Origin of the sequence: Kitasatospora viridis (assembly GCF_007829815.1) — a bacterium.
Taxonomy (GTDB): Bacteria; Actinomycetota; Actinomycetes; order Streptomycetales; family Streptomycetaceae; genus Kitasatospora; species Kitasatospora viridis.
This window is the reverse complement of record NZ_VIWT01000001.1, coordinates 3,810,909-3,868,579: the sequence shown is the minus strand read 5'-3', so window position 1 is coordinate 3,868,579 and position 57,671 is coordinate 3,810,909. Positions and strand designations below refer to the sequence as shown.

Here is a 57,671-nt window from a genome sequence, read left to right as displayed (position 1 = left end):
GATGCCGCCGCGCTGCTGCGGCTGGTCCGCCAGGACGGCGGCGAGGACCTGGCCGCCGTGCGCGGCGGCGGCGTCCTGGTCGGCCGGCTCCGCGAGGTGGCGGTGCGCCGGTCCGACGCGCCGGCGATCCGGCCGGACGCGAGCTACCTGGTCACCGGCGGGCTCGGGGCGATCGGCCGGGAGGCCGTCACCGAGCTGGTCCGGCGCGGTGCCCGCCACCTGCTGCTGATCGGCCGCACCCCGCAGGAGCGGCTGGCGGGCGAGGCCGAGGCGCTGCTGCGGCGGCTGCGCGCCGACGGCGTGGACGTCCGCTACCGCAGCGCCGACTGCGACTCGGCCGCCGAACTCGCCGAGGCCTGCCGGGAGACCGCCGACCTGCCGCCGGTGCGCGGGGTGGTGCACACGGCCGGCGCGCTGCCGCGCCAGCCGCTCGCCGAGGCCGACGCCGACACCTTCGCCACCGCCCTGCGCGGCAAGTTCACCGGCGCCTGGTGGCTGCACCTGATCGGCCGGGACTGGCCGCTGGACTTCTTCACCCAGACCTCCTCGGTCTCCGCGCTCTGGGGCACCGAGGGCTACGGCGCCTACGGGGCCGCCAACGGCGGGCTCGACGCGCTCGCCGAGCACCGCGCCGCCGCCGGGCGGCCGGCGGTCAGCGTGGCCTTCGGCCCGTGGGCGCTGGCCGGCATGGCGGACGCCGCCGAGCGGGCCGAGCTGGCTCGCCTCGGCGTCGGCGCGCTGGACGGGCCGACCGGGCGCGCGCACCTGCTCGACCGACCGGCCGGTGCCGGGCGGCTGGCCGTCGCCTGCCCGGTGGACTGGGCACGGTTCGCTGAGGTGACGGCCGTGCGCCGGCGACGGCCGCTGTTCGAGGAGCTGGCGCCTGCTCAGGAGTCGATCGTTGATGTGACGTCCAATCAAGTAGCCCTAGTGGCAGAAGAGTTGCTCGCGCTGCCCGAGCTGGCCCGGCCGGCCGCCGCCCGTGGGCGGGTCGCCGGGCTGGTGGCGGCGGTGCTCGGCCACGCCGAGGGCCACCCGCTCCGCGAGGACGTGGGCTTCTTCGACCTCGGCCTGGACTCGATCATGGCGGTGGACCTGGAGCGCGAGCTGTCAGCGGTGTTCGGCGTGCGGGTGCCGGTCGCGGAGATCTTCGACCACCCGACGGTGGCCCGGCTGGCGGACCACGTGCTCGCGCTGCTCACGCCGAGACCGGTGGCTCCGCGACCCGTTGAGACCCCGCCACCGCTCCCCGCGCCTGCGGCTACGCCCGCGCCTGTGCCCGTGGCTGCCGCTGGGCCCGCTCCCGCAGTCGCCGCCGAGCCGATCGCCATCGTCGGCATGGCCGGGCGCTTCCCCGGCGCGGACTCGGTGGAGGAGTTCTGGCAGCTGCTGATCGAGGGCCGCGACGGCGTCGGCCCGGTGCCGGACCGGGTCTGGGACCGCGCCGCGCTCACCGATGCCGACCCGCTGCGCCCCGGCACCATCACCACCGACCAGGGCGGCTTCCTGCGCGACCCGGCCCGGTTCGACGCCGCCTTCTTCGACATCCCCGCCCGCGAGGCGGAGAGCCTGGACCCGCAGCACCGGCTGCTGCTGGAGGTCGCCTGGCACGCGCTGGAGGACGGCCGGATCGACCCGCGCGCCCTGCGCGACAGCAGCACCGGCGTCTGGCTCGGCATCTCCAACTCCGACTACGCCCGGCTGCTCGAACAGGGCGGACCGGAGCAGCTGGACGCCTACTTCAGCACCGGCACCGCGCTCAACGCCGCCGCCGGCCGGCTCTCCTACCTGCTCGGGCTGACCGGGCCCGCGCTCGCGGTGGACACCGCCTGCTCCTCCTCGCTGGTCGCGCTGCACCTGGCGATCCGCTCGCTGCGCTCCGGCGAGACCGACTGCGCGATCACCGCCGGGGTCAACGTGATCGCCGCACCCGCCGCCTCGGTCGCGGTCAGCCGGGCCCACATGCTCTCGCCCGACGGCCGCTGCAAGACCTTCTCCGCCGAGGCCGACGGCTTCGTCCGGTCCGAGGGCTGCGGCGTGCTGGTGCTCAAGCGGCTCGGCGACGCCCGGCGCGACGGCGACCGGGTCCTCGCGCTGCTGCACGGCAGCGCCGTCAACCAGGACGGCGCCTCCTCCGGGCTGACCGCCCCCAACGGCCGGGCGCAGCAGGCCGTGATCGGCGCCGCGCTGGCCGACGCCGGGGTCGACGGCTCGGCGGTCTCCTACCTGGAGGCGCACGGCACCGGCACCTCGCTGGGCGACCCGATCGAGCTGCGGGCCGCCTGGTCCGTGCTCGGCGCCGACCGGCACCCCGGCGAGCCGCTGCTGATCGGCTCGGTGAAGAGCAACATCGGCCACTGCGAGTCGGCCTCCGGCATGGCGAGCGTGATCAAGACCGTGCTGGCGCTGCGCCACCAGCGGATCCCCGGCAACCTGCACTGCGAGACCCGCAACCCGCACGTGCCGTGGCGGGAGATGAACCTGCGGGTCTGCGACACCGAGGTGCCCTGGCGGGCCGGCGAGCGGCCGCGACTGGCGGGCGTCTCCGGGTTCGGCTTCTCCGGCACCAACGCCCACCTGGTGATCGGCGAAGCAGCTGACGCTCCGTCAGTTCCGTTCGCCACCACGGACGCCCCCGTGCTGCTGCCGCTGTCGGCGCCGGACGAGGCCGGGCTGGAGCGGCTGACGGCCGCCTGGGAGAAGCACCTGACCGACCTGCCGGCCGGCGAGCTCCCGGCGGCGGCCGTGACCGCGGGCTCCGGCCGGGCGCACTTCCCGGTGCGCCGGGCGCTGCTCGGCCGCGACCGCGAGGAACTGCTCGCCGCGCTGCGCGGGCCCACCACACCGCACCGCGCCACCCGGGCACCGCGGGTCGCCTTCCTCTTCTCCGGCCAGGGCAGCCAGCACTTCGGCATGGGCCGGGAGCTGTACGCGACCGAGCCGGTGTTCCGCGCCGTGATCGACGCCTGCGACCGGGTCACCGCGCCCCAGTTGGGCGTCTCGCTGCACCAGGTGATGTTCCACGGCGCCGAGAAGGAGCTGGTCAACCAGACCCGCTTCACCCAGCCCGCCCTGGTGGCACTGGAGTTGGGCCTGGCCGCGCTCTGGGAGTCCTGGGGCGTGACCGCCTCGGCGGTGCTCGGCCACAGCGTCGGCGAGATCGCCGCCGCGATCCACGCCGGGGTGATGGACCTGGAGACCGGGCTCACCCTGATCACCCACCGCGCCCGGCTGATGCAGGAGACCGCGCCCGGCGCCATGCTGGCCGTCTCCGCCACCTCCGAGCAGGTCCAGGAGTGGCTGGACGGCTTCGAGTTGGACGTCGCCGCCGTCAACGGCCCGCAGGCCGTGGTGGTGGCCGGCGCGCCCGAGGAGGTCGCCCGGTTCGCCGCCCGGATGAAGGAACAGCGGGTGGTGGCGCGGCCGTTGGTGGTCTCGCACGCCTTCCACTCCCGGCTGATGGAGCCGATGCTCGGCGAACTGCGCACGGTGCTGGAGCCGTTCGAGTTCGGGGCGCCGCGGATCCCGCTGATCGCCAACGTGACCGGCGAGCTCGCCACGCCCGCGACCTACGGCGCCGACTACTGGGCCGAGCACGTGCGGCGGCCCGTCCGGTTCCACCAGGGCGCGCAGCGGCTCGCCGAGCTGGAGATCGACCTGTGCCTGGAGCTGGGCCCGGACCGCACGCTCGGCCACCTGGTCACCGCCGCCGGCCTGGCCCCCGCCGGCGGCACGCTGCCCTCGCTGCGGCGCGGCGGCAAGGACCGGGCGATCCTGGCGGCCGCCGCCCGGACCCTCTACGAGCACGGCCAGGAGCTGAACTGGGCCCGGGTGCAGGCCGGTTCGAGCCCACAGCGGGGCGCCGCGCCGCGCTACCCGTTCGCCGAGACGGCGTACTGGACCACGGTGCGCCCGCGCCCGGCCGCCGCCCCGGCCGCCCGGGCCGCGCACTGGGGCGCCGAACTGCGCTCCCCCGCGCTGAGCGGCCGCGCCTTCGCCTTCGAGCGCACCGCCGAGTTCCCCGGCTACCTCACCGACCACCGGCTGTACGGCACGGTGGTGACCCCCGCCGCCTCGCACCTGGGCACCCTGCTCTCCGCGCTGGCCGGCGGCGGACGCCCGTTCGCGATCGAGGACCTGGTCTGCCCGCGCGCCCTGGTGATCAAGGACGGCGAGCGGTACGAGGCACAGATCCTGCTCGCCGACGGCGAGTTGACGGTGCAGAGCCTGATCGACCGGGAGGAGAACCGCTGGGAGCGGCACCTGGCCGCCCGGCTCGGCCCGACGGCGGGCCCGCTCCCCGCACTGCCCGACCGCGACGCGTTCATCGCGGACGCCGACCGGCACATCACCGGTGCGGCCTTCTACAGCTACTTCCGCGAGCTCGGCTACACCCTCGGCCCGTCCTTCCAGTGGATCGCCGACGTGTGGATCCGCGGGAGCGAGGCGCTGGTCCGCTACCAGCAGCCCCAACTGCCCGACGACCCGGCCGACTACGAGGTCTACCCGGGCCTGATCGACTCCTGCTTCCAGAGCATCGCCGGGTTCATGGTCGACGACGAGGCCGCCGAGGCGCCCTCGCTGGCCATCCCGTTCGCGGCCGCCCGGCTCGCCTTCCCCGGCCGGCCGGAGGGAGGCGGCGAGCTGTGGGGCCACGTCCGGGTCACCAAGGCCGAGCCGCTGCCGCACGGCCGCTCCCGGGTGGAGACCGCCGACCTGCACCTGTTCACCGGCGCCGGCACCACCGTCTTCACCGCCGACGGGTTCCGGGTCCGGCACGCCCCGAAGGCCGTGCTGGAGCAGAGCCTGCGCGGCGGCACGCCGCACGCCCACGAGCTGGTGTGGGCGGCCCGGCCGGAGCGGGCGGCGGGCACCGGCACTCGGCACCGGGTGCTGGTGCTGGGCCGACCGGACGAGTGGACCGCCTCGCTGGCCGAGGCGCTGGCCGCGCTCGGCCACGACGCCTCGGTCGCGGCGGACGCCACCGCGCTCGACGCGGCCACCGGCCTGGTGCTCGACACCCGGTTCGGGCAGGTCGCCGAAGCGGCGGCCTGCGACGCCCTGGACGCCGCGGTCGCGCTGGCCCGGACGCTGCGCGAGGAGGCGCCGCGCTCCGTGCCGTACGCCGTGCTCGGCGACGGACGGGCCGCCGCCGCGCCGGTGCGCGAAGCCCTCTGGGGCATGCTCGCCGCGCTGGAGGCCGAGGACGCCGAGCGGCGGCTGCTCCGGATCACCCCGCACCCCGAACTGGCCCGGGACGCCCGCGCCCTGGCCGCACTGCTCGCGGCGGAGCTGGACGCCGGCCTGCCCGAGCTCCGGCTCGCCCTGGACCCCGACGGCCCGAAGGCGGCCCGGCTGGTGCCCCTCGCCCGGGCCGGCGCCGAACCGCGCTGGCGGGGCGGCGTGCTGGTGACCGGCGGTCTCGGCGCGCTCGGCCTGAGCGTGGCCCGGACCCTGGCCGAACAGGGCGCGCCCGCACTGACCCTGATGGGCCGTTCAGCACCGGACGAGACCGCCCGCCGGGTGATCGACGAGCTGGTCGCCGCCGGGGTCGAGGTCACCGTCACGGCCGGCGACGTCACCGACCCGGAGGACTGCGCGCGGGCGGTGCGCGCGGCCGAACCGCTGTGCGCCGTCTTCCACCTGGCCGGGGTGAACCGGGACGGCGCCTTCGAGAACCTGACCGCCGACTCCTTCGAGCAGGTCTTCGCGGCCAAGGCGCGCGGCGCGGAGCACCTGGCCGCGGCCGCGCGCGGGGCCGGGCTCGACGCCTTCGTGCTCTTCTCCTCCGTCTCCAGCGTGCTCGGCTCGGCCGGGCAGGCCAACTACGCGGCGGCCAACGGCTACCTGAACGGCCTGGCGCAGGCGCTGCGCGACTCGGGCGTGCCCGCCACCAGCGTCGCCTGGGGCCCGTGGGTGCCGGCCGACAAGGGCGGGATGGCCGCCGCGGCCGCCGTCGAGCGGGCCACCGAGCGGCTCGGGGTGCGGCCGTTGGACGACGCCGAGGCCGGACCGCTGCTCGCGCTCGCGGCCGGCGGGGAGCGGGCCGGCCTGGTGGCCGTCGCGCTCGACCCGCAGCGGTACGCGGAGCGGCTCGCCGGGCACCCCAGGGGCGCCCTGCTGGCCGGCTCGGCGCCGGTCGTCCAACGGGCGACGGGCGGCCGGGAACGCGGTTGGCTGCTCGACCGGCTGACCGGACCGGCCGGCGCCGGGCGGGATGCGGAGCTGCGGGGCGCGGAGCTGCGGGACGCGATCCGCGACCTAGTCGGCGAGGTGCTGGGCGACCCGGCCCGGGCCGACGACACCATCGGCTTCGCCGACCTCGGGCTGGACTCGATCATGGTGATCGACCTGCGCACCCAGCTCGCCCACGCCCTCGGCACCGAACTGCCCGCGACCGTGGCGATCGACCACCCGACCGTCGCCGCGCTGGCCGACTACGTCACCGGCTCGCTGTTCGCCGAGGCACCCGTGCCCGAGGCGGCGGTCCCGGACGACGGCGCCGACCAGGGCGACCCGCGGGACCTGTCATTCGAGGAACTCATCCGAGCCGTGCAGAACGACCTGGAGGCGTGACCGTGGAACCGGATGACCTGCGCAAACTGATGGAGGATCAACTCCGCCTCTCCCGCTCCCTCAAGGCCCGGGTGCGCGAACTGGAGGAGGCCCAGGAGGCCCACCGGGCACCGCTGGCCGTGGTCGGCACGGCGCTGCGGCTGCCCGGCGGCCTCACCACGCCGGAGGCCTACTGGGAGTTCCTGCTCGGCGGCGCCGACGCGCTCGGGCCGATCCCCGAGGACCGCCCCGGCCTGCGCCGGGTCTTCGACCCGCGCCCCGACCGGCCGGGCTCCTCCTACGTGGACCGGGCCGGCTTCCTCGCCGACGTGGCCGGCTTCGACCCCGCCTTCTTCGGCATCTCGCAGCGCGAGGCCGAGGCGCTCGACCCGCAGCAGCGGCTGCTGCTGGAGTGCGCCTGGGAGGCGATGGAGCGGGCCGGCATCGCGGTGCGGCGGCAGGACCGGCTGAACGCCGGCGTCTTCGTCGGCATCATGTCCGCCGAGTACGTCGAGCGGATGGCCGCGCCGGACGACAAGACCGGCATCGACCCCTACTACGGCACCGGCGGCGGCCACTGCATGGCGGCCGGCCGGATCAGCTACGTGATGGGCCTGTCCGGCCCCGCGCTGAGCTGCGACACCGCCTGCTCCTCCTCGCTCGTCGCGCTGCACCTGGCCGCCCAGAGCCTGCGCCGCGGCGAGTGCCGCTACGCCCTGGTCGGCGGGGCCAACCTGGTGCTCTCGCCCGACCTGATGGTCTCGCTCTGCCAGAACCGGGCGCTGGCGCCGGACGGACGGTCCAAGACCTTCACCGCCGCCGCCGACGGCTACGGGCGCGGCGAGGGCGTCGGCATGCTGGTGCTCATGCGGCTCGACCAGGCCGAACGCGAGGGCCGACCGGTGCTCGCGGTGCTGCGCGGCACCGCCGTCAACCACGACGGCGCCTCCTCGGGCCTGACCGTGCCCAGCGGCCCCGCCCAGCAGGAGGTGATCCGGGCCGCGCTGGCCGACGCCCGGGTCGCCCCCGGCGAGGTCGGCTTCGTCGAGGCGCACGGCACCGGCACGGCGCTCGGCGACCCGATCGAGGTCGGCGCGCTGGACGCCGTGCTCGGCAGCGGCGCCGCGGGCCGGGCCGCGCCGCTCGCCGTGGGCAGCGTGAAGTCGCGGATCGGCCACCTGGAGGCAGCCGCCGGCATCGCGGGCCTGATCAAGCTGGTGCTGATGCTCCGTCACGGCCGGATCCCGGCCGCACTCGGAGCCGCTGACGGCGAGTTGAACCCGCTGATCCCGTGGGAGCGGGTGGCGGTCACCGTGCCGCGCGCCTCCGAAGAGTGGCCGGCGGCGTTCGAGCGGCGGATCGGCGGGATCAGCGCCTTCGGGATGAGCGGGACCAACGCGCACGCCCTGCTGGAGGCGTACGAACCCGAACCCGTTGCGACCGTCGAACCGGGCCGGACCGAGCTGCTGGTGCTGTCGGCGCGGAGCGCGGAGAGCCTGCGCGAGCTGGCGGGCTCCGTCGCGCTGCTCCTCAAGGACGCTGACGCCGCCTCCGTCGCCTCGCTCTGCCACACGCTCAACACCGGCCGGACGCCCTTCGAGCACCGCCTCGCGGTCACCGGGCGGACCGGCGCTGAACTGGCCTCCGCGCTGACCGAGGGCCGGCCGAGCGTGACCCGGGGCGCGAAGCCGACAGTCGGGCTGCGGGTCACGGCCGACCACCCCGAGCTGGCCGGGCGGCTGCGCGAGCTCGGGCTGCGGATCACCGAACTCCCGGGTGCGCCGACCGCCGGATACGCGCAACTGGAGTGGGAGGGCCAGGTCCTGCCGCTGGTGACCGACCGGGCCGACCGCACTCCGGAGCTCCTCGCGACCGCCTTGGCCGCGCTCTTCCTGGCCGGCGCCGACCTGCGCTTGGCGGCCCTGCGCGCCCCGGGCGCCCGGCTGCTCGGCGACCTGCCGACCTACCCGTTCCAGCGGCGCCGCTGCTGGATCGACGAGCGGCCGGTGGATGCTGCGGTGCCGCTCTCCGCAGGTTCGGAGCCGGAAGTCGGCGGGTCCGACGACCCGGACCGGGACCTGGTCGAGGAGTTCCTCGCCGCCGAACTCGCCACCGTGCTGCGCGCAACCGAGGCGCTCGACCCGCAGCGCACCTACCTGGAGGTCGGCGGCGACTCCTTCACCGCGATGCAGTTCGCGATGGCCGTCGAGCGCGAGTACCAGGTCGAGCTCCCGGTCGAGGAGTTCACCGAGGAGGTGCCGCTGGCCACGCTCTTCCGCCGGCTCGGCGAGCACATCCTGCGCGCCGGACAGGAGCAGCCCAGATGAGCCCCTTCGTCCGGCCGCGCCAGCTCGACCGGCCGACCCTGCGGCTGATCGGCTTCCACCACGCGGGCGGCTCGGCGGCCGGCTACTACCCGCTGACGCACCGACTGCCCGAAGGCTGGGAACTCCTCCTGCTCGACCTCCCGGGCCGGGGCAAGCGCCACGCCGAGCCGCCCCTCACCGAGATGACCGCCGTGATCGCCCGCGCGGTCGCGGACGTCCAGCCGTGGACGGACGCCCCGTTCGCGCTCTTCGGCCACAGCCTCGGCGCCCTGGTGGCCGTCGAGACCGCCCGGGAGCTCGAACGGATCGGTGCCCCGCCCGTCTGGGTCGGCGTCTCGGCCCGGGTCGCCCCGGCCTTCCACCCCCAGGCCGGCCGCGGCCTCGCCGAACTGGACGACGCCGAACTGCTCACCGAACTGATCGCCTTGGGCGGCCTGCCGGACCGCATCCACGAGCTCCCCGGCTTCGTCGAACGGTTCCTGCGCACCTCCCGCGCCGACCTGCGGGCTGTCGAGTCCTACCGCCCCCACCCCGACCGGGCACCCCTCACCTGCCCGGTCACCGCCTTCGGCGGAATCGACGACCCCTGGGCCCCCGCCGACCTGCTCACCGCCTGGTCCCGGGAGACCACCGGCGGCTTCCGCCGGCACGTCATGCCCGGCGGCCACTTCTACCTGCTGGGCGACGCCTTCGCCGGATTCGCCGCACAACTGATCGACGACGTAGAGGAGATGGGCGCCGCCCTGACCCACTGACCCACTGACCCCGGCCCGGCCCGGCCCCTGACCTGTCACACGGTCAGGGGCTCGCGCTCACGTGTCGCGCCTCGTGCGGGCGAGCGTCGCACTCGTCACGCCGATGCACGCCAGCAGGCCGGTTCCCAGCACCGCCAGCGCCACCAGGCGGGCGGTGCCTGCGAGTTCGCCGACTGCCACTGCGAGGGCGGTGGCGAGGAGCCCGCACAGCGCTGCGAGGGCGGGCAGGGACCGCTGGGTGGGGGGCATGCGAACCTCCGTGCTCGGTACTTCCCCGGCAGCTTAGCCGCAGGGCTCACACCCCCTCAGCCGATCAGCCACACCCCCGGGCGCACCTCGTGCGCGTCCGCCGTGGTGGCGCCCTCGCCTGCGGCCGCGCGGATCCGTTCCGCCGCGCGGCGGGCGAACTCGGTCCAGCGGCGGTCGCCCAGGCGCTCCGCCGCGCGGCGGCACTCGGCGAGGGTGCGCAGGGCCTCCTCGCTGCGGCCGGCGAGGAGTTCGGCGAGGGCGATGCCCCGCAGCGCGTCCGTCGTGCCCCGGGCGTCCTCGGCGTCGCGGCACAGGGCCAGGGCGCGGCCGAAGGCGCGGCGGGCGGCGGCGGTGTCGCCGCGGTCGAGGACGCCGTCGGCGAGGCCGATCAGGCTGCGGGCCTCGACCCTGGCGTCGGCGGCGTGGCGGGCGCGGGCACCGGCGAGTTCGAAGCGGTTGAGGGCCCGGGTGACCTGGCGGCGCTGCCAGGCCAGGTCGCCGAGCGAGCAGAGCGCCGCCGCCTCGGCGCCGGGGTGGCCCGCCCGGCGGGCCGCGTCCAGGGCCAGCTCGCCGGTGGTCTCCCAGTCCGGCCAGGCCGCGCTCGCCTGGAAGTAGCCGACCAGGCTGTCCGCCAGCTGCCAGGTCTGCTCCCAGAGCCCGGCGGTGTGGGCCTGGCGCACCAGGGCGACCAGGCCCGGCGCCTCCTCCTGGAACCAGCGCAGCGGCGCGTCCCGCACCTCGGCCGCCGGATCGGGCAGCAGGTCGGGGCGGTGCGGCCGGGGCTCCGGGCCGAGGGCGCGGCCCGGCGCGATCCGGGCGTCGGCGTGCCGGCTGAGCGCCAGGTAGGCGTCGCACAGGCGGGTGGTGGCGGCCCGCACCGACTCGGGGCCGGCCCGGTCCAGCAGTTCGAGCGCCATCGCCCGGTGCAGTTCGTGGATCCGGTAGCGCACCGGGCTGCCGGGGGTGGCCCGGGCCTGCAACAGGTGCGCCTGGACCAGCCGTTCGACCACCCGCTCGGCGACGGCCGGCGGGGAGCCGAGCAGGGCCGCCGCCCGCCAGAGCGGGAACTCCGGTGCGGCCAGCCCGAGCAGCGGGAAGGCCTGCCGCTCGGCGGCGCCGGCCTCGCGGTAGCCGACCAGCAGGCTGGCCCGGACGTCGAGGTCGCCGCAGGCGAGCACGCCGAGCCGGGCCCGCTCGTCCTCCAGCCGGGCCGCCAGCGCGGCGGCGGACCAGTGCGGCCGGGCCGCCAGGCTGGCCCCGGCCACCCGCAGGGCGAGCGGCAGGTGGCCGCAGAGCCGGGCGATCCGGGCGGCGGCGGCCGGGTCCTCGGCGATCCTGACGCCGCCGGTGGCGCCGAGCAGTTCCAGCGACTCACGGGGCGTCAGGACGTCGAGCACCAGGTGCCGGACGCCGTCCAGCGAGCCGAGGGTGCGGCGCGCGGTCAGCACCACGGCGCAGTCGGTGAGCGCGGGCAGCACGGGCCGCAGCTGCGCCTCCGAGGCCGCGTCGTCGAGCACCACGAGCAGCCGCCGCCCGGCCAGGGCGCGGTGCAGGGCGTCGGCCAGCTCCTCGAACACCGCCGGTCCGTCCGCCGGGCCGTCCGGCTGGCCGCCTTCCGCCGCAGCCGACTCGGCTGCGTCCGGCCGCAGTTGGCGCACCAGCCGGAGCAGCGCCTGGGCCGGATCGAGGGCGCCGCCGCCGGGCCCGCGCAGCCCGAGGAAGAGGCAGCCGTCCGGGAACTCCCCGGCGAGCTCGCGGGCCAGCCGCACCACGAACGCCGTCTTGCCCACCCCGGCCGCCCCGACCACGGCCAGCACCCGGCCCGCCGGGTCGGCCAGGCCGGCCCGCAACAGCTGCCCGGCCTGCCCGAGTTGCTCCTGCCGGCCGGTGAAGTCGGCTACCGGCGGCGGCAGTCGGCGGGCCCGGACGAACGGCGCGGGGGAGGGCGTGCCGCCACCGGCGAGCGGCGCGGGCGCGGCGGCCGGCTCCGGCGGCCGGGCGGCGGCCGGCAGTTCCAGGCGCGGGTCGAACCGGAGCACCCGCTCGTGCAGTTGGCGCAGCTCGGCACCCGGGTCGACGCCGAGCTCCTCGCCCAGCGCCCGGCGGATCCGGTCGTAGGTGCGCAGCGCATCGGCCTGCCGGCCGGAGCGGTGCAGGGCCAGCATCAGCTCGGCGTGCAGGGATTCGTGCAGCGGGTGCTCGTGGACCAGCGCCATCAGCTCGCCGCACAGGTCGCGGTGCCGGCCGAGCGCGAGCTCGGCGCGGATCCGCTGCTCCAGGGCCTCCAGCCGCTGCTCCTCCAGCCGGACCACCGCCGCGTCCAGCAGCGCGCCGCGCGGCACGCCGGAGAGCGCGGGCCCGGTCCACAGCGCGAGCGCCTCGCGCAGCAGCCGGGCGGCCTCCCGGTGGTCCAGGCGCTCGGCGGCGGCCCGGCCGTCGGCGTGCAGGGCCTCGAACCGGGCGAGGTCGAACTCGTCGGGCTCGACCCGCATCAGGTAGCCGGGCGACCGAGTGGCGATCCGGGTCTGACGCCCGGTCAGTTCCGGTTCGCCGTCCTCCGCCGCGCAGGCCTTGCGCAGTTGGGAGATGTACACCTGCAGGGTGGTGGTGGCGGTGCGCGGCGGCGCCTCGCCCCACAGCTCATCGATCAGGCTCCCGGTGGCCGCCACCTCGTTGGCCCGCACCAGCAGCGCGGCCAGCACGGTGCGGATCTTGGCCGCGGAGGGGGTGTGCGAGCCGAGCTGGATCGGGCCGAGGATCCGGTAGCGCATGCTCTCCCTCACAGCTGGGCCGACATGGCGTCAGCAGTCCAGCAGCACGGTGACGTCGGCGCTGCCGAGCGTGCGACCGTCCTGCAGCAGCCGCAGCGCGACCGGCGCCAGGGGGCGGCCGTCCGTGTCCCGGTCGGCCGCGCCGGGGGTGGCGGTGCAGAGCAGCGGCCGGTCGGGGCGGGCGGGCCGGGCGACGGCGGCCGACCAGCGGGTGATGGCGCACCGGGCGGGCTGGAAGCCGCGCAGCGTCCCGGCGGCGAGCAGCGCGGTCTGCCGCAGGGCGTCGTCGAGGGGGGTGGTGCCCGGTCGCACGGGCACCAGCACGGTGCCGGCCGAGACCGACAGCGGTTCGCCGATCACCACCTCCTCCGGCCGGCCGCAGCCGACGGCCACCGGCCGGGCGGGCCGGAACCGGGCGGCCGGGCACCTGGCCGCGGCCCCGGCGCGCGGGTCGGCGGTCGCGGTGCGCGGGTCCCCGGCCCGCGGGTCGGCCGGGCGGCCCGGCCGGTGGCCGCGGGCCCGTTCGGGTGCCGTCATGGTGAGCCGGCCGCGGCCCCGGCCGCAGGGCACCCCGTCGATGCTCACGGTGCTCTCGCAGCCGAGCGTGCCCGGCACCCCGTCGACCAGCCGGCCGCCGCGCAGCCGCAGGTCGATGGTGGCCTGGGCGGGTCGCCCGGCCCGCCGCCAGGGGCGCAGGTCGGTGATCACCAGGTCGGTCTCGGTGGGCAGCACGGCGCTGTCCCGGGGCACGCCGAAGTACTGGTGCGCGGCGAACTCGCAGGCCCGGCGCACCGCTTCGATGGCGGAGCGGAGTTCGTAGAGGCCGCTGCCGGCCGGCAGCGGCGGCTCGGGCAGCACGGTGGAGAGCACGAAGGCGTGCTCGGTCGAGGTCCTGCCGTTCAGCAGCAGGCCGTCCCGGGTGCTCGGGCGGTGGACCAGTTGGATCACGGGTGCCTCGGCCGACTGCGGCGGCCGGGGGCGTTCGACGGCGGGAGACGTGTCCATGGAGGGCGTCCTCTGGTCCGTGGGGGGGGTGTGCTGGTCCGTGGGGGGGGGAGTGCGCGGCGGCCGGTCCCGGGGTCGCCGGGCGCAGAGCCAGCACCATCCTCCCCGCACCCGCTGAAGCCTCGCTCCAGTCCTGCTCCAGTCCCGCACCAGCGGCCCCGGCACGCCCGGCGCCGCCCAGTATCCCCCGCGGTGTCCCCCGCGCCGACCGCAAGCGTTCCTTTAGCCGGGCGGACCACCTTGGGCGCTGAACTCCCGTTCCCCGAAGGTGAGGAAACACATGATCACCAAGGACGACTTCGTCCGGATCGTCCGCGACGAGCTCGCCCTCCCGCTGAACGGCGCCGACCTGGAGGCCGAGTTGGACTCCGAACGCGTCGTCAGCTGGGACTCCCTGCACATGATGCGCCTGGTCGCGGCGGTCGAGCGGGAGACGGGCACCCGGATCCCGGTCGGCCGGCTGCTGGAGGACCGCAGCCTGCGCGGGATCTACGCCAAGGTCGCCGAGGCCTGAGCCGGCCGGGACAGCAGCGCCAACAGGACAGGAGCGCGAAGACCATGACTAGCACAGAGCCGCCCGGGGCCACCGAACCCGTCAACCCGCTGATCCACCGGGCGGTCGCCGCCCAGGCCCGGCTGCGGCCCGGGGCCACCGCGATCTTCTTCCGCGAGGAGCGGATCGACTACCGCACGCTGGACGCGGCGGCCGAGCACCTCGCCGGGCAGCTGGCCGCCCACGGCGTCGGACCGGGCACCGTGGTGCCGGTGCGGATGCCGCGCACCCCGCAGCTGGTGGCGGTGCTGCTCGCGGTGCTCAAGTGCGGTGCGGCGTACGCGGCGCTCGACCACCGCTGGCCCGCCGAGCGGATCGACGGACTGCTGGAGCAGCTGCGCCCGCCGGTGTTCGTCTCCGCGGACGACCACCCCGGCAGCCCCGCAACGGCGCCCGCGCGCTGGCAGCCGCCGACCGACCCGCTGCCGGCCGTCGCCGCGCTCGGCGGCAGCGCGCCCGAGGTCGAGCTCGACCCGGCCGCGCCCGCCAGCGTCTTCTTCACCTCCGGCACCACCGGCACGCCCAAGGGCGTGGTCTCGCCGCACCGGGCGACCACCCGGCTGTTCGGCCCGGGCGGGCTGCGCGGCTACGGCCCGCAGGGCGTCACCACCCAGGCCGCGCCGTGCCCGTGGGACGCCTTCAGCCTGGAGGTCTGGGGCATGCTGACCACCGGCGGCGCGATCGTCGTGGTCGAGGAGGACTACCTGCTGCCCGGCGCCCTGCGGGACGTGGTGAAGTCCGCCGGGGTGGACACCGTCTTCCTCACCACCACGCTGTTCAACCTGTTCGTGGACATGGACCCGGACTGCTTCCTCGGCACCCGGCAGGTCTTCACCGGTGGCGAGCGGAACTCCACCGACCACATCGGCCGGTTCCTGGCCCGCCACCCCGGGATCGCGCTGTTCCACGTCTACGGCCCGGTGGAGAGCTGCGTCTACGCGACCGAGCACCGGATCCGGCCGGCGGACTGCGAGACCCCGGGCGGCGTCCCGATCGGCCGCGCGGTGGCCGGCACGGGGGTGCACGTGCTGGACGGCGAGCGGGTCTGCGCGCCGGGCGAGGAGGGCGAGATCTGCGTCTCCGGCGACGGGCTCGCGGTCGGGTACCTGGGGCTGCCGGAGCTGACGGCGCAGAAGTTCCCCGAGGTCACCGTCGCGGGCGAGCGGCTGCGCGTCTACCGCACCGGCGACCTGGGCTTCGTGGACGCCGAGGGGGCGCTGCACTTCCGCGGGCGCGCCGACCGGCAGGTGAAGGTGCGCGGCCACCGGATCGAGCCGGGCGAGATCGAGACCGCGGCGACCCGGATCGAGGGCGTGCGCCGCTGCACGGTCGTGCCGGTGCCCGGCCGGACGACGGCCTGGGAGCGGCTGGCGCTGTTCTACACCGCCGACCCGCTGGACCCGTCGGCCGCCGACGCCGCCGACCCGGTGGGCGTGACGGCCGAACTGGGCCGGGTGCTGCCGCCGTACCTGGTGCCGGACGCCGTGCTCGCGGTGCCCGACTTCCCGTTGACCGCGAACGGCAAGATCGACAACGCCGCCCTGCTCGGCCTGCTGCCGCCCGCCTGACCCTCCCGGAGAAGACCAGCACCGCCCGGCGTACCCCTGACGCCGGGCGGTGCTGTCGGTGGCGGCCTGCGGCGGCCTCAGGCGTTGGCCTGGTGCCAGACCCGGGCCAGCACGGTGTTGGCCGTGAACAGCACCCCGAACACCACCGCGGGGGCGACCCGCCCGGCGAGCGCGAGGGCCACCACGCCGAGCCCGAACCAGCAGACCTCGAAGGCCAGTCGGATGCCGCCGTGCAGCGCCGCCGGGGCGCCGGGCGCGCCGAAGACCGACCAGAGGACCACCATCAGCAGCGGACCGCCGACCCCCGCGAGCAGTTTGACGGGCAGTCGGGGGCTGAGCGTGAAGCCCCACAGGCCGACCGAGAAGAGCACGGCCAGTTCCAGCAGGAAGGCCAGTGCGAGGTTGGCGTTCTTGGCAGCGGTGAGCATGTTCGCCCTCCAGGTAGACGAGCTGCCGGACGGTGCGGTGCGCCCGGCCGCGCGCACCGTACCGTCCGGCTCAGGAAACGCACCACCAACGGGAGGTGACAATCACTCAGACCCACTGCGGGCTGTCGAGGACCTCCAGCACCGCGACCGTCCACATGAAGCCGATGCCGGCGCCCGCCGCCACGATCAGGTCGCCCGGCTTGGGGCGGCCGGTCTCGAACAGCCGGTTGAGGCCGATGATCTGGTCGCCGCCGCCCATGTGCGCGTGGTCCAGGCCCCAGTCGTAGACGGTGGTCTCCGGGTCCAGCCCGAGCGCGCCGTGGAAGCCCCACTGCACGATGGTCTTGGACATGTTGGCGTGGACGAACCACTGGGTGCCGGCCAGGTCGGTGTCGGCGTCGGCCAGCGCGGTCTGCAGCACCGCGCCGAAGTTCTGGTTGATCCGGGCGATCGCCTCGTCGTAGGCGCCCTCGTGGCGGGTCAGCCAGTGGCGCTTGCGGGCGGCCAGGTCGACCGGCTTGCCGTCGTGGAACGGCGCGGCGGTCCAGGCGTCCTCGCCGCGGTACAGCGGCTCCAGCGAGGAGTCGGCGCGGCTGGCGGTGGAGCGCACCTTGGCGAAGCCGCCGCGGGTGGAGAGCACCAGCGCGCCCGCGCCGTCGCCGTAGACCACCTGCTCGTCGGCCTTCCAGCGGTCCCAGTAGGGCAGCTTGAAGGCGTCGCCGGTGGTGACCAGCGCGGCGGTCGCTCCCCCGGACTCCGTCCGGGAGGCGCCCCCCTGGCGGGCGGCGATCCAGGAGGCGGCCACCTCGACGGCGGCCAGGCCGCTGTTGGAGCCCTGGCGCACCTCCAGGGCGGCGCCGTTGCCGCCGACCGCCTCGTTCTGCACGTAGTGCGCCGGGGTCCAGACGTCCTGGCCCTGGTGGCCGACGCTGGCGTGCACCACCAGGTCGAAGTCGTCGGCGGCGAGCCCGGAGCGCTCCACCGCCTGCCGGCCGGCGGCGGCGGCCATCACCGGGCCGGTCTCGTGGTCGGCCGCGACCCGCACCGCGCGGTAGCCGTTGGCCTCGCACTCCCCGGCGCCGTACACCCCGTCGGCGACGGCCTGTTCCGCGGTGTAGACCTGCTCCGGCAGGTAGGCGCCGAGGCCGGCGACGTACAGGTTCTCCCAACGCATGGAGCACTCCAGACTCGTGAGGACGGCGATGGCGGCAGCCTGCTGGGCGGCGCTAAAGCCCCCCTTGGGCGGTTGGCCAGGGGCCCGCGACGGTATGGAGGGGTCGGGCGGGCAGCGGCTTTAGCGATGTTTGAGCGCGCCCGGTCAGCTTGGCCCCTGATACCCACCGCCGTTCCCGAGACCCACCGCCCCCCTCTGGAGGAGAACCGTGACCGCAAGGCCGGGGCTCGCCGTCGCCGTCGGCGACTGGAGTGCCCGTCACCGAAAGGCCGCCGTCCTCGGCTGGCTGCTCTTCGTGGTGCTCGCCACCGTGATCGGCAGCATGGCGGGCACCCACAAGACCACCGACGCCGACAACGGGGTGGGGGAGTCCGGACGCGCCGTCAGGATGCTCGACCAGGCGGGCCTCACGCCGCCGGCCGCCGAGACGGTGCTGGTGCAGAGCGGCGCGTTCACCGCCGACGACCCGCGGTTCCGCTCGGCCGTCGCGGACACCGTGGCCGCCGTCCAGGGCACCGGGCGGGTGAGCGACGTGCGCAGCCCGTACGACTCCGGGGCGTTCTCCGCCGACCGGCACTCGGCGCTGGTCGAGTTCGCCGTGCAGGGGGCCGCCAAGGACGCGGCGGACAAGGTGCAGCCGGTGCTCGACGCGGTCGCCCGCACCCAGGCGGCGCACCGCGACCTGAGCATCGCGGAGTTCGGCGACGCCAGCGCCGCCAAGCACTTCAACGACACCTTCGCCAACGACTTCGCGGCCGCCGAGTGGACCGCCCTGCCGCTGGCCCTGGGCATCCTGCTGGTCGTCTTCGGGGCGCTGGTGGCGGCCGTACTGCCGGTGGTGCTGGCCATGACGGCCTACCTGGCCGCCTTCGGCCTGCTGGCGCTGACCACCCCGCTGGTGCACACCAGCGACGACGCCTCCTCGGTGATGCTGCTGGTCGGCCTGGCCGTCGGGGTCGACTACTGCCTGTTCTACCTGCGCCGGGAGCGCGAGGAGCGGGCCGCCGGCCGGGACCCGCAGAGCGCGCTGCGGATCGCCGCCGCCACCTCGGGGCACTCGGTGCTGGTCTCCGGGGTCACCGTGGTGGTCGCGATGGCCGGCATGTTCCTCACCGGGATCGCCGACTTCACGGCCATGGGGCTGGCGACGATCGTGGTCGTGGTGGTCGCGGTGCTCGGCTCGGTCACCGTGCTGCCCGCGATGCTGTCGATGCTCGGCGACCGGGTGGAGGCGGCCCGGATCCCGTTCATCGGTCGGCTGCGGCGATCCGCGCCCGAGGGCGGCAGCCGGCTCTGGGGTGCGGTGCTCGGCCGGGTGCAGCAGCGCCCGCTGGCCTGGACGGCGGTGGCGACGATCGCCCTGCTGGCCCTCTCGGCGCCCGTCCTCGGCCTGCACACCGCGCAGTTGAGCCCGGCCCAGGAGCTGCCCCGGGGCGACTCGGTGGTCCAGGTCGGCCAGCGGATCGCGCAGGCCTTCCCCGGCAGCCCGATCCCCAGCCAGATCGTGGTCAAGGCCGCGGACGTGGACGGGCCGGCGGTGCGCCAGGCGATCGCCGAGTTCGAGCAGCAGGCGCCGGCCTCCGGCAGCGTCTTCGGCCCGATCACGGTGGACTCCCACCCGGAGCACCAACTCGCGGTGATCAGCGTGCAGTTGCCCGGCTCCGGCAACGACGCGACCAGCGTCTCGGCGCTGACGCGGCTGCGCACCACCGTGCTGCCGCACACCCTCGGCGCGGTGCCGGGCGCCGAGGTGGCCGTGGGCGGCAGCACCGCCGCCTCGGTGGACTTCAACGCGCAACTGACCGACAGCGCCGCGCCGGTGTTCGGCTTCGTGCTGGCGCTCGCCTTCGTGCTGATGCTGGCCTCGTTCCGCTCGCTGGTGGTCGCGCTGGTCACCACGGTGCTCAACCTGCTCTCGGTGGGCGCCGCCTACGGGGCGCTGAGCATCGTCTTCCAGCACGGGATCGGCGCCTCGCTGCTGGGCGCCCGCAGCACCGGGGCGATCACCTCCTGGCTGCCGCTGTTCCTCTTCGTGATCCTGTTCGGGCTGAGCATGGACTACCACGTCTTCGTGGTCTCCCGGATCAAGGAGGGCCACGACCGGGGCCTGGACACCCGGACGGCCGTGGCGCAGGGGGTGCGCGGCACCGCCGGGGTGGTCACCAGCGCCGCCGTGATCATGATCGGGGTGTTCGCCATCTTCGGTACGCTGACGGTGACTTCGATGAAGCAGGTGGGCGTCGGCCTGGCGGTCGCGGTGCTGATCGACGCGACCGTGATCCGCGCCGTGCTGCTGCCGGCCGTGCTGACCCTGCTGGGCGAGCGCACCTGGTACCTGCCCGGCTGGCTGCACCGGCTGCCCGACCTCTCGCACGGCTCCGCCGACCCGGTGGCGCCGGTCGCGGCGCCCGCCGGCTCCGTCGAGGTGCCGAGCGGCGCGTAGGGTCGCAGCAACCACGGCGCCCGCCACAGCGTGGAGAACCCGAGGGGTTCTCCACGCTGTTCGCGTCCGCGCCGCCCGGCCGGCCCCCGGCGCCGGGCGCGGGGTGAAGCGACCTTCACCGGCTGTTCACCGGCCGGCCCCTCGGCCGGGGCGGACCCGGCAGTCTCGTGCTACTCGACATTTCTGACTATCCGTCACATAGCGATCACCGGACCCACCCATCCGACGCGCCACCCCGCTCCACTGATGGAGAAACAAGATGGTCGGCCATGAAAATCCAGTGACGGTACGGGTTTTGGCCGACCACGTGGTTGGCGTGCACACCAGAGCCAGTTGACACTCCCCGTTCAGACCGGCACCGCACAGTCGCCACCTGCTTCCGGTGGGATACCCGTTCGAGCGGCTGACTCTGTGCCAGACCGTTGCCACCTGGGGCGCGAGCGCCGCCGGACCGCTACGGCAGCGGGACGCCGGGGACCGCCTCCCCCAGGACGGCACGAGCCGGATCGCGCCTGCGCGCGCCCGGCCGGGCGCAGGGCCGGTCGTGTGGTCGAGCAACCACATGCTGGAGGAGGAGCACCTGTGGAGATCAAGGTTCTGGGCCCACTGGAGGTTCAGGTGGGCCGGATGTCCGTCGTTCCCACCGCCGGAAAGCCGCGGCAGCTACTCGCCCTGCTGGCCCTGAACGCGGGTCGCACGGTCGCCGTCGGCACGCTGATGGAGGAGATCTGGGGGCCGCGTCCGCCGCGCAGCGCCTCCTCGGTCCTGCAGACCTACGTCCTGCAGATCCGCCGCCTGCTGGAGGCGGCCCTCCCGGAGGACTCCCGCGACACGGCGAAGGACCTGCTCGAAACCCGCCCGAACGGCTACGCGCTGAACGCCGAGCCGCAGCTGTGCGACGTCCAGGAGTCGGACCGGCTGGCCACCGAGGGCCGGCGCGCGCTGGCCGCCGGGGACGACCGGGCCGCCGCCGAGCTGCTGCGCGCGGCGCTCGACCACTGGACCGGCCCGGTGCTGGCCGACGTCAAGGCCGGCGCCCGGCTGAGCATCGAGGTGACCCGGCTGGAGGAGCGGCGCACCCGGCTGATCGAGGAGCACATCGAGGCGGACCTGCACCTCGGGCGCCACCACGAGCTGCTGGGCGAACTGGCCGGCCTGTGCGCCGAGTACCCCTGGCACGAGTGCCTGCACGGCCAGTTCATGGTCGCCCTGTACCGCTCGGGCCGGCAGTGGCAGGCCCTGGAGGTCTACCAGCGCCTGCACTCCGCACTGGTCGAGGAGTTCGGCCTGGAGCCGTCGAGCCGGCTGCGGCGGCTGCAACGGGCGGTGCTCCGCTCCGATCCGGTGCTGGAGAGACGTGGGCGGCGCGGCTTCAACTCGCCGGTCGCGGCACTGGAGGCGGTCGGCTCCGGCACACCGCTCGGCGCGGGCACGCCGATCGGCACCGGCGCGCCGCTCGGCCCGGGGGCGCCGCTCGCCTCCGGCGCGCCGATCCGGTCGGGCGCCCCGCTGCGCCCGGGCGCGTCGATCGCGGTCTGAGGCCCCCGTCACCTCCCGGAGCCCGGGGCCGGGAGGCCTGCTCCACCCGGCAAGGGATCAGCGGAACCGCCAGGTCTCGGTCCGGCATCGAAGCCGGACCCCGCCTACCGTCTGACTACGCGCGTAGATATGCTGATCTGGTGACTATGTCCACTACAGCCCCCAGTGCCGCGGGCGGCGGTCTGAGCGACGTCGCCGCCTCCGAGGCCTCGCTCCGCCGGTTCCTGCACGGCCTGCCCGGGGTCGACGCCGTCGGCCTGGAAGCCCGCGCCGCTTCGCTCGGGACCCGGTCGATCAAGACGACCGCCAAGGCCCTCGCCATCGACCTGGCCATCTCGATGATCGACCTGACCACGCTCGAAGGCGCGGACACGGTCGGCAAGGTGCGCGCCCTGTGCGCCAAGGGCAAGCACCCCGACCCGACCGATCCGAGCGCCCCCCGGGTCGCCGCGATCTGCGTCTACCCGGACATGGTCGCCACCGCCAAGGACGCCCTGGCCGGCACCGGCATCCAGGTCGCCTCGGTGGCCACCGCCTTCCCGGCCGGCCGCGCCGCACTGCCGGTCAAGCTCGCCGACACCGCCGACGCGGTGGCGGCCGGCGCCGACGAGATCGACATGGTGATCGACCGGGGCGCCTTCCTCTCCGGCCGCTACCTGCAGGTCTTCGAGGAGATCGCCGCCGTCAAGGAGGCCTGCAAGCGCCCTGGGGGCACCTCCCGGACGGAGTCTGGGGGAGGCACGGCCGCCCACCTCAAGGTGATCTTCGAGACCGGCGAGCTGCAGACCTACGACAACGTCCGCCGGGCCTCCTGGCTGGCCATGCTGGCCGGCGCCGACTTCATCAAGACCTCCACCGGCAAGGTCTCGGTCAACGCCACTCCCCCGGTCACCCTGCTGATGCTGGAGGCGGTGCGCGACTTCCGGGCCGCCACCGGCACCCAGATCGGCGTGAAGCCGGCCGGCGGCATCAAGACCACCAAGGACGCGATGAAGTACCTGGTGATGGTCAACGAGACGCTCGGCGACGACTGGCTGTCCCCGCACTGGTTCCGCTTCGGCGCCTCCAGCCTGCTCAACGATCTGCTGATGCAGCGTCAGAAGCTCAGCACCGGCCGGTACTCCGGTCCCGACTACGTGACGGTGGACTGATCACGATGGCCAAGAAGAACGTCGACAAGGACGTCGAGCAGGACGCACCCGCCGCCGCGCGGCCGGTCTTCGAGTACGCCCCGGCCCCGGAGTCGCCCGCCGCGGCCGGCGACATCGCCACCTCCTACGGCCACTTCATCAACGGCGAGTTCGCCGACTCCAGCGGCAGCGAGGCGCTGAAGACGGTCAACCCGGCCACCGAGCAGGTGCTCGCCGAGTTCGCCCAGGGCACCGAGGAGGACGTGGACCGCGCCGTCGCCGCGGCCCGCAAGGCGTTCGCCGACTGGTCCGCCCTGCCCGGCAGCGAGCGCGCCAAGTACCTGTTCCGGATCGCCCGGATCATCCAGGAGCGCTCCCGCGAGCTGGCCGTGCTGGAGTCGATCGACAACGGCAAGCCGATCAAGGAGACCCGCGACTTCGACCTGCCGATGGTCGCCGCGCACTTCTTCTACTACGCCGGCTGGGCGGACAAGCTGGAGTTCGCCGGGTTCGGCCGGAGGACGACAGATGGACACAGCGGCCCGAACCCGCGCCCGGTGGGCGTGGCGGCCCAGGTCATCCCGTGGAACTTCCCGCTGATGATGCTGGCCTGGAAGATCGCCCCGGCGCTGGCCACCGGCAACACGGTCGTCCTCAAGCCGGCCGAGACCACCCCGCTGACCGCGCTGCGGTTCGCCGAGATCTGCCGCCAGGCGGGCCTGCCCAAGGGCGTGGTCAACATCGTCACCGGCGACGGCCGCACCGGCGCCGCGCTGACCGCCCACCCCGACGTCAACAAGGTGGCCTTCACCGGCTCCACCGCCGTCGGCCGGGCGATCGCCAAGCAGGTCGCCGGCAGCCGCAAGAAGGTCTCGCTGGAGCTCGGCGGCAAGGCCGCCAACATCGTCTTCGACGACGCGCCGATCGACCAGGCGGTCGAGGGCATCGTCAACGGCATCTTCTTCAACCAGGGCCACGTCTGCTGCGCGGGCTCCCGGCTGCTGGTCCAGGAGTCGGTCCAGGACGAGGTGCTGGACGCGCTGAAGCGCCGGATGGCCACCCTGCGGATCGGCGACCCGCTGGACAAGAACACCGACATCGGCGCGATCAACTCGGCCGCCCAGCTGGCCCGGATCACCGAGCTGGCCGCGGCCGGCGAGGCCGAGGGCGCCGAGCGCTGGGCCCCGGCCTGCGAACTGCCCACCGCCGGCTACTGGTTCCGGCCCACGCTGTTCACCGGCGTGAGCCAGGCGCACCGGATCGCCCAGGAGGAAGTCTTCGGCCCGGTCCTGTCGGTGCTGACCTTCCGCACCCCGGAGGAGGCGGTGGCGAAGGCCAACAACACCCCGTTCGGCCTCTCCGCCGGCGTCTGGACCGAGAAGGGCTCGCGGATCCTCTGGATGGCGGACCGGCTCAAGGCCGGCGTCGTCTGGGCCAACACCTTCAACAAGTTCGACCCGACCTCGCCGTTCGGCGGCTACAAGGAGTCGGGCTACGGCCGCGAGGGTGGCCGGCACGGTCTGGAGGCCTACCTCGATGTCTGAGCTCAGCACGCGACTTGACGTCTTCAAGACCTACAAGCTGTTCGTCGGCGGGAAGTTCCCGCGCTCCGAGAGCGGACGGGTGTACGAGGTGACCGACGCTAAGGGCCAGTGGCTGGCCAACGCCCCGCTCGGGACCCGCAAGGACACCCGGGACGCCGTGCTGGCCGCCCGTGCGGCCGTCAAGGGCTGGTCCGGCACCACCGCCTACAACCGCGGCCAGGTGCTCTACCGGGTGGCCGAGATGCTGCAGGGCCGGCGCGAGCAGTTCGCCGCCGAGGTGGCCGCCGCCGAGGGCCTGGGCGGCAAGAAGGCCGCCGCGCTGGTGGACCAGGCGATCGACCGCTGGGTCTGGTACGCGGGCTGGACCGACAAGGTGGCCCAGATCGCCGGTGCCGCGAACCCGGTCGCCGGGCCGTTCTTCAACCTGTCGGTGCCCGAACCCACCGGCGTGGTGGGCATCGTGGCCCCGCAGACCGGCTACGGGCACTCGCTGCTCGGCCTGGTCTCGGTGCTCGCCCCGGTGATCGCCACCGGCAACACCGCCGTGGTCGCCGTCGCGGCCGGCGCGCCGCTGCCGGCCCTGTCGCTGGGCGAGGTGCTGGCCACCTCGGACGTGCCCGGCGGCGTGGTGAACATCCTCTCCGGCCGGACCGCCGACCTGGCGCCGACCCTGGCCTCGCACCAGGACGTCAACGCGCTCGACCTGACCGGCGCGATCGCGGCCGAAGGCCCGGACTCGGCGGCCTCGTTGGAGGCGGCCGCCGCCGACACGCTGAAGCGGGTGCTGCGCCCGGCCCTGGACCCGGCCGCACAGGACTGGACCAATGCCCCGGGCACCGAGCGGCTACTCTCGTTCCTGGAGACCAAGACGGTCTGGCACCCGATGGGCCAGTAAGTCCCTCCCCCGAGCCGGTCCGTCCCCCGAGCCCCACCCCCCCCGGGGCCCGGACGGACCGCCCGACGGGCCCGCGCCCACCCCCCCTGGCGCGGGCCCGTCCTTCTTCGTGCAGCCGGGTTACCGGTTGCCTGCCCGATGCGTCAGACTGGTGTCCCGTGAGTGACTCCGCCATGAACCCCGCCGCAAGTCGTCGCGCCCTCGTGGTGCTGCTCTCCGGGCCCTCGGGGTCGGGCAAGTCCTCACTGGCCGCGCGCACCGGGCTCCCGGTGCTCCAGCTCGACGACTTCTACAAGGACGGCGACGACCCCACCCTGCCGCCGCTGCCCGACGGCTCCGGCACCGACTGGGACTCGCCCGACTCCTGGCACGGCGCCCAGGCGCTGGCCGCGATCCGGCAGCTGGTCGAGACCGGACGGGCCGAGGTGCCGGTCTACTCGATCCCGGCGAACGGCCGGGACGGCTCCCGCACCCTCGACCTGGACGGCGCCCCCGCGTTCATCGCCGAGGGCATCTTCGCGGCCGAACTGGTCGAGGCCTGCCGGGCCGAGGACCTGCTGGGCGACGCGCTCTGCCTGCGCAACCACCCGCTGACCACCGCCTGGCGGCGGCTGCGCCGCGACCTGCGGGAGGGCCGCAAGTCGGTCGGCTACCTGCTGCGCCGGGGCTGGCGGCTGATGCGCGCGGAGCGCGACATCGTCGCCCGCCAGGTCGCGCTGGGCTCGGGCGCCTGCGACGGGCAGCAGGCGCTGCTGCGGGTGCGGGCCGTCGCCGAGGCGCCCGCGCCGGTCGCCGCCGGCGTCTGACCCACCGTCAGCCGCCGACCCGCACCAGCACCTTGCCGATCTGGTCGTTGGACTCCAGGTGCCGGTGCGCGTCCACGACCTCGGCCAGCTCGAAGGTCCGGTCGATCACCGGGACCAGCGTGCCGGCCCGCATCCCGGCGGCCAGGAAGTGCCGCTGCCGGCGGCGGAAGGCCGGGTCCCGGGCCAGCGTGCCGTAGGCGTAACCCAGCACCCGCAGCGGCCAGTTCAGCGGCAGCAGGGCCGGCCGCCGGTCCAGCCAGCCGTAGACGATCAGTAGGCCGCCGGCGGCCGCCGCGGTGGCCAGGTCCGGCAGGCCCGCCCCGGCGACCGCGTCGAAGACCAGCTCCGCGCCCGCCCCGCCGGTCAGCTCGCGGACCCGCTCCGCCACCGGCTCCTCGTCGCTGACGATCACGTGTGCCGCGCCGAGCTCGATCAGCTCGTCCCGCTTGGCGGCGGTCCGGGTGACCGCGATCGGCACCGCACCGAAGTGGTTGGCGACCTGGATCGCGGCCACGCCGACGCTGGACGAGGCCGCGGTGATCACCACGTGGTCGCCGGGCCGCAGCTGCCCCTGCTCCACCAGGGCGCCGTAGGCCGTGCCGTAGGAGAGCCAGGAGGCGGCCGCAGCCTCGTCCGACATCCCGTCAGGGATCACGTCCAGCGCCGTTGCGGGCATCAGCACCAGGTCACCGTAGACGCCGGTGCTGCTCATGTGGCCGCTCACCGTGCTGACCACCCGGTCGCCCGGGGCGAACCCGGTCACCTCCGGGCCGACCGCGACGACCTCGCCGGCCGCCTCGAACCCGAGCCGGGAGGCCGGGAGCTGCGGCTGGTAGTAGTAGTCACCGGCCCGGAACAGCGCCTCCGCCCGGTTCAGTCCGATCACCGAGATCCGCACCAGCACCTCCCCGGGCCCGGGCTCGCCCACCTCCACCTCGACGATCCGCAACACCTCGGGGCCGCCCACCTCGTCGAACACCACTGCCTTGGCCATTGCCGCCAACTCCCGTTCCGCTTCCGTCCCTTGCTGACGTGATCAACGGTAGGCAGCACGCCGTCCGCAGCCCATGCCACAGCGTCTGCGTGCCCTGTCCGATCGTCTCCGGCTACGCTCACCGGCATGGACGTGCTTAGCGACGCGATCGCCGCCATGCGCACCGGACAGCCGCACGCCAGCCGGCACCGCCGGGCCGGCGCCTGGGGGATCCGGTTCCCGGCCGGCGACGGGATCGGGTTCCACCTGGTGCTGGACGGCGAGGTCTGGCTGCACCCGCCGGGCGGCCGCGCACCCGAACGGCTCGGGCCCGGCGAGCTGGTGCTGGTCACCAAGGGCCACAGCTACGCGCTCTCCGACGCCCCGGACACCCCGCTTCGCCCGGCTGTACTGAACGCCGACGGGCGGCTGCGCCCGCAACCGCCGCAGGCCGCACCGGACGTGGCAGCCAGCACCACGCTCTGCGGCGCCTACCTGCGCAACCGCACCCGGCCGCACCCGGTGCTCGACGAACTCCCCGACCACCTGCGGCTCTCCCTCGCGGACGGCCGCCACCCGCAGCTGCGCGCCGTCACCGACCTGCTCGCCGAGGAGCTCACCGAGTACCGCCCCGGCGCCGACGCGCTGCGTCCGGCCCTGCTGGACGCACTGCTGTTGCACGTGCTGCGCGCCTGGTACGCCGAACAACAGGACAGCGGCGGCTGGGCGCTCGCCCTGCGCGACCCGGGCGTCAGCACCGCCCTGCGCGCCATCCACGAAGATCCCGCCCACCCGTGGACCGTCGAGGAGCTCGGCACCCTGGCCGGCCTGTCCCGCGCCGCTTTCGCCCGCCGATTCACCACCCTGGTCGGCCGCCCACCGCTGGGCTACCTCACCTGGTGGCGGATGACCCTGGCCGGCCGCCTGCTCCGCGACACCGACGCCCCCCTGCGCACCGTCGCCGAACGCACCGGCTACCTCAGCGAGTTCGCCTTCGCCAAAGCCTTCAAGCGGGAGTACGACGTGTCCCCGGGACGGTACCGCGCGGCGGGAACACCGGCACCCACCGACGTGGTCGCGGGAGTGGGCGGTTAGGGCGCGCCTTGTCAGGGCACGGGGCGAAGACCGTGACCGTGACCGTGACCGTGAACGACGACGCCTTCGCCTGATGCGATCAAATCCCAACTGAAAGAGATCAGCTGATGGACCGGCATGAACCCTACAGCCACGACGTCTCGGAGAGCCTCGAAGGCTGGGGCAAGCCGCTTGCTTCGCAGGACAGCACCAACTGCGTCGACGTCGCCGAGTTCCCCAACGGCGACGTGTGGGTGGGCGACACCAAGCGCCCCGACCTCGACTACCTCGCCTTCGACAAGGCCGAGCGCATCGCCGTGCTGATCGAGATCGCGCTCGGCCGGGACTCGCGGTTCTACTTCGGCGAGGAGGTCCGACGCGCTGTCCTCAAGGCGCTGGAGACCGGCGACAGCAGCCTCGCGATCGAGGCCGTCCGCAAGGAGATCGCCTCCCTGGCGAGCTGAACACCAGTCAACGAGGCCCCCGGGTACAGCTATTGAGCATCCGGGGGCCTCGTCCTTCCCACACCGCCGCAGCGGGCGCACGGGGGCGCACGGAGGGTTGCGCACAGTGCTCACGCGATCGCATAGTGTGGTTTACGGTGCTCGCAGCCGTGTAGCGTGCGCGGTGAACAGGTTGCCCCTGACAGAAAAGGGGCGAGCCCGAACGGGTGTTCTCAGCACCCGGCCGGGCTCTTCATCCGCCAAGTGGAAAGACCCCACTGACGATGCTCCAGCATGCTATCGCGCCCTCTCGCGACTTCACCCAGATCGCCAACTCCCACGTCTGGGATGACGACCTCTCAGATGCCGCCTTCCGGCTCCTGGTACGCGCCTTGGCCCTCTCCGCGCCCGCCGCCCGCCGGACCACCGTCACCGAGCTCGCCGCCGGGTTGACGGGCGGCCGCATCACCGCCGACCGGGCGCGCCGCCAGCTCGCCAAGGCCGGGCTGCTGCACACCAGTACGCGGCGCAGCGCGACCGGGCAGCTGCGCTCGGAGTCGCTGGTGTCCAACGTGCCGTTGCGGCCGGACGAGGCGGAGCAGCTCCTCTCCAGTGACCAACCGGATGCCGGAAAACCGAAGCCCGCACCGCCCGTCGGCCCGCCATCCGGCACCGCCCTCCCTACGGGAGGAACACTGGGGGACAACACGCCTTCCCCCCTCCCGGTCCCGCCCGAGCCCAAATCCGAGCCCGACCCTGACACCGAGCCCGAGTCCGACCCCGACGGCCGCCTCGCGCTCGCCGAGCAGGTGCTCCACTCGCTGCGCAACACGGACTCCCGCCTCGTCCTCGGCTCCGCCGAGGCGGCCCGCCTCGCCCCGCTCGCCGCCGAGTGGCTGGCCCGGGGCGTCAGCCCGGCGGGCCTGCGGCACGCGCTGACCGCCGGGCTCCCCGTCCCCCTCAAGTGCCCGGCCGGACTGCTCCGCACCCGGCTGCGCGACAAGATGCCCGCCCACCAACTCGACGATCACCCCGTGCACCTGGCGATCTGCACCGACTGCGAAGTCCCGTTCCGCGTGGTCGCGGGCGAGGACCGCTGCGCGCGGTGCCGCACCGCAGCCGCAGCAGCGCAGCCCCAGGAGCCCGAACCCGCCCGCCCGGGCTGGCGCGAGCGACTCCGGCTCGCCGGTACCCCCGACCCCGAGCTCGCCTGACCCGAAAGCCCGGCAGCCGGCGCGGCGTCCTCTCCCGAGACGCCGGCCGGCTGCCGGTGAAGGGCGCGGCTTCCCTGCCGGCGCTGGACTCCCCCGAGCCCTGCGCGACTCCGCGCCCGTTATTCACCCGTCCCCCGACGGGAGTTCATTGGTACTCAGGCGACCAGCTCGCCGAAGGCGTGCACGGTGTCGCCGGTGCGGTTGAGGTGCTCGTCGTCGCGCAGCCGGCGCAGGGCGCGCCAGATGCTGCTCTTCACGGTGCCGACGCTGATGCCCAGGATGTCGGCGATCTCCGGGTCGGTGCGGCCCTCGTAGTAGCGGAGCACCAGCATGGTGCGCTGGTTCTCCGGCAGCTTGGCCAGCGCCTGCCAGAGCACGGCGCGCAGTTCGGTGCCGCCCATCGCGTCGGTGTCGCCGACGGTCTCGGGCAGCTCCTCGGTCGGGTACTCGTTGAGCTTGCGGCGGCGCCAGGCCGAGATGTGCAGGTTGGTCATGGTGCGGCGCAGGTAGCCGCCGACCGCCGCCTTGTCGGCGATCCGGCCCCAGGCGCGGTAGGTGCTGAAGAGCGCGCTCTGCAGCAGGTCCTCGGCCTCGAAGCGGTCGCCGGTCAGGTGGTAGGCGGTGGCGTACAGGGAGGCGCGGCGCTCGCGCACGTACGCGGTGAACTCCGTCAGGTGGTCCACCTCGGCGGCCGGGTGCTCCCCCTGCGCGCCTCCCTGCTGCCCCGTCGAGGGGAGGTTCTCCGCCACCGGCCCCACCCGGTAGAGGGTCGCCCCCTTCGTCCCCCCGTGACCTCGGCCGCTCGCGCTCCCCCGGCGTCCCCCCGAGCAGCCTGCCTCCGCCGTAACGGCCAACGCCTCCGCGGCGCGCTTGCCGTCCCAGAAGCTCCGGGTCTCAAGCGTTGCGTTCATCGTGGCGCCCCCATGGTCGGTACGAGCGGGTCCTTATCACCGTCCCCGTTCCCCCTCCCACTCTCGTGGTCGGTCGCGGTGACAAGGAAAATCCTGCCGCCCACCCGTCATGGCGGTGTCCGCCAACTGTCACAGCGGTGTCACAAGCCCCGGGACTTTGGTCACGCAGTGGCGCTCGACACCCTTGACGCCTCTGTGACCCCGGACGGTTCCCGGGGGCACACCCGGTGAGCAAGAATGAACAGGTGCCTTTCCTGCTATTGATCGAGGACGACGACGCCATCCGGACGGGTCTCGAACTCGCCCTCACCCGCCAGGGCCACCGTGTGGCCGCCGCCGCGTCCGGCGAGGACGGGCTGCGCCTGTTCAAGGAGCAGCGGCCCGACCTGATCGTGCTGGACGTGATGCTGCCCGGGATCGACGGCTTCGAGGTCTGCCGCCGGATCCGCCGCAGCGACCAACTGCCGATCATCCTGCTCACGGCACGCTCGGACGACATCGACGTGGTGGTGGGCCTGGAGTCCGGCGCCGACGACTACGTCGTCAAACCCGTGCAGCCCCGGGTGCTGGACGCCCGGATCCGCGCCGTGCTGCGCCGCGGCGAGCGGGAGAACTCGGACTCCTCGGCCTTCGGGTCGCTGGTGATCGACCGCTCGGCGATGACGGTCACCAAGGACGGCGAGGACCTCCAACTCACCCCGACCGAGCTGCGGCTGCTGCTGGAGCTCAGCCGGCGTCCCGGCCAGGCGCTCTCCCGCCAGCAACTGCTCCGGCTGGTCTGGGAGCACGACTACCTGGGCGACTCCCGCCTGGTGGACGCCTGCGTGCAGCGGCTGCGGGCCAAGGTGGAGGACGTGCCCTCGGCCCCCACCCTGATCCGCACGGTCCGCGGGGTGGGCTATCGTCTGGACCCGCCCTCCTGAGCGGCGCGTCCGCGCCCGCCAGAGTTGACCGACAGTCCAGAGCGAACGGCTGACCCGAGACGTGACTGACCAACAGATCGGCCGCCGCCAGGCCTGGCGGCGGCGGCTGCGCCTGAGCTCGCTGCGGGTCCGGCTGGCCGCCGTCTTCGCCGTGGTGGCGCTGACCGCAGCGGTCTCCGCCTCCGGCATCGCCTACTGGCTGAACCGGGACGCGGTGCTCAAGCGCGCCCAGGACACCGCGCTGAACGACTTCCGGGTCTCGCTCAGCCGCAACGTCTCCAGCCTGCCGCTGAACGCCTCCTGCCCCGACCTGGTCGCGCTGGCGAACACCGTGGCCAGCTCCGGGCTGAGCTACAACGTGGTGGTCTCGGACGAGAACCAGCCTGGCTGCTCGGCGAGTTCGGACCCGCGCTTCACCATGGGCCAGGTGCCGCGCGCGCTGCTCACCGCGGTGGACACCCCGCGGGCCACCGGCCAGGGCAACCCGTACACGTACCACCTGTACTGGCAGCGGGTGGACCTGGACGGCCACCCCTACGTGGTCGGCGGCACCCGGGTGGTGCCGACCGGGCCGACCGCCTTCATGTTCAAGTCGCTGGACAACGAGCGGGCCGACCTCAACACGCTGGGCTGGTCGCTGGCCGTGGCCACCCTGCTGGCGCTGATCGCGGCCACCCTGCTGGCCCAAGCGGCCTCCGCCACCGTGCTCCGCCCGGTCCGCCAACTCGCCGAGGCCGCCAAGCGGTTGGGCGAGGGCAAGCTGGACACCCGGCTGGAGGTCAGCGGCACCGACGAACTCTCCGACCTGGCAAGGACCTTCAACAGCACCGCCGAGGCGCTCTCCGAGCAGGTGGAGGGGCTGAGCGCCCGGGAGGCGCAGAGCCGGCGGTTCGTCGCCGACATGTCGCACGAGCTGCGCACCCCGCTGACCGCGATGACCGCCGTCACCGACATCCTGGAGGACGAGGCCGAGTCGCTCGACCCGATGATCGAGCCGGCCGTCCGGCTCGTGGTCAGCGAGACCCGGCGGCTCTCCGACCTGGTGGAGAACCTGATGGAGGTGACCCGGTTCGACGCGGGCACCGCCAAACTGGTCGCCGACGAGATGGACATCGCCGACCTGGTGATGTCCTGCATCGACGGCCGCGCCTGGTACGACGCGGTGGAGGTCGACGCGCCGCGCGGCGTGCTGGCCGTGGTGGACCCGCGCCGGCTGGACGTGGTCTTCGCCAACCTGATCGGCAACGCGCTCAAGCACGGCGGCTCGCCGGTCAAGGTGACGGTCCGCCAGGGAGTCGGCCCGACCGGGGCCGGCGAGGTGGTGGTGCAGGTCAGCGACAGCGGACCGGGCATCCCGCAGGACGTGCTGCCGCACGTCTTCGACCGGTTCTACAAGGCCGACAAGGGCCGGGCCCGGTCCGAGGGCAGCGGCCTGGGGCTGTCCATCGCGATGGCCAACGCACAGATCCACGGCGGCACCATCACCGCCGCCAACGGCGAGCAGGGCGCGGTGTTCACGCTGCGGCTGCCGCTGCGCCCGCCGTCCGCCGTGCCCGCCGAGGGGCAGCGGCAGGAGCCGGGGGCGCCGGGGGGCTCGGGGATCTCGGGGGGCTCGGGGGAATCGACCGGGCGGAGGTCCGAGGCATGACGGGCGACGGAACGAGCGAGCAACTGCGGGCGCGGGTGCGGGTGACGCACCGGGCGCTGGGTGCGGGTGTTGGTGCGGGTGCGGGTGACAGCGGGGCGGTCGGTGGCCGGTTCCGGCGCTGGGCGCTGGCCGCCGGCGCGGCGACCGCGGTCGCCCTGCTGGCCGGCGGGTGCGGGATCCGGCCGACCGCGATCCCGGTGGACGCCGGCGCGCCGGCCAGCCGCACCTCCTGCCCCACCCCGCTGCGCCCACCGGCGGCGGCCTCCCCCTCCGTGGGCGTCCAGCACGCGCCGGCCAAGGGCGTGACGCCGTCCCCGCTGCCCAGCGCCACCCCGTCGCTGCCCGACGGCAGCCTGTTCAGCGCCCTGCCCTCGCCCTCGCCCAGCCCGAGCGGCACCCTGCACTGCGACGACGAGTAGCCCGAGCGGCCGAGCAGCCGGACGGCCGGGCCGGAGCCCGCGACCGGCTCTGTGAGCCTCTGTGAGTCTCTGTGAGTGAGGACACCCAGGTGACGGCGACACCCCCGGGAACCGGTACGGCGCGCAGGGGCGTCTTCGGGGGCGTGCAGCGAGATGGCACCGGCGTGCGGAGCACGCCCGGCACGGTGCGAGTCCCAGAGCGAGGACCGGACCCCGAGGCTCGGCCCGGGGGCGGCGCCACGCTCCCCGCAGCGCTCCGCTCGGGAGCCGTGGTCCTGCTCACCCTGCACTTCGCGGTGCTCAGCTGGCTGACCCTGCGTGCGGTCCCGGCCACCGCCTGGGCCTACGACGCCAACCTCACACCCTTCGCCACCCTGCACCGCGCGTTCGCGGCCGGCGGCGGCACGGCGGCCCGCCAGGTGCTGGCCGCGCTGGCCCAGACCGCCCCGTTCGGCGTGCTGCTCCCCCTGGTCGGGGGCCGGCTGTACACCCGCTGGCTGCCGTCCTTCCTGCACGCGGTCGGGCTGAGCGCGCTGATCGCCACCGGGCTGGAGGTGCTGGAGACCTCGGCCGGCCGGGTGCTGAACGTGGACGACGTGCTGATCGGTGTGGTCGGCGCCGCCCTGGTGCACCTGCTGCTGGTGCCGGCCACCCGGGCCGCGCTGCGCGCCCGGGCCGCCGGGGGTACCAGTGCGGGTGGCGTCGACGTCCCCAACCCGCCGGTTCTCAGGGCCGACCCTGAGGCCGACCCCCAGATCCGGGTCACCCAGCCCGGGGAGACCCGGGGGTCGCGGATCGGCATTCGGGCGGACGCCTGACCGGCCCGGCCCGGGCCACGATGGAGGCATCCGATCCGCCCCTGAACTGGGAGAACACGATGCGCACCCTGGCCCGCCCCCGTCACAACCGTCTGATCGCCGGTGTCTGCGCCGGGGTGGCCGAGCGCTTCGGCCTCACCCCCTGGACGGTCCGGCTGATCTTCGTGCTCTCCTGCCTGCTGCCCGGCCCGCAGGTCCTGATCTACCTGGGCCTGTGGCTGCTGCTCCCCCAGGAACCGTGAACCGGCCGCCCCGGCCGCGGATCCGTGGATCCACGACCGGCCCGGCACACGCGAGAGCGCGGCCCCCGTCGAACGGGGACCGCGCTCTCGTGCGTGCCGGGGCGGTGTGAGACGTGGGGTCACGCCCTGGCACGCGGGTCACGCCCGCACGCGCTGAGCCGGCCCCGTGTGCAGGGCCGCGCTCACGCGGAGTCGGCCCCGTGCGCAGGGCCGTGCTCGCGCGGAGTCGGCCCCGTTCGCAGGGCCGCGCTCACGCGGAGTCGGCCCCGTTCGCAGGGCCGTGCTCGCGCGGACGGAGACGACGTCAGCCGCCCAGCGGCAGCCCGCCGCTCAGCGGGACCGCGCTGCCCACCACGCCGCCCAGCGGGCCGCCGGCCTGCTTGGTGACGCCCTGCACCGCGGCGACCGGCAGCGCCCGGGTGGGGGCGGCGGCGGTCTGGTCGCCGGCGGTCGCCTGCTGGCCGGCACCCTGGCCGAGCAGGCCGGTGGTCTGCGCGACCGGGCCGCCGACCAACGGGGTCTTGCTCAGCGTGCTGGTCGCGCCGCCGGTGTCGGGCAGGCCGCCGGTGGGCAGCGCGCTGAGGCCGGGGGCCGCAGCGGCCGAGGCGGTCCCGGCGGCGACCGCCGCGATGGCGAGCGCCGCGGTGCCGGCGGCCTTCAGAGTGGCCTGCTTCATCAGTAGTCCTCGCGTCTGTCGGGCCGGCGCCGCGGACGGGCCGGGGCGGCAGCCGCCCCGGGGTACGCCGCCGCGCCGTGTCAGCAGTGACTGGCACACCGTAGACAGTGGCCCGGGCCCGGGCCAAAAGCCCCTCACTCCTGTGAGTGACCTGTCGGACCGTATGACAAAAGGTTTCTGATGAAACGTCAGCTCAGGACGAGGTGCCGAACAGCCACTCGGAACGCAGCTCGGCGTAGCCCGGCTTGACCACCTCGTTGATCATCGCGAGGCGCTCGTCGAACGGCAGGAAGGCCGACTTGAGCGCGTTCACGGTGAACCACTGCATGTCGTCCAGGTCGTAGCCGAACGCCTCCACCAGGTGGGCGAACTCCTGGCTCATGCTGGTGCCGCTCATCAGGCGGTTGTCGGTGTTCACCGTGACCCGGTACTTCAGCCGGGCCAGCAGGCCGATCGGGTGCTCGGCGTAGGAGCTGGCCGCGCCGGTCTGCAGGTTGGAGGTGGGGCACATCTCCAGCGGGATCCGCTTGTCCCGGACGTAGGCGGCGAGCCGGCCCAGGGTCACCGAGCCGTCCTCGTGCACCGTGATGTCGTCGGTGATCCGCACGCCGTGGCCGAGCCGGTCGGCGCCGCAGCACTGCAGCGCCTCCCAGATCGACGGCAGACCGAAGGCCTCGCCGGCGTGGATGGTGAAGTGGTTGTTCTCGCCCTTGAGGTAGTCGAAGGCGGCCTGGTGCCGGGTGGGGGGGAAGCCGGCCTCGGCACCGGCGATGTCGAAGCCGACCACGCCGTTGTCCCGGTGGCGGTTGGCCAGCTCGGCGATCTCCTGCGAGCGGGCGGCGTGCCGCATCGCGGTGATCAGGGTGCCGATCCGGATCCGGTGGCCGGCCGCGCGGGCGTTGGCCTCGCCGAGCCGGAAGCCGTCCTGCACCGCGTCGACGACCTGGTCCAGGGTCAGGCCGCCCTCCAGGTGCTGCTCGGGGGCGTAGCGCACCTCGGCGTAAACCACGCCGTCGGCGGCCAGGTCCTCGGCGCAGTCGGCCGCGACCTTGATCAGCGCGTCCCGGGTCTGCATCACGGCGCAGGTGTGGGCGAAGGTCTCCAGGTACCGCTCCAGCGAGCCGGAGTCGGCCGCCTCGCGGAACCAGACGCCGAGCTTGGCCGGGTCGGTGGTAGGCAGGTTGGTGTAGCCGCAGGCGGCGGCGAGCTCGACGATCGTCTCGGGGCGGAGGCCGCCGTCCAGGTGGTCGTGCAGCACCACCTTCGGGGCGCGGCGGATCTGGTCGGCGGTCGGGGTGCGCGGGGCCGTGGTGCCCGCGGGTACAGGGATCTGCTTCTCCATTGCGGGAGTGTAAGGCCTACGCGCGTAGAATCCCAACGACTCGCCGGGCCGTACTGGTCGGCTTCAGCTGGTGCTGGATGTCCGGTACGGCGATCGACACGATGGTCCGGTCCGCCGCAGCCGTCCGCCCGGTGGACCTTCATGCTGACGACCGGCCCCGCAGCACGCCTGACGGTGCGAAACCCGCCGGCGGGTCCGCCGGAACCACCGGCGGGTGCCGTGCAACCTTCCGCGGATCGGCCGCATTAGGGAGGCGAGCGGCACGACCCGTGCCGCCGCCGAGGGGAAGGGGGGCCGGGAGCATGGCGGGGCAGACACGCGACGCCGAGTTCACGGACTACGTGGCCTCCAGGGCCGGCTGGCTGCGCAAGGTCGCGTACCTGCTGTGCTCGGACTGGCACCGGGCGGACGACCTGGTGCAGGAGACGATCACCAAGCTCTACACCAACTGGTCCAGGGCGAGCCGGGTGGAGAACCTGGACGGCTACGCGCGGACGGTGCTGGTGAACACCTTCCTCGCCGAGCAGCGCTCGCCCTGGCGCCGCTGGACCAGGACGGGCACCGCGCAGCCCGAGCAGGCCTGGACAGCACCCGACCAGGACGCGGTACTGGACGTGCGCCGGGCCCTGGCGGCGCTGCCGCCCCGGCAGCGGGCCACCGTGGTGCTGCGCCACTACTGCGATCTGACGGTGGAGCAGACGGCCGAGGCGCTCGGCTGCTCCACGGGCAACGTGAAGAGCCAGACCTCGCGGGCACTGGACGCCCTCCGGCGCACGCTGACGCTGCGATCCATGGAGGGGAGCCGGTGATGGAGGAGAACCCGCGGTTCGACACCGCCGTCGAGCGCGAGCTGGGCATGCTGGCGGAGTGCGAGGCGCCGCCCAGCACGGTCAGCGCGGCCCGGGCCGTGCGGCAGGGCCGGGCCCGGATCATGCGCCGGCGACTGACCGTGCTGGGGACGGTGGTGGTGATCGCGGCGACCGCAGGCGCCCTGACCGTGCTGCGCCCCAACGCCGGCGCCCACTCCGCCGGACCGCTCGCCGGGCCGGCCACGGACACGGGCTCGGGCTCGGGCTCGGGCTCGGGTGCCGGGTCTTCGGCGCAGCCCGCGCCCCAACCGTCGCTCCCGCAGACGGGCGCACCCGCCACCGGAAGCGACCCGCTGCACCCGGGCCTGCGGTTCGGCTGGCTGCCCGACGGGGTCGCCACCCTCACCTACCGGGTGGACCCCCAGGGAGCCTCGCTGCTCGCCTCGGCCTCCTCGGCGACCGCGGGCACCGCACTGTCCTTCATCCTGAGCCTGTACCCGCAGGGCTCCGCCCCCGGCGACACCGAGGTCGCCGGCGTGCACGTCACCCTGGTCGCGGCCCCGGCCGTCAACGGCCGGCCGGCGTACTGGCTCCTGGACGACAAGCTCAACCCGGCCGGAACCAAGGAGCTGCGCTGGCAGTTGGCGGACGGCCGCTGGGCTGAACTCGACGGGATGGGCATGCCCGCCGGTCAGGAGCAGCAGATGTCGCTGCGGGTGGCGGCCGACGTGGCGCCCGACGCGCAGCCGGTGCCGCTGCCCTTCCGCCTCGCCGTGCCGGGCGGCGACACCTTCTCGCAGCTGGACTTCCAGCGCACGCTCGGCACCGCTGGGTCGGACTGGTCAGTGCGCGTGGTCGTCTCGTCGCAGGACGGCAGCACCGCCGTCCCCACCGACATCACCCCCGACTCCGTCCCCGCCCGCCCCACGGACGTGTGCGTCTCGGACCAGGGCGTGCACGCCTGCGTCCCCCGCTACGACAGCGGTCCCGACCCGCTCGCCGCGCTCGGTGGCCCCGACGCCTGGCTGCACCGGTTCACCCTGCTGGGCACCGACCCGAGCAAGTGGACCACCGACGTGACTGGCTGACGCACCGTCGGCGAGGGGGCCACCCGCTCACCCGGCGCCGAAAGGGGCACCGGGGCCGCAGGGCTCGCCCACCTCGCCGACGGGGTGGGCGGCCTCCGGCCGGATCACGGCACCCTTGATCCTCGCGGCGTTGTCTCGCGCGGAGGCGAAGGCTCGTTGTTTCGTGCTGAGGTGAAACATCGTCCTTTCGCGCACGAGCGAAACGTCGGCCTTTCGCGCACCAGCGAAACGTCGGCCTTTCGCGCGGAGGCGAAACCTCATGTCCTGTGCCGCCGGACCTTGGCCGATTGCCGCCGCAGGCTGACGGACAGCGGTTCGTGTCATCGACGATTGACCGCCCGAGTCAGGAGTGCACCGTCGCACCAGACCCGTGACGGTCGTTCCATGAACCCGCCCGGCGCCGGCCTGGCCAGTCCGGCCGGCGCCCCGCCCCGCCCCGCCCCGCCCCGCCCCGCCCCGCCCCGCCCCGCCCCGCTAACTGTCAGTCAGGCCCTGCCGTGCATACTTGCCAGACGATCAGGAGGACGTAGAGGTGGTGGCGCAGTGAAACTGGCTGAAGCGCTCGCGCAGCGCTCGGCTGCTGTGCGGCGGGTGGAGCAGTTGCGGACGCGCATCGTCGGCAGCGCCCGCTACCAGGAGGGCGAGGAGCCGGCCGAGAACGCGGCGGAGGTCCTGGCCCAGTCCGGTGAGGTGCTGGACGAGCTGGAGCGGCTGATCCGTCAGATCAACCGGACCAACTCCACCACGCTCATCGAGGGCGGCGGCACCCTGACCGACGCCCTCGCCCGCCGGGACGTCCTGCGGCTGCGCCACTCGGTGATCACCGCGGCGGCCGACGCCGCCTCCGGACGTGACCAGCGCGGGGCCGTACGGCAACTGCGGTCCGAACTCCGGATCCTCTCCGCGCTACCGGTCGCAGAACTCCGTGCCCAGGCGGACGTCCTGGCCAAGGAGATCCGCGAGGTGGACGCCCTGATCCAGCGCACCAACTGGGAGATCGACCTGATCGAGGACTGACCCCCACGAGCCGGGTGTGGGAAGCAGGTAGTCGTCACGGAGGCGTGCACACACCGCGGGTCGGCGGTTTATCCGGCCCTTGGCGCGTGAAGAGCAACGCAGGGGTTCGATTCCTCACCAACAGTGCAGCTCAGCATCGCGTACAGGTGACCGCGCACACCGCACAACTCACCACCACGTGCAGATCCGGACGACGAGGGCGGGAACGGGGCGCCCCACACCCAGTGCGGGGCCGTGCACACCAGCACGGCCCCGCACACACACCACGCCGCACCCCAGAGCCACTCAAGAAGCGCCGCATGGAGCCGTCACGGCACCCTTCACCGGCACGCGCCCCCTTTCTCTTCCACGCGAAACCTCACCTTTCGCCCTCACGCGAAACGACACCGCCCCTCACCCGTGCTCCAGCAGCCGCCCGCGGCGGGCCAGCACGAAGTCGCGGAACGCCTCGGCCGGCGTCGGAAGTCGGCGCCCCGCGAGCCAGGCCAGCCCGATCGCCCGCCGGGTGCGCGGTGCGGTGACCGCCAGGTCCACCACCCCGGGCCGCGGCATCAGCCCGCGCGGCAGCAGGGCCACCCCGAGTCCCGCCGCGACCAGCCCGCGCAGCGTCTCCACCTCCTCGCCCTCGAACGCGATCCGGGGCGCGAAGCCGGCCTGGGCGCAGAAGTCGTCGGTCAGCGTGCGCAGCCCGTAGCCGGGCTCGACCGCCACGAACGGTTCCTGGGCCGCCTCCGCCAGCCGCAGCCTCCGACGACCACCACCGCCATCGCCACCGCCACCGCCACCGCCGGCCACCGAACCACCGCCACCGCCGGCCACCGCCCCCACCCGCCGGGCCAGCCGGTGGTCGGCGGGCACGGCCAGGTAGAGCTCCTGCTCGTCCAGCTGGTGCACCGTCAGATCGGGCACCTGCGGCAGCGGCGAGACCAGGCAGAGGTCCAGCTCGCCGGAGCGCAGCCGGTCCAGCATCGCGGCCACGTAGTCCTGGGCCAGCTGGAACCGCGCCTGCGGGTGGTCGACCCGGAACTCGCGCAGCAGCGCCGGCACCGCGTCCGTCCCCAGGGTGTGGAGAAACCCGAAGGCCACCCGGCCGGCCGCCGGGTCGACCTCGGCCAGCACCGCCCGGGTGCCCCGGTCGAGCTCGACGAGCGCCCGCTCGACCGAGCCGAGCAGCAGCCGGCCGGCTCGGGTGAGCCGCACCGAGCGGCCCTGCCGGTCCAGCAGGGCGACGCCCAACTCGCCCTCCAGCCGGGCGATCGCGCGCGAGAGCGTGGGCTGCGGCACACCCAGTTCCTCGGCCGCCCGGGTCACGTGCTCCAGTCGGGCGACGGCCGCGAACTGGGCCAGCCGGGGCGCCAGCAGGGCGGCGGGCGAGTCGGGGCCGAGGTCGAGATCGAGGGGCGGCTGCTCATGCATCACCGTATGGATTATCCGTCAATCATGTATTGGACGCATGGAATGATCCGGGACTACGTTCAGTGCCATGCCCACCGTCGATACCGAGGCGTTCGGTGCGCCGACCGCCGCCCCCACAACCGCCGAGGTCACCAACCCAACCACCCAGCCAGCCGCCGAGGACGCCCGACTCCTCCCCGGCCAGCGGGCCTTCCGCCGCTCCAACCTGGCACTCTTCGCCGCCGGTATCGCCACCTTCGTCCTGCTCTACTCCACCCAGGGGCTGCTCCCGCTGCTCTCCGCCGACCTCGGGCTGACGCCCGGTCAGGCCAGCTGGACCGCCTCCGCCGCCACGCTCGGACTGGCCCTGGCCCTGCTGCCCGCCAGCGCGCTCTCCGACCGGTTCGGCCGCACCGCCGTGATGACCGGCTCGGTGCTCTCCGCCTCGCTGATCGCGCTGGCGCTGCCGTTCGCGCCGAACCTGACCACCCTGGTCGTGCTGCGCGCCGTGCAGGGCGCGGCACTGGCCGGACTGCCCGCCACCGCGATGGCCTACCTGGCCGAGGAGGTGCACCCGAGCGCGCTCGCCTCGGCGATGGGGCTCTACGTGGCGGGCAACAGCATCGGCGGAATGGGCGGACGGCTGGTGGCCGGCTGGGCCGGAGCCGCCTGGGGCTGGCGCTGGGGGCTGACGGTCTCGGCGCTGCTGGCGCTCGCAGCCACCGCCGCCTTCCGACTGCTGATCCCGCCGGCGCGGAACTTCCGCCGCGCGCCGGTGGACGCCCGGGCGCTCGGCCGCACGGTGGGCGCGCACCTGCGGGACCCGCTGCTGCTGCGGCTGTACGCGCTGGGCGCGCTCTTCATGGCGGTCTTCGGCGCGGTCTACAACACCGTCGGCTTCCGGCTGATCGCGGCGCCGTTCCACCTGCCCGAGTCGGTGGCCGCCTCGATCTTCGTGGTCTACCTGGTCGGCACCGCCTCCTCCGCCGGGGCCGGCCGGCTCGCCGCCCGGCTGGGCCGGCGCGGCGCGCTCTACGCCGCGATCGGCTGCACCACCGCCGGTCTGCTGCTCTCGCTCACCGACTCGCTGCTCGGCACCCTGCTCGGCCTGGTGCTGATCACCGCCGGCTTCTTCGCCGGCCACGCCACGGCCTCCTCCGCCGTCGGCCGCACCGCCACCCACGGCCGCGCCCAGGCCTCCGCGCTCTACCTGATCGCCTACTACCTGGGCAACAGCCTCGGCGGCACCCTCGGCGCCGACGCCTACCACGCCACCGGCTGGTCCGGCGCGGCCACCGTCGGCCTGGTCGCCATGACGCTGGCCACGGGCGTGACGCTCTACGCGACCCGGCAGGCACGTGTGGTGAGTACGCTCCAGGCATGAGCATCGATCCGGTGGCGTTCGCCAGGCTTCGCGAGAATGCCGACCAGCTCTCGCAGGTTCCCTCAGTAGGGGCGGTCGAAATCGCCAACGGGCAGATCGTCCTGACGGTGTCCCCGGTCCGGCGACATGAACGGGCCGTCCTCCGGATCGCGCGGCAGTTGAACGATCAGTTGCGCACCACCCATCCCGGGTTCGTGGCTCATGCCGGCGCGTATCTGGAGGACGCCGGCCTGGGTCGGCTGCGTCGCCCCGATCTGATGGTCTTTCCGGAAGGCGCCCTGGACCTCCAGACTCCAGGGTTGCTGCCGCACGAGGTGCTCCTCGTCGTGGAGATCGTCTCCCAGGCGAATCCCGAGAACGACTACGAGAACAAGGTCCACGACTACGCCGCCATGGGCATCCCCCACTACCTTCTGGTGGATCCTCGCGACGGCACCGGGATCGTGCACTCCTTGCCGAACTACACCTCGCGCGAGAAGTTCGTCTTCGGTGACGCCGTCAGCGTCGGCCCCTGGACCATCGACACCAGCGCGCTGCTCACTTACGGCTCATGAGGAACCTGAGCCGCCGGCGGGGCGTCGGCTCACCTCGCTGGCTCGCCCAGGATCTTCAACCTCGGCTCCCCCGTTAGCAGTTCCGCTGTCCGGGCCAGCGCCTCCGCCAGGTGCGGGGCAGCCAGGTGGGCGTCCAGCGCCGCCCGGTCCGCCCACTCCTCGACCACCAGCCAGCGCGCCTGGTCGGCCGGGTCCACGTACAACTCGTAGGAGAGGCAACCGGGTTCGTCCCGGCTGGCGACCGCCATCGCCTCCGCCTGCACCCGGAACTCCGCCAGCCGATCGGCCCGCGGCCGCAGCTCCGCGATCACCTGCACCCGCTCGGACATCTCACATCCCCCATCCGTCACAGCAGCCCCGGGGCTCTCCTGGGGCCGCCAAGCCCAGAACATCCACGGCAGCGCGAACGTTCCCATCCCGCCCAGCCCGCCCAGCCCGCCAGCCCGGACTCAGGCGCGGACGACGGAGATGTCGCCGAGCGAGGTCCGCACCCGCAGCTCGACGGTGCGCGCGGCGTCGTCCGGCCCGTCGGCGGAGCCGAGCGAGTTGCGCACGGTGCCGAGGCCGGTGCTGGCGTCCAGCCAGGCCGCGGTGCCCTCCCGGATGCCGACCTCCACGTCACCCATCCCGGTGTTCAGCTGGACCTGACCCCGCGTCACCTCGGCGATCCGGATCGGGCCGTTGGCGCTCTTGGCCTCGACGTCGGCGTGCGCGGTGCCGACCGTGATCCGGCCCATCGCGGTCTTGGCCACCAGGTTGCCGACCACCTCCCGCACCGAGGTGTCGCCGTGGCTGTTGCGCACGGTGGCGGTGCCCAGCAGCCGGCCCAGTTCGACCCGGCCGCCGCCGGACACCTCGACGTCACCGGTGGCCAGCTCCAGCACCACGTCGCCGTGCGAGGTCCGCAGGTCGGCGTCGGCGGCGCCGTCCACCCGGATGTCACCGGCCGCGGTCTTCAACCGGGTGTTGCCGAGCGGGCCTTCGCACCGGAAGCCGCCGACCCCGAGGGTGCCCACCAGCTCCGATCCGGCCGGCAGCTCGACGGTGACGTCCACCGAGCCGACCTTGGCGAAGACCGAGCGCTTCTTGGGGCTCTTCACCAGCAGCCGGCCGGCGGTGAAGGTCACCTTCGTCTGCTGCGCCTGCTGCACGTCGCGGTCGCTGGCGCCGTCGGCCGGCAGCACCTCGACCACGGTGTCGGCGCGGTCCCCCGCGATGACCCGGACCGAGGCGATGTCGATCTCCACGGTCGCGGTGATCGGTCCGATGGTGTCGAACGTAGGCATGGCTGTCCCGTCCTCTTGGCTCGCGCCGTTGACTCGTGACGTTGATTCGTGACGCTGGTTCGTGACGCTCGTGGCGCCGACTCGAAGAAGTGCCGAACGGACCCGCGGTCAGCGCACCCAGCCGGTGAAGGTCTGGCCGCCGCGCCGCCGACCGCCCCCCGGCACCCGGTCGGCCGGGCCCCGGTCGGCGGGCTCCAGCGCGGTGGCGACCGCGCGCACCAGCCAGGCGTTGACCGACAGGCCCTCCCTGCTCGCGGCGTCCTCCACCCGGGACTTCAGGTGTGCGGGGAGCCGGAAGTTGATCCGCGCGGTGCCCTCCTCCCCCTCAGCCGGCACCGCCGCGGGCACCGGCGGCGCCACACTGGCGCCATCCGGCATCGGCACGTAGACCTCACCCGTCGGCGCCGGGGTGACCACGAACTCCGGATCCACCCCGCGCAGCCGCACGTCCACCGAGCCGGGCGCCAGCTCCTGGGTCACTTCCCCCATCGCCGCCGAGAGCGCACCCAACAACATCAACCGGGTCGCCGACTCCAGCGGCGCCGTCAGCCGCTCGGCCAACTCCCGGGCATCCTCCCCACCCGCGGCCGCGGCGACGGCGAGCTCGTTGCGGAGGTTCTCGACATAGGGCGTGAGGTCCATGACTCAATGATGGCGCCATAATGGCGCCATGTCCAGCACCAATGGCGCCAACCGCGCCACCATGGCGCCGGTCAGCCGAAACGCCGATGGGCGGCACGCGTTCCACGCGTACCGCCCATCGACGGACCCAACGGCGTCAGACGGTCGTCCGACCGCTCCCGATCACCCGATCCGGTCCAGGATCAGCGGGGTGCGGGTGTACTCGGTGCCGGCCGGGGAGACGGCGATGCCGCCCTCCAGGGCCTCGATCGCGTACTCGAAGCGCTCGGGGGTGTCGGTGTGCAGGGTCAGCAGGGGCTGACCCGCCGTCACCGTGTCGCCCGGCTTGGCGTGCATCTCGACGCCCGCGCCGGCCTGCACCGGGTCCTCCTTGCGGGCCCGGCCGGCGCCCAGGCGCCAGGCGCAGACGCCGACGGCGTAGGCGTCGAGGGCGGTGAGCACGCCGGTGGCGGGGGCCGCGATGACGTGCTGCTCGCGGGCGACCGGCAGCGGGGCGTCCACGTCGCCGCCCTGGGCGCTGATCATGCGGCGCCAGTGGTCCATCGCCGAGCCGTCCTTGAGCGCCTCGGCCGGGTCCTTGCCGTGCACGCCGGCGGCGGACAGCATCTCGCGGGCCAGCGCCACGGTCAGCTCGACCACGTCGGCCGGGCCGCCGCCGGCCAGCACCTCGACCGACTCGCGCACCTCCAGCGCGTTGCCCGCGGTCAGGCCGAGCGGGGTGGACATGTCGGTGAGCAGCGCCACCGTGTTGACCCCGGCGCCGCGGCCCAGGCCGACCATGGTGCGGGCCAGCTCCTGGGCGTCGGCCAGGTTCTTCATGAAGGCGCCGGAGCCGACCTTGACGTCCAGCACCAGCGCGCCGGTGCCCTCGGCGATCTTCTTGGACATGATCGAGGAGGCGATCAGCGGGATCGCCTCGACGGTGCCGGTGACGTCGCGCAGCGCGTAGAGCTTCTTGTCGGCGGGGGCCAGCCCGTCGCCCGCCGCGCAGATCACCGCGCCGGTGTCGCGCAGCACCTGGAGCATCTCCTCGTTGGAGAGCAGCGCCCGCCAGCCGGGGATCGACTCCAGCTTGTCGAGGGTGCCGCCGGTGTGGCCGAGGCCGCGCCCGGAGAGCTGCGGCACGGCGGCGCCGCAGGCCGCCACCAGCGGGGCGAGCGGCAGGGTGATCTTGTCGCCGACGCCGCCGGTGGAGTGCTTGTCGGAGGTGGGCACGCCGAGGGAGGAGAAGTCCATCCGGACCCCGGAGCGGATCATCGCCTCGGTCCAGCGGCCGATCTCCCGCAGGTTCATCCCGTTCAGCAGGATCGCCATGGCCAGCGCGGACATCTGCTCGTCGGCCACGGCGCCGCGGGTGTAGGCGTCGATGACCCAGTCGATCTGATCGTCGGTCAGCTCGCGGCGGTCACGCTTGGCGGTGATGACGGAGATGACGTCCATGGCACGGCTCCAGAGAAGAACGGCGGGGCAGGAAGAGACGAGTGGGGCGGCCCACTGCTCAGGCCGCCCCACTCGTCACTCTACGCGCGTCACAGTGCTGCTGACTACAGCCGCTCCGAGTCGATCGCGCGACAACCGCTCCGGACCGACCCGCGCTACAACCGCTCCGGACCGAACGCGTCCGGCAGCACCTCGGTCATCGGCTTGATCCCGCTCGGCAGCTCGACCAGCAGCTCCGGACCGCCGTGCTCGTAGAGCAGCTGGCGGCACCGCCCGCACGGCATCAGCAGCTGCCCGGCACCGTCCACGCAGGTGAACGCGACCAGCCGGCCGCCGCCGCCGGCGTGCAGCGCGGAGACCAGGCCGCACTCGGCGCACAGCGCGAGCCCGTAGGAGGCGTTCTCCACGTTGCACCCGGTGACCACCCGGCCGTCGTCCACCAGGGCCGCGGCACCGACCGGGTACTTGCTGTACGGGGCGTACGCCCGGGACATCGCGTCCCGGGCGGCCGCGCGCAGCGCTTCCCAGTCGACGAGCCGGGGGTCCGTCACCTGCCCGGTCGTCACTTGCCCATGCCCTTGCGGTAGATCTGGCCGTCCGCCTTCGGCGGGCGCAGCCGCTGGGCGGAGAGCGCCAGCACCACCAGGGTGATCACGTACGGCGAGGCGACGATCAGCGGGCGCTCCACCGTGGAGGTGCTGGAGTACCAGAGCGCCACCGCGCCGGCCAGCACCAGGGTGACCGCCGCGCCGACCCACTTGCGCCGGTAGAGGTTCCACAGGCCCATCAGCGCCAGCACGATCGCGATCACCAGCAGCAGCACGTGCACCGAGCTCGGGTCGCGCAGCTGCAGGCTGTCGGTGAAGCCGAACAGGCCGGCGCCGGTGGCCAGGCCGCCGGGCAGCCAGTTGCCGAAGATCATCGCGGCCAGACCGATGTAGCCGCGGCCGCCGGTCTGCCCGTCCTGGTAGACGCTGGCCGCGACCATCGACAGGTAGGCGCCGCCCAGGCCGGCGAAGGCACCGGAGGCGATCACCGCGATGTACTTGTACTTGTAGACGTTGACGCCCAGCGACTCGGCGGCGACCGGGTTCTCGCCGCAGGAGCGCAGCCGCAGGCCGAAGGTGGTCCGCCAGAGCACGAAGTAGGTCATCACCAGCATGGCGATCGCGATCAGCGTCACCACCGACATGTTGGTCACCAGGCCGCCGAGCACGCCGGCCAGGTCGGAGAGCACGAACCAGTGGTGCTTCTCGATCGTGCCCAGCCACTGCGACAGGTGCTCGACGGTGATGTACGGCAGCGGCGGGGTCGGCGGCGACTTCGAGGCACCGGCACCGGCGTTGACGTAGTCCTGGTAGTAGATCCGGTTGATGTAGAGGCACAGGCCCGGGATCAGCAGGTTGATGCCGACGCCGGAGACGATGTGGTCCACGCCGAAACCGACGGTGATCACCGCGTGCAGCAGGCCGCCGAGCGCGCCGGCCGCCATGCCCGCCAGCAGGCCGACCCAGGGGTTGACCAGGTAGCCGGTCCAGGCGCCGGCGAAGGTGCCGGCCACCATCATGCCTTCGAGGCCGATGTTGACCACGCCGGCCCGCTCGGACCAGAGGCCGCCGAGGCCGGCCATGCCGATCGGCACCGCCGCGCCGAGGGCGGCGGCGATCTGGTCGGAGGAGGTCAGGCTGTGGTTCCCGGTGATCATGCCGACCACCGAGAAGAGCACCAGGATGCCGGCGGACAGCAGCAGCGCCATCGGCCAGGAGAGCTTGCGGTTGCCCTTGGCCGGGGTCTTGCCGGCCGGCTTGGGACGGGTCTCGGTTGCGGTGCTCATGCCGCTACCTCCTTCTTCGCCGCGGCGGCGGCCTGGGCGGCGAGCTGAGCGCCGACCTTCTGCTGCTGGCGCTTGATGCCGAAGCGGCGGACCAGCTCGTAGGCGACGACCACGCAGATGACGATGGTGCCCTGCATGACGTTGACGATCTCGGGCGGGTAGTTGCTCGTCGACAGCTGCCCGGCGGTGGCGTCCAGGAAGGCCCAGAGCAGGGTCGCGAAGGCGATGCCGATCGGGGTGTTGCGGCCGAGCAGGGCGATCGCGATGCCGGTGAAGCCGACACCGGCCTGGACGCTCTGGCCGAAGAAGTGGCCGGTGTCCGCGGAGAGCAGGTCGGGCATGCCGATCAGACCGGCGAGCGCGCCGGAGACGCACATGCTGATCAGCACCATCCGCTTGACGTTGACGCCGCTGGCGCCGGCCGCCTCCTCCGAGCGGCCGGTGGCCCGCAGGTCGAAGCCGAACCGGGTGCGGCTCAGGGTGAGCTGGAACAGCACGCCGAGCAGCACCGCGATGATGATGAAGCCGTAGAGCTTGCCACCGTTGGTGTTGAAGGTGAAGAAGTCGCTGGACGCGGCCATCGTCTTGGTCTGGATGCTGTTGCTGCTGCCGGTCTTGATCTCCGGCGCGAAGCGGCCGGGCACCAGCAGCACGCCGATCACACCGGTGGTGATCGCGTTCAGCATGATGGTCGAGATGACCTCGTTGACGCCGCGGGTGACCTTGAGGACGCCGGCGATGCCCGCCCAGAAGCCGCCGACCAGCATCGCGGTGACCAGCACCAGCGGGATCTCGATGAACGAGGGCAGGTTGACCGCGCCACCGACGTAGGCGGCGAACAGCGCACCCAGCTGGTACTGGCCGTTGGCACCGATGTTGAACAGGTTCATCCGGAAGCCGAAGGCGACCGCGATGCCGGCGATGTAGTAGGTGGTCGCCTTGTTCAGGATCGCCACCTGGCCGTTGGAGGCGAAGCCGTAGTTGCTCATCACCCGGAAGGCGTCGAACGGGTTGTAGCCGGCGGCGGCGAGCAGCACGCAGCAGATCGCCACCGAGACGAGGACGGCCAGCACGGGGGCCGCGATGGCCAGCACCAGCCGCTCGCGGTCGATCCGCTGGAGCCGGCCGCGCCTGGGGGCACCGCCCGGCCGGAGGCCGGGGGAGGATTCGGTCGAAGTGGTCATGTCGGTCACTCCCCCGCCTCGGCGTCGTCGCCGGCGGTCTCGGTGGTGGTGGTGCCCTCGGCGGCGTCCCCGCCGGTGCCCTCCGCGGCACTCTCGGCAGCGTCCTCGGCGGCACCCTCGGCGGAGTCCGCGACGGCGTCCTCGATGGCCTCCGCCAGCGGGACGTCGAGCTTGCCGAGCTCCTCCTCGGCGACGACGGCCGCCTCGGCGAGCGCCGCCTCGTCGGACTCGATGTGGCCGGCGGCCGCGCCGGTCATCGCGGTGCCGAGGTCCTCGGCGGTGACGGTGGCCGGGTCGGCGTCCGCCACCAGGCGGCCGCGGTAGATCACCCGGATGGTGTCGGACAGGCCGATCAGCTCGTCCAGGTCGGCGGAGATCAGCAGCACCGCCAGGCCCTCGCGCTGGGCCTCGCGGATCTGGCCCCAGATCTGCGCCTGCGCGCCGACGTCCACGCCGCGGGTCGGGTGGGCGGCGATCAGCAGCTTGGGCCGGTGGCTCATCTCCCGGCCGACGATCAGCTTCTGCTGGTTGCCGCCGGAGAGCGAGGCCGCGGTGACCTCGATGCCGGGGGTGCGCACGTCGAACTCGCGCACGATCCGCTCGGTGTCGCGGCGGGCCGCGGCCGGGTCGAGCCGCAAGCCCTTGGAGTTGGGCGCCTCGGTGACGTGGCCGAGGATCCGGTTCTCCCAGAGCGGGGCCTCCAGCAGCAGGCCGTGCCGGTGGCGGTCCTCGGGGATGTAGCCGATGCCGGCCTCGCGGCGGGCCCGGGTGAGCGCGGGGGTGAGGTCCCGGCCGTCCAGCACCACGGTGCCGGCGTCCAGCGGGAGCATGCCCATGATCGCCTCGACCAGCTCGGCCTGGCCGTTGCCCTCGACGCCGGCGACGCCGAGGATCTCGCCCTTGCGGATGGTCATCGAGATGTCGTCCAGCACCACGCGCTCGATGCCCTCGGCATCGGGCTTGGCGATCCGCAGGCCCTCGACCTTGAGCATCTCGGTCGCGGTGACGGTGGACTCGCGGCTCTCCGGGTTGGGCAGTTCGCTGCCGACCATCAGCTCGGCCAGCTGGCGGGCCGTCACCTGCTTCGGGTCGGCGTCGCCGACCGTGGTGCCGCGGCGGATCACCGAGATCGCGTCGGCCACCGAGAGCACCTCGTGCAGCTTGTGCGAGATGAAGATGACGGTGACGCCCTCGGCCTTGAGCTCGCGCAGGTTGTCGAAGAGCGCGTCGACCTCCTGCGGCACCAGCACCGCGGTGGGCTCGTCCAGGATCAGGATCCGGGCGCCGCGGTAGAGCACCTTGAGGATCTCCACCCGCTGGCGCTCGGCCACGCCGAGGTCCTCGACCAGGGCGTCCGGGCGGACCCCGAGGCCGTACTGGTCGGAGATCTCCTTGATCTTCGCCTTGGCCTTGCCGCCGATGCCGTGCAGCTTCTCGCCGCCCAGCACCACGTTCTCCAGCACGGTCAGGTTGTCGGCCAGCATGAAGTGCTGGTGGACCATGCCGATGCCGCGGGCGATCGCGTCGCCGGGGGTGGCGAACTCGACCTGCTCGCCGTTGATCGCGATGGTGCCCTCGTCCGGCCGCTGCATGCCGTAGAGGATCTTCATCAAGGTCGACTTGCCCGCGCCGTTCTCACCCATCAGGGCGTGCACGGTGCCGGTGCGGACGGTGAGGTTGATGTCGTGGTTGGCCACGACACCCGGGAAGCGCTTGGTGATCCCGCGCAGCTCGACGGCCGCGGTCCCCGCGCCGGGGTTGCCTCCCTTGGTGGGGGAGGGGCTGGATGCGCTGATGGCGATCTCCTGGTGTTCGGCGGGGCGCGTCGTTGCGCCGGGGGGAGGCCGGTGGGGTGCGCGGGCCGCGGGAGCGCGCGGCGGGCGCCGGGGATGGCGATCCGAAGACGGGTGAGGCCCGGCGGAGTGCGCTCGCGCGCGACCCACCGGGCCCCTCCCTCGTACTCGTGACTTACTGCGGTGTTGCCTGGGTGACGCTGACTCAGCCGGCCGGCGGGGCGGTCGGGATCTGGGTCGCGCCGGAGACGATCTGCTGGGTGGCGGCGTCCAGCTTGGACTTGATGTCGTCGATGTTGCCGCCGGTGGTGGCGAGGCCCACACCGCCCGACTTCAGGTCGAAGCGCTGGATGCCGGTCTCCGGCTGGCCGTTCTTGACGCTCTGGATGTACGAGTACACCGCGGTGTTCACGTTCTTCAGCGCCGAGGTCAGGATCGAGTTCTTGTAGGCGTTCAGCGCGGGCTGCTTGGCCTGGTCGGTGTCGACACCGATCGCCCACGCGCCCTGCTTGGCGGCCACGGCCTGGATCGCACCGGTGCCGGAGGCGCCGGCGGCGGCGTAGATCACGTCGTCGCCCTTGTCCAGCTGGCCCTGCGCGGCGGACTTGCCCTTCGCCGGGTCGGCGAAGCCGCTGTTGTCCGGCGGGGTGCTCAGGTAGGTGACGTCGACCTTGATGTTCGAGTCCACCGACGCGACACCGGCGCGGTAACCGGCCTCGAACTTCTTGATCAGCTCGGACTGCACGCCACCGATGAAGCCGACCTGCTTGGTCTTGGTCTTCAGGGCGGCGGCGATGCCGGCCAGGTAGGAGCTCTGCTGCTCGGTGAACTCCAGCGAGGTCACGTTGGACGGCTGGCTGGGGTCGTCCGAGTCGATGATCGCGAACTTGACGTTCGGGTGCTCCTTGGCGACGTTGTCGACCGCGGGCTGGTAGGTGTAACCGACGGCGATGATCGGGTTGAAGCCGGCGGTGACCAGGTTCTCCAGGCGCTGCTGCTTGTCGGCGTCCGACTCACCGGTCTTGGCCTCGGCCTCGTTGGTGGTGATGCCGAAGTCGGCCTTGGCCTTGTCCAGGCCGGCGGCGGCGGAGTCGTTGAAGCCCTGGTCGCCGCGGCCGCCCACGTCGTAGGCCATGCCGACCTTCAGGCCGGAGCCACCGGAGGCGGACGGGGAGCTGGTGTTGGCCTTTGCGCCGCAAGCGGCGAGCGAGGCGATGCCGAGGGAGCCCGAGAGCACCACCGCGGCGAGCTTTACTGAACGGCGCAAGGGAATATCTCCTTCTACACAACACCCGTATGGCGTGATTGGACGCCACCGTAACGCGCGTAGAACACGGTTTTATTACAGGGCACCCGGCCATTCGGGTTGTTATCAAACCGTGGCACGAGGGTTGTGCTATGCGGCGGTGATCACCGCACAGCACGCCCCCGAGTCTCCCACGGCGCCGGTCCGCGACCTCGACATGCCCTCGCTCACACCCGGCCCCGAGTCGGGCTGACACCCCGACCCGCGCCCGGCCGGCGGCCCGACCCGAACCTCGGATCAGAGCCGGGCGTGTTCCAGTGCCAGCGAGGCGAAGAGCTCCACGCCGATGCCGATCGCCCGCTCGTCCACGTCGAACCGGCCCTGGTGCAGGTCGCGCGACTGGGTCTCGTCCGGGCCCCGGACGCCGAGCCGGGCCAGCGCCCCGGGGGCGTGCTCCAGGTACCAGGAGAAGTCCTCGCCGCCGAGCGACTGCTCGGTGGCCTCCACGACTTCTTCACCTCGCACACCGAACTGACGCCTCATCGCCGTATCGAGCTGGTCGATCGACTCGACCTCGTTCACCACCGGCGGGACCCCGCGCTTGTAGTCGAGGCTCCACTTGGCCCGGTGGATTTCGGCCATCGTGGGGATCAGGTCCTCCAGCTGGTCCGGCACCCGCCGCCAGCCCTCCAGCTCCAGGCAGCGCACGGTGCCCTCCAGCTCGGCGTGCTGCGGGATCACGTTGGGCGCCGAGCCCGCCTCGATCCGGCCCCACACCAGCGAGACGCCCCAGCGCGGATCCATCCGGCGGGCCAGCGCGCCGGGCAGGTCGGCGGCCAGCCGGGCCACCGCCGTCACCAGATCGGTGGTCAGGTGCGGGCGGGCGGTGTGGCCGCCCGGCCCGTCCAGGCTGAGCACCAGTGCGTCGCAGGCCGAGGTGATCGCGCCGACCCGCAGGCCGATCTTCCCGACCTCCACCTTCGGGTCGCAGTGCACCGCGAAGATCCGTCCGACCCCCGCCATGCCGCCGGCCGCGATCACGTCCAGCGCGCCGCCCGGCATCACCTCCTCGGCGGGCTGGAAGATCAGCCGCACCGGCCGGGTCAGCCGGCCGTCCCGCAGCGCCTCGGCCAGCACCAGCGCGGTGCCGAGCAGCACCGTGGTGTGCACGTCGTGGCCGCAGGCGTGGGCCTGGCCGGGCACCGTGGAGCGGTACGGCACCTCGGTCTTGGCGTCCGGAATGGGCAGCGCGTCGATGTCGGCCCGGAAGGCGATCAGCTCGGTGCCGGCCGGGGTGCCGGGCGGGACCAGGTCGCAGATCAGCCCGGTGCCGCCGGGCAGCACCTTCGGCGACAGGCCGGCCGCGACCAGACGGTCCGTCAACTTCTTCGTGGTGCGGAACTCCTGACGGCCCAGCTCGGGATGGCGGTGCAGGTCGCGGCGGAAGGCGACCAGCTCGGCCTCCAGTGCCGCCACCCGCGAACGGAGCGTCAATGCATGAGGACGGTTCACCTCAACAAGACTATGGGCGCGGCGAGGGTTTGGCCTGACTTCAGCCGAATCACTCCCCGAATTGGCGCATACGAGGCCTGCGGTTGGGTATGACATCACGTTTCAGCCGCCTTCCCTGCCGCTGCGCGCCCAGGTCGATGAACCTGTGCAACGAGACGGGCCCCGGTGAGTAACGCCCGGTCAGCCCGCATGCCCGCCCCACATGACCGGCTCACGACGGCCGGATGACCGCCGCGTATCAGGATCCGGACGGTCAGGTCATGGGATGGCAAAAAGTTCAGGCGAAGTCTTGAGCTACGCGCATTCGAACGAATAGACAACGTCCGCACAGTCAAACCCCGCACCACCGCCCACGGCAGTCGCCGAGGCGGCGGCGCGATCCGTCCTGCCCGCGTCCGGGCGATGCCCACGAAGTACGCCCGAGACGCCGTCACCCGCCCGCCCCCGCAGGCGCGGTGACCCAAGTGAGAGTGGGGAACCCACGTGCCGACCAATCGCAGCCGGCTCGCCCGGATAGCCGTGGCGGCTCCGGCCGCTGCCGCCCTCGTCCTGGGCCCGATCGCGATCGCCGCCCCGGCGATCGCCGACCCGGGCCCGACCGGGCCCGTCGCCAGCTCCGCCAAGGCGCTGCCGGGCACCCACCCGGACTGGGCGACCCCCCAGGCCGACGCCGGCGCGGTGCCCGCGGGCACCGCCGCCTCCGCCCGGGTCTACCTGGCCAGCCGCGACCAGGCCGGTCTGGACGCCTACGCCAAGGGCGTGTCGGACCCGAACTCGCCGTTCTACGGCCAGTTCCTCTCGGCCGACCAGGTGCAGGCCCAGTTCGGCGCCAGCCAGGAGCAGGTCAAGGCCGTCAGCCAGTGGCTGACCTCCGCCGGTCTGACGATCAGTTCGACCACCCAGCACTACATCGACGTCAGCGGCACCACCGACCAGCTGACCAAGGCGATGGGCACCCAGTTCCGCGACTACCGGACCCCGGAGGGCGTGCACAAGGCCCCCGCCACCGACGCGGTGGTCCCGGCCCAGGTCGCGGGCTCGGTGCTGGCCGTCGAGGGCCTGGCCGACTCGGTGCAGAAGGCCTCCTCGCACGCGGTGTCCCAGGCCGCCGCCGAGGTCACGGGCGCGGGTGCCGGCGCGGACACCAAGGCCCCGAAGACCCTGCCCGCCGACCCGACCTGCTCGGACAACGGCTACGGCTCCAAGACCGCCTACGGCGCGCCGGTCGGCTACGAGAAGAACGAGCCCTTCGCGCCCTGCTCCTACGTGCCGAGCCAGCTGCGCAAGGCCTACGGCGTGACCAAGTCGGGCCTGACCGGCAAGGGCGCCCGGGTCGCCATCGTGGACGCCTACGCGCTGGGCACCATGCAGGCCGACGCGAACAAGTTCTCCACCGCGCACGGCGACCAGCCGTTCGCCCCGGGCCAGTACTCCGAGGTCGTCACCCCGTCGCAGTGGGTGCACCAGGCCGACTGCGGCGACTGGTCGGGCGAGGAGGCGCTGGACGTCGAGATGGTGCACGGCCTCGCGCCGGACGCCAACGTGGTCTACGTCGGCGCCAACTCCTGCGAGGACCAGGACCTGACCGCCGCGCTGACCAACATCGTCGACCACCACCTGGCCGATGTCGTCTCCAACTCGTGGGGCGAGATCATGCACGGCAAGAGCGGCGACCTCGACCCGGCCGTGATCGCGGCCGACAACCAGGTCTTCGAGCTGGGCGCGGCCGAGGGCATCACCTTCATGGCCTCGGCCGGCGACTGCGGCGACAACTCGCCGACCGCCGCCGCGACCGGCGTCAACTGCCAGGCCGACACCAACCAGGCGCAGACCCAGTGGCCCTCCGCCTCGCCGTGGATCACCGGCGTCGGCGGCACCGCCCTGGAGCTGAAGGACAAGAGCGGCACCTACGGGCACGAGGTCTCCATGGGTGACCAGCGCTCGGTGCTCTCCACCGACCAGAAGTCCTGGTCCCCGATGCCCGGCTTCTTCTACTTCGGTGGTGGCGGCGGCGTCTCCAAGGACGTCCAGCAGCCGTGGTACCAGCAGGGCGTGGTGCCGGACTCCATCTCCACCGTGGCGGCGGACGGCACCAAGTCGGCCACCCCGCTGCGCGCCACCCCGGACGTCGCGATGAGCGGTGACCTGGTGGCGGCCACCCTGGTCGGCTACACCCCGGCCGGCGGCGCCTACAGCGAGGGCGGCTACGGCGGCACCTCGGTCTCCTCGCCGGAGTTCGCGGCGATGATGGCGGACGTGATCCAGGACCGCGGCGGCCGTCCGGTCGGCTTCGCCAACCCGGCGCTCTACGACCGGGCCGGCACCCGCGCCTTCCACGACGTCAACGACTCCGCGGTGCACACCAAGCGGGGCAACGTGGTGGACCTGGGCACCGTCAACGGCCAGCTGCGGGTCCGGCTCTACAAGCTCGGCGCCGACCAGGGCCTGTCGGCCGCCAAGGGCTACGACACCGCGACCGGTGTCGGCACCCCGGGCACCGGCTTCTTCAAGTCCTTCGCGCTGCACCTGGGCGGCCACCAGGCCGACAACGCCCAGGGCGACGACAACAGCCAGGGCGACCAGCAGTAAGCACCTGACGCAGTGACAGTGGGGCCCGCGGCCGATCCGGCCGCGGGCCCCACTTCTTTTGACGCCCCGCTCTCTTGATGCTCCGTCAGAACCGGTCCACCGGGGTGTAGGTGCCCCAGACCGCGCGCAGCGCGTCGCTCACCTCGCCGACGGTGGCCCGGGCGGCCAGCGCCTCCTTCATCGGGTAGAGCACGTTGTCGCTGCCCTCGGCCGCCCGGCTCAGCGCGGCCAGCGCGCGGTCCACCGCGGCGCGGTCGCGCTCGGCGCGCAGCCGGGCCAGCCGCTCGACCTGCCGGGCCTCGATCGCCGGGTCCACCCGCAGCGGCTCGTAGGGCTCCTCGGCGGCGAGCTGGAAGCGGTTCACCCCGATCACGGTGCGCTCGCCGGAGTCGGTCTCCTGCTGCACCCGGTAGGCGGTGCGCTCGATCTCCGACTTCTGGTAGCCGGTCTCGATCGCGGCCACCGCCCCGCCCATCGACTCGATCCGCTCGATCAGCGCGACCGCGGTCGCCTCCAGCTCGTCGGTCATCGCCTCGACCGCGTAGGAGCCGGCGAACGGGTCGACCGTCGCGGTCACGTCGGTCTCGTGGGCGAGCACCTGCTGGGTGCGCAGCGCCAGCCGGGCCGCCTTCTCGGTGGGCAGCGCGATGGCCTCGTCGAAGCTGTTGGTGTGCAGCGACTGGGTGCCGCCGAACACCGCGGCCAGCGCCTGGACGGTGACCCGGACCAGGTTCACCTCCGGCTGCTGCGCGGTCAGCTGCACCCCCGCGGTCTGGGTGTGGAAGCGCAGCATCAGCGACCTGGGGTCCTTCGCGCCGAAGGTGTCGCGCATCAGCCGGGCCCAGATCCGCCGGGCGGCACGGAACTTGGCCACCTCTTCCAGCAGCGTGCTGCGGGCCACGAAGAAGAAGGAGAGCCGGGGCGCGAACTCGTCCACGTCCATCCCGGCGGCCACCGCGGTGCGCACGTACTCGATGCCGTTGGCCAGCGTGAAGGCGATCTCCTGCGCGGGGTCCGCACCGGCCTCGGCCATGTGGTAGCCGGAGATCGAGATGGTGTTCCACTTCGGGATCTCGGCCCGGCAGTACCGGAACACGTCGGCGACCAGCCGCAGGCTGGGCGCCGGCGGGAAGATGTAGGTGCCCCGGGCGATGTACTCCTTGAGCACGTCGTTCTGGATCGTGCCGGTCAGCTGACGGGGCGCCACCCCCTGCGACTCGCCGACCAGTTGGTAGAGCAGGAGCAGCAGCGAGCCGGGCGCGTTGATGGTCATCGAGGTGGAGACCCCGCCGAGCGGGATGCCGTCGAACAGCACGCCCATGTCCTCGACGCTGTCGATCGCCACCCCGACCTTGCCGACCTCGCCGGCCGCGACCGGCGCGTCCGAGTCGTAGCCCATCTGGGTGGGCAGGTCGAAGGCGACCGAGAGGCCGGTGGTGCCGTTGGCGATCAGCTGCTTGTACCGGGCGTTGG

Annotated in this window: 46 protein-coding genes (2 of these 46 cut by a window edge); 25 read left to right on the top strand and 21 right to left on the bottom strand. The window is 73.7% G+C overall.

What is annotated here, in order from left to right:
- The 3 genes in view from FHX73_RS17330 to FHX73_RS17320 are tightly spaced (at most 2 nt apart) and all read left to right on the top strand, a layout consistent with a single transcriptional unit that may run on beyond the window.
- Positions 1-6,576 carry the 3' portion of a type I polyketide synthase gene (locus tag FHX73_RS17330; protein ID WP_145905857.1) on the top strand. The gene continues 2,262 nt to the left of window position 1, outside the view, so the window shows 6,576 of its 8,838 coding nt (coding positions 2,263-8,838); its start codon lies beyond the left edge, outside the window; the stop codon is at positions 6,574-6,576.
- 2 nt (positions 6,577-6,578) lie between these two features.
- The gene (locus FHX73_RS17325) at positions 6,579-8,882 is read left to right on the top strand and encodes a beta-ketoacyl synthase N-terminal-like domain-containing protein (RefSeq protein ID WP_145905856.1); all 2,304 of its coding nucleotides are present in this window, start codon (positions 6,579-6,581) and stop codon (positions 8,880-8,882) included.
- Positions 8,879-9,637: a thioesterase II family protein gene (locus tag FHX73_RS17320; RefSeq protein ID WP_145905855.1), complete on the top strand. Its 759-nt coding sequence runs from the start codon at positions 8,879-8,881 to the stop codon at positions 9,635-9,637. The genes FHX73_RS17325 and FHX73_RS17320 overlap by 4 nt, the downstream gene beginning before the upstream one ends.
- A 57-nt stretch (positions 9,638-9,694) precedes the next feature.
- Here the strand turns inward: FHX73_RS17320 and FHX73_RS17315 are convergent, their stop codons facing one another.
- Genes FHX73_RS17315 through FHX73_RS17305 form a run of 3 tightly spaced genes read right to left on the bottom strand, consistent with a single transcriptional unit; the run spans position 9,695 to position 13,662 of the window.
- Positions 9,695-9,886: a hypothetical protein gene (locus tag FHX73_RS17315; RefSeq protein ID WP_145905854.1), complete on the bottom strand. Its 192-nt coding sequence runs from the start codon at positions 9,884-9,886 to the stop codon at positions 9,695-9,697.
- Between the two features lie 56 nt (positions 9,887-9,942).
- Positions 9,943-12,657 carry an AfsR/SARP family transcriptional regulator gene (locus tag FHX73_RS17310; protein ID WP_145905853.1) on the bottom strand — a complete coding sequence of 905 codons (2,715 nt, stop codon included), beginning with the start codon at positions 12,655-12,657 and terminating at the stop codon, positions 9,943-9,945.
- A gap of 30 nt (positions 12,658-12,687) precedes the next feature.
- Positions 12,688-13,662 (bottom strand): AfsA-related hotdog domain-containing protein, encoded by a 975-nt coding sequence (locus FHX73_RS17305; RefSeq protein ID WP_145905852.1) that lies wholly within the window; start codon positions 13,660-13,662, stop codon positions 12,688-12,690.
- A 280-nt stretch (positions 13,663-13,942) separates the two neighbouring features.
- Here FHX73_RS17305 and FHX73_RS17300 point away from each other — a divergent pair, with 280 nt between their 5' ends.
- Both FHX73_RS17300 and FHX73_RS17295 read left to right on the top strand, forming a co-directional pair.
- Positions 13,943-14,176, top strand: a complete 234-nt coding sequence (locus FHX73_RS17300) for an acyl carrier protein (RefSeq protein ID WP_145905851.1) — start codon at positions 13,943-13,945, stop codon at positions 14,174-14,176.
- Positions 14,177-14,220: 44 nt separating this feature from the next.
- Positions 14,221-15,783: an amino acid adenylation domain-containing protein gene (locus tag FHX73_RS17295; RefSeq protein ID WP_145905850.1), complete on the top strand. Its 1,563-nt coding sequence runs from the start codon at positions 14,221-14,223 to the stop codon at positions 15,781-15,783.
- Positions 15,784-15,860: 77 nt separating this feature from the next.
- Here the strand turns inward: FHX73_RS17295 and FHX73_RS17290 are convergent, their stop codons facing one another.
- Positions 15,861-16,211 (bottom strand): YrdB family protein, encoded by a 351-nt coding sequence (locus FHX73_RS17290; protein WP_145905849.1) that lies wholly within the window; start codon positions 16,209-16,211, stop codon positions 15,861-15,863.
- Positions 16,212-16,317: 106 nt separating this feature from the next.
- Entirely contained in the window at positions 16,318-17,385 is a 1,068-nt protein-coding gene (locus FHX73_RS17285) for a ketoacyl-ACP synthase III family protein (protein WP_145905848.1), read from the bottom strand.
- Positions 17,386-17,593: 208 nt separating this feature from the next.
- Here FHX73_RS17285 and FHX73_RS17280 point away from each other — a divergent pair, with 208 nt between their 5' ends.
- The 6 genes from FHX73_RS17280 (at position 17,594) to FHX73_RS17255 (ending at position 25,742) form a co-directional block, all read left to right on the top strand.
- On the top strand, positions 17,594-19,828 hold the full coding sequence (locus tag FHX73_RS17280) for an MMPL family transporter (RefSeq protein WP_145905847.1): 2,235 nt from the start codon (positions 17,594-17,596) through the stop codon (positions 19,826-19,828).
- Between the two features lie 627 nt (positions 19,829-20,455).
- Entirely contained in the window at positions 20,456-21,367 is a 912-nt protein-coding gene (locus tag FHX73_RS17275) for an AfsR/SARP family transcriptional regulator (RefSeq protein WP_342795303.1), read from the top strand.
- Positions 21,368-21,513: 146 nt separating this feature from the next.
- On the top strand, positions 21,514-22,518 hold the full coding sequence (gene deoC / locus FHX73_RS17270) for a deoxyribose-phosphate aldolase (RefSeq protein WP_145908345.1): 1,005 nt from the start codon (positions 21,514-21,516) through the stop codon (positions 22,516-22,518).
- 5 nt (positions 22,519-22,523) lie between these two features.
- On the top strand, positions 22,524-24,041 hold the full coding sequence (locus tag FHX73_RS17265; protein ID WP_246213572.1) for an aldehyde dehydrogenase family protein: 1,518 nt from the start codon (positions 22,524-22,526) through the stop codon (positions 24,039-24,041).
- On the top strand, positions 24,034-24,936 hold the full coding sequence (locus FHX73_RS17260) for an aldehyde dehydrogenase family protein (RefSeq protein WP_145905845.1): 903 nt from the start codon (positions 24,034-24,036) through the stop codon (positions 24,934-24,936). Before FHX73_RS17265 ends, FHX73_RS17260 begins: the two co-directional genes overlap by 8 nt.
- A gap of 173 nt (positions 24,937-25,109) precedes the next feature.
- Positions 25,110-25,742, top strand: a complete 633-nt coding sequence (locus tag FHX73_RS17255) for an ATP-binding protein (protein ID WP_145908343.1) — start codon at positions 25,110-25,112, stop codon at positions 25,740-25,742.
- A 7-nt stretch (positions 25,743-25,749) separates the two neighbouring features.
- Here FHX73_RS17255 and FHX73_RS17250 read toward each other — a convergent pair whose 3' ends face one another.
- The gene (locus tag FHX73_RS17250) at positions 25,750-26,736 is read right to left on the bottom strand and encodes a zinc-dependent alcohol dehydrogenase family protein (protein ID WP_145905844.1); all 987 of its coding nucleotides are present in this window, start codon (positions 26,734-26,736) and stop codon (positions 25,750-25,752) included.
- Positions 26,737-26,862: 126 nt separating this feature from the next.
- Between FHX73_RS17250 and FHX73_RS17245 the strand changes: the two genes are divergently transcribed.
- The 3 genes from FHX73_RS17245 (at position 26,863) to FHX73_RS17235 (ending at position 29,446) form a co-directional block, all read left to right on the top strand.
- Positions 26,863-27,810: an AraC family transcriptional regulator gene (locus FHX73_RS17245; protein ID WP_145905843.1), complete on the top strand. Its 948-nt coding sequence runs from the start codon at positions 26,863-26,865 to the stop codon at positions 27,808-27,810.
- 107 nt (positions 27,811-27,917) lie between these two features.
- The gene (locus tag FHX73_RS17240) at positions 27,918-28,253 is read left to right on the top strand and encodes a DUF397 domain-containing protein (RefSeq protein WP_145905842.1); all 336 of its coding nucleotides are present in this window, start codon (positions 27,918-27,920) and stop codon (positions 28,251-28,253) included.
- Positions 28,254-28,516: 263 nt separating this feature from the next.
- Positions 28,517-29,446 carry a hypothetical protein gene (locus tag FHX73_RS17235; protein ID WP_145905841.1) on the top strand — a complete coding sequence of 310 codons (930 nt, stop codon included), beginning with the start codon at positions 28,517-28,519 and terminating at the stop codon, positions 29,444-29,446.
- A gap of 155 nt (positions 29,447-29,601) precedes the next feature.
- Here the strand turns inward: FHX73_RS17235 and FHX73_RS17230 are convergent, their stop codons facing one another.
- A complete protein-coding gene (locus tag FHX73_RS17230; RefSeq protein WP_145905840.1) occupies positions 29,602-30,357 on the bottom strand; it encodes a SigE family RNA polymerase sigma factor in 756 nt (251 codons plus the stop codon).
- 245 nt (positions 30,358-30,602) lie between these two features.
- Here FHX73_RS17230 and FHX73_RS17225 point away from each other — a divergent pair, with 245 nt between their 5' ends.
- From FHX73_RS17225 to FHX73_RS17205, 5 genes are all read left to right on the top strand, one after another.
- Positions 30,603-31,280, top strand: a complete 678-nt coding sequence (locus FHX73_RS17225) for a response regulator transcription factor (RefSeq protein WP_145905839.1) — start codon at positions 30,603-30,605, stop codon at positions 31,278-31,280.
- A 61-nt stretch (positions 31,281-31,341) separates the two neighbouring features.
- Positions 31,342-32,928: a sensor histidine kinase gene (locus FHX73_RS17220; RefSeq protein WP_145905838.1), complete on the top strand. Its 1,587-nt coding sequence runs from the start codon at positions 31,342-31,344 to the stop codon at positions 32,926-32,928.
- The gene (locus tag FHX73_RS17215; protein ID WP_145905837.1) at positions 32,925-33,347 is read left to right on the top strand and encodes a hypothetical protein; all 423 of its coding nucleotides are present in this window, start codon (positions 32,925-32,927) and stop codon (positions 33,345-33,347) included. The genes FHX73_RS17220 and FHX73_RS17215 overlap by 4 nt, the downstream gene beginning before the upstream one ends.
- Positions 33,348-33,616: 269 nt before the next feature.
- Positions 33,617-34,165: a VanZ family protein gene (locus tag FHX73_RS17210; RefSeq protein ID WP_170304944.1), complete on the top strand. Its 549-nt coding sequence runs from the start codon at positions 33,617-33,619 to the stop codon at positions 34,163-34,165.
- Between the two features lie 59 nt (positions 34,166-34,224).
- The gene (locus FHX73_RS17205; protein ID WP_145905835.1) at positions 34,225-34,407 is read left to right on the top strand and encodes a PspC domain-containing protein; all 183 of its coding nucleotides are present in this window, start codon (positions 34,225-34,227) and stop codon (positions 34,405-34,407) included.
- Between the two features lie 304 nt (positions 34,408-34,711).
- On the opposite strand, the gene FHX73_RS17200 is transcribed toward FHX73_RS17205, so the two are convergent.
- Together FHX73_RS17200 and FHX73_RS17195 are read right to left on the bottom strand one after the other, a co-directional pair.
- The gene (locus FHX73_RS17200) at positions 34,712-35,083 is read right to left on the bottom strand and encodes a hypothetical protein (protein WP_145905834.1); all 372 of its coding nucleotides are present in this window, start codon (positions 35,081-35,083) and stop codon (positions 34,712-34,714) included.
- Between the two features lie 193 nt (positions 35,084-35,276).
- A complete protein-coding gene (locus FHX73_RS17195) occupies positions 35,277-36,425 on the bottom strand; it encodes an adenosine deaminase (protein ID WP_145905833.1) in 1,149 nt (382 codons plus the stop codon).
- A 302-nt stretch (positions 36,426-36,727) separates the two neighbouring features.
- On the opposite strand from FHX73_RS17195, the gene FHX73_RS17190 reads away from it, so the two are divergent.
- From FHX73_RS17190 to FHX73_RS17175, 3 genes are all read left to right on the top strand, one after another.
- On the top strand, positions 36,728-37,234 hold the full coding sequence (locus FHX73_RS17190; protein ID WP_145905832.1) for a SigE family RNA polymerase sigma factor: 507 nt from the start codon (positions 36,728-36,730) through the stop codon (positions 37,232-37,234).
- Positions 37,234-38,322 (top strand): hypothetical protein, encoded by a 1,089-nt coding sequence (locus FHX73_RS17185; protein WP_145905831.1) that lies wholly within the window; start codon positions 37,234-37,236, stop codon positions 38,320-38,322. The genes FHX73_RS17190 and FHX73_RS17185 overlap by 1 nt, the downstream gene beginning before the upstream one ends.
- Positions 38,323-38,865: 543 nt before the next feature.
- On the top strand, positions 38,866-39,339 hold the full coding sequence (locus FHX73_RS17175; RefSeq protein WP_145905830.1) for a DIP1984 family protein: 474 nt from the start codon (positions 38,866-38,868) through the stop codon (positions 39,337-39,339).
- Between the two features lie 393 nt (positions 39,340-39,732).
- Here the strand turns inward: FHX73_RS17175 and FHX73_RS17170 are convergent, their stop codons facing one another.
- Entirely contained in the window at positions 39,733-40,755 is a 1,023-nt protein-coding gene (locus tag FHX73_RS17170; RefSeq protein WP_145908342.1) for a LysR family transcriptional regulator, read from the bottom strand.
- Between the two features lie 67 nt (positions 40,756-40,822).
- Here FHX73_RS17170 and FHX73_RS17165 point away from each other — a divergent pair, with 67 nt between their 5' ends.
- Both FHX73_RS17165 and FHX73_RS17160 read left to right on the top strand, forming a co-directional pair.
- Positions 40,823-42,118 (top strand): MFS transporter, encoded by a 1,296-nt coding sequence (locus FHX73_RS17165; RefSeq protein ID WP_145905829.1) that lies wholly within the window; start codon positions 40,823-40,825, stop codon positions 42,116-42,118.
- A complete protein-coding gene (locus FHX73_RS17160) occupies positions 42,115-42,672 on the top strand; it encodes a Uma2 family endonuclease (RefSeq protein ID WP_145905828.1) in 558 nt (185 codons plus the stop codon). Before FHX73_RS17165 ends, FHX73_RS17160 begins: the two co-directional genes overlap by 4 nt.
- Positions 42,673-42,701: 29 nt before the next feature.
- Here FHX73_RS17160 and FHX73_RS17155 read toward each other — a convergent pair whose 3' ends face one another.
- The 10 genes from FHX73_RS17155 to FHX73_RS17110 form a co-directional block, all read right to left on the bottom strand.
- The gene (locus tag FHX73_RS17155) at positions 42,702-43,001 is read right to left on the bottom strand and encodes a putative quinol monooxygenase (RefSeq protein WP_145905827.1); all 300 of its coding nucleotides are present in this window, start codon (positions 42,999-43,001) and stop codon (positions 42,702-42,704) included.
- Positions 43,002-43,121: 120 nt separating this feature from the next.
- Positions 43,122-43,958 carry a DUF4097 family beta strand repeat-containing protein gene (locus FHX73_RS17150; protein ID WP_145905826.1) on the bottom strand — a complete coding sequence of 279 codons (837 nt, stop codon included), beginning with the start codon at positions 43,956-43,958 and terminating at the stop codon, positions 43,122-43,124.
- A gap of 108 nt (positions 43,959-44,066) precedes the next feature.
- Positions 44,067-44,600 (bottom strand): hypothetical protein, encoded by a 534-nt coding sequence (locus FHX73_RS17145; RefSeq protein WP_145905825.1) that lies wholly within the window; start codon positions 44,598-44,600, stop codon positions 44,067-44,069.
- 162 nt (positions 44,601-44,762) lie between these two features.
- Positions 44,763-46,040 (bottom strand): thymidine phosphorylase, encoded by a 1,278-nt coding sequence (locus FHX73_RS17140; RefSeq protein WP_145905824.1) that lies wholly within the window; start codon positions 46,038-46,040, stop codon positions 44,763-44,765.
- A gap of 155 nt (positions 46,041-46,195) precedes the next feature.
- Positions 46,196-46,606: a cytidine deaminase gene (locus tag FHX73_RS17135; protein WP_425461391.1), complete on the bottom strand. Its 411-nt coding sequence runs from the start codon at positions 46,604-46,606 to the stop codon at positions 46,196-46,198.
- Positions 46,603-47,874, bottom strand: coding sequence for an ABC transporter permease (locus FHX73_RS45635; protein WP_145905823.1), 1,272 nt, complete (start codon positions 47,872-47,874; stop codon positions 46,603-46,605). The genes FHX73_RS17135 and FHX73_RS45635 overlap by 4 nt, the downstream gene beginning before the upstream one ends.
- Complete coding sequence (locus FHX73_RS17125) at positions 47,871-49,058, bottom strand: ABC transporter permease (protein WP_145905822.1); 1,188 nt, start codon at positions 49,056-49,058, stop codon at positions 47,871-47,873. The genes FHX73_RS45635 and FHX73_RS17125 overlap by 4 nt, the downstream gene beginning before the upstream one ends.
- A 5-nt stretch (positions 49,059-49,063) precedes the next feature.
- Complete coding sequence (locus FHX73_RS17120) at positions 49,064-50,701, bottom strand: ABC transporter ATP-binding protein (protein WP_246213848.1); 1,638 nt, start codon at positions 50,699-50,701, stop codon at positions 49,064-49,066.
- Positions 50,702-51,056: 355 nt separating this feature from the next.
- The gene (locus FHX73_RS17115) at positions 51,057-52,118 is read right to left on the bottom strand and encodes a BMP family lipoprotein (RefSeq protein ID WP_145905821.1); all 1,062 of its coding nucleotides are present in this window, start codon (positions 52,116-52,118) and stop codon (positions 51,057-51,059) included.
- Positions 52,119-52,394: 276 nt separating this feature from the next.
- A complete protein-coding gene (locus tag FHX73_RS17110) occupies positions 52,395-53,591 on the bottom strand; it encodes an amidohydrolase (RefSeq protein WP_246213571.1) in 1,197 nt (398 codons plus the stop codon).
- Between the two features lie 501 nt (positions 53,592-54,092).
- Here FHX73_RS17110 and FHX73_RS17105 point away from each other — a divergent pair.
- Complete coding sequence (locus FHX73_RS17105; RefSeq protein WP_145905819.1) at positions 54,093-56,198, top strand: S53 family peptidase; 2,106 nt, start codon at positions 54,093-54,095, stop codon at positions 56,196-56,198.
- An 85-nt stretch (positions 56,199-56,283) separates the two neighbouring features.
- On the opposite strand, the gene FHX73_RS17100 is transcribed toward FHX73_RS17105, so the two are convergent.
- Positions 56,284-57,671, bottom strand: partial view of an acyl-CoA mutase large subunit family protein gene (locus FHX73_RS17100; protein ID WP_145905818.1) — the 3' portion only. It continues 187 nt past the right edge of the window; 1,388 of the gene's 1,575 nt are visible here — the last part of the coding sequence; its start codon lies beyond the right edge, outside the window — the gene reads right to left on this strand; it ends in the stop codon at positions 56,284-56,286.

Bases quoted from the DNA above. Each gene is read 5' to 3' on its own strand.
- FHX73_RS17320 (WP_145905855.1), top strand. From the start codon at position 8,879: ATGAGCCCCTTCGTCCGGCCGCGCCAGCTCGACCGGCCGACCCTGCGG.
- FHX73_RS17315 (WP_145905854.1), bottom strand. From the start codon at position 9,886: ATGCCCCCCACCCAGCGGTCCCTGCCCGCCCTCGCAGCGCTGTGCGGG.
- FHX73_RS17310 (WP_145905853.1), bottom strand. From the start codon at position 12,657: ATGCGCTACCGGATCCTCGGCCCGATCCAGCTCGGCTCGCACACCCCC.
- FHX73_RS17305 (WP_145905852.1), bottom strand. From the start codon at position 13,662: ATGGACACGTCTCCCGCCGTCGAACGCCCCCGGCCGCCGCAGTCGGCC.
- FHX73_RS17300 (WP_145905851.1), top strand. From the start codon at position 13,943: ATGATCACCAAGGACGACTTCGTCCGGATCGTCCGCGACGAGCTCGCC.
- FHX73_RS17295 (WP_145905850.1), top strand. From the start codon at position 14,221: ATGACTAGCACAGAGCCGCCCGGGGCCACCGAACCCGTCAACCCGCTG.
- FHX73_RS17290 (WP_145905849.1), bottom strand. From the start codon at position 16,211: ATGCTCACCGCTGCCAAGAACGCCAACCTCGCACTGGCCTTCCTGCTG.
- FHX73_RS17285 (WP_145905848.1), bottom strand. From the start codon at position 17,385: ATGCGTTGGGAGAACCTGTACGTCGCCGGCCTCGGCGCCTACCTGCCG.
- FHX73_RS17275 (WP_342795303.1), top strand. From the start codon at position 20,456: ATGTCCGTCGTTCCCACCGCCGGAAAGCCGCGGCAGCTACTCGCCCTG.
- deoC (WP_145908345.1), top strand. From the start codon at position 21,514: ATGTCCACTACAGCCCCCAGTGCCGCGGGCGGCGGTCTGAGCGACGTC.
- FHX73_RS17265 (WP_246213572.1), top strand. From the start codon at position 22,524: ATGGCCAAGAAGAACGTCGACAAGGACGTCGAGCAGGACGCACCCGCC.
- FHX73_RS17260 (WP_145905845.1), top strand. From the start codon at position 24,034: ATGTCTGAGCTCAGCACGCGACTTGACGTCTTCAAGACCTACAAGCTG.
- FHX73_RS17255 (WP_145908343.1), top strand. From the start codon at position 25,110: ATGAACCCCGCCGCAAGTCGTCGCGCCCTCGTGGTGCTGCTCTCCGGG.
- FHX73_RS17250 (WP_145905844.1), bottom strand. From the start codon at position 26,736: ATGGCCAAGGCAGTGGTGTTCGACGAGGTGGGCGGCCCCGAGGTGTTG.
- FHX73_RS17245 (WP_145905843.1), top strand. From the start codon at position 26,863: ATGGACGTGCTTAGCGACGCGATCGCCGCCATGCGCACCGGACAGCCG.
- FHX73_RS17240 (WP_145905842.1), top strand. From the start codon at position 27,918: ATGGACCGGCATGAACCCTACAGCCACGACGTCTCGGAGAGCCTCGAA.
- FHX73_RS17235 (WP_145905841.1), top strand. From the start codon at position 28,517: ATGCTCCAGCATGCTATCGCGCCCTCTCGCGACTTCACCCAGATCGCC.
- FHX73_RS17230 (WP_145905840.1), bottom strand. From the start codon at position 30,357: ATGAACGCAACGCTTGAGACCCGGAGCTTCTGGGACGGCAAGCGCGCC.
- FHX73_RS17215 (WP_145905837.1), top strand. From the start codon at position 32,925: ATGACGGGCGACGGAACGAGCGAGCAACTGCGGGCGCGGGTGCGGGTG.
- FHX73_RS17205 (WP_145905835.1), top strand. From the start codon at position 34,225: ATGCGCACCCTGGCCCGCCCCCGTCACAACCGTCTGATCGCCGGTGTC.
- FHX73_RS17200 (WP_145905834.1), bottom strand. From the start codon at position 35,083: ATGAAGCAGGCCACTCTGAAGGCCGCCGGCACCGCGGCGCTCGCCATC.
- FHX73_RS17195 (WP_145905833.1), bottom strand. From the start codon at position 36,425: ATGGAGAAGCAGATCCCTGTACCCGCGGGCACCACGGCCCCGCGCACC.
- FHX73_RS17190 (WP_145905832.1), top strand. From the start codon at position 36,728: ATGGCGGGGCAGACACGCGACGCCGAGTTCACGGACTACGTGGCCTCC.
- FHX73_RS17185 (WP_145905831.1), top strand. From the start codon at position 37,234: ATGGAGGAGAACCCGCGGTTCGACACCGCCGTCGAGCGCGAGCTGGGC.
- FHX73_RS17170 (WP_145908342.1), bottom strand. From the start codon at position 40,755: ATGCATGAGCAGCCGCCCCTCGATCTCGACCTCGGCCCCGACTCGCCC.
- FHX73_RS17165 (WP_145905829.1), top strand. From the start codon at position 40,823: ATGCCCACCGTCGATACCGAGGCGTTCGGTGCGCCGACCGCCGCCCCC.
- FHX73_RS17160 (WP_145905828.1), top strand. From the start codon at position 42,115: ATGAGCATCGATCCGGTGGCGTTCGCCAGGCTTCGCGAGAATGCCGAC.
- FHX73_RS17155 (WP_145905827.1), bottom strand. From the start codon at position 43,001: ATGTCCGAGCGGGTGCAGGTGATCGCGGAGCTGCGGCCGCGGGCCGAT.
- FHX73_RS17150 (WP_145905826.1), bottom strand. From the start codon at position 43,958: ATGCCTACGTTCGACACCATCGGACCGATCACCGCGACCGTGGAGATC.
- FHX73_RS17145 (WP_145905825.1), bottom strand. From the start codon at position 44,600: ATGGACCTCACGCCCTATGTCGAGAACCTCCGCAACGAGCTCGCCGTC.
- FHX73_RS17140 (WP_145905824.1), bottom strand. From the start codon at position 46,040: ATGGACGTCATCTCCGTCATCACCGCCAAGCGTGACCGCCGCGAGCTG.
- FHX73_RS45635 (WP_145905823.1), bottom strand. From the start codon at position 47,874: ATGAGCACCGCAACCGAGACCCGTCCCAAGCCGGCCGGCAAGACCCCG.
- FHX73_RS17125 (WP_145905822.1), bottom strand. From the start codon at position 49,058: ATGACCACTTCGACCGAATCCTCCCCCGGCCTCCGGCCGGGCGGTGCC.
- FHX73_RS17120 (WP_246213848.1), bottom strand. From the start codon at position 50,701: ATGGGTGAGAACGGCGCGGGCAAGTCGACCTTGATGAAGATCCTCTAC.